Source organism: Paenibacillus sp. Lou8.1 (assembly GCF_024213565.1).
Lineage (GTDB): Bacteria > Bacillota > Bacilli > Paenibacillales > Paenibacillaceae > Paenibacillus > Paenibacillus polymyxa_B.
Window position 1 is genome coordinate 1 of sequence record NZ_JANAVN010000001.1, and the last position, 57,671, is coordinate 57,671.

The following is a 57,671-nucleotide window of genomic DNA, read 5'->3' on the forward strand; positions in this document are numbered from 1 at the left end:
CGGAGGGGTTCCACACGTACCCATCCCGAACACGACCGTTAAGCCCTCCAGCGCCGATGGTACTTGGACCGCAGGGTGCTGGGAGAGTAGGACGTTGCCAAGCGCAATAAAAGAGCACAGCCTTACTGGCAGTGCTCTTTTTGTCTTTTTCGGAACTGAGTCGATATTAGAAAATGAAATTTAAGTTTAGTACTTTCTAAATATACAGTTATCTTAGCACCACTACTTCTGTATAGCATCCCAATGTCAATTAACTTCTAAGAGCCAACTGTTTATGTTTCGTTAGGAGAAATCGTTGGAGCAGGTGGTTCGAATTGGGGACTCTGGATTCTGGATTCTGATCAGAAGTGATAAAAAGATCGTTAGAGCGTTCCTCTTTGGAATTTTCATTTATTTGCAATAAAATCATAGATTACACTTCCAAGAAATACAGATATTAATGTTACCACCAACGTTAACGTTAGTATTATGTTTACCGCTATTGGAGTGGCTTACCTGCCAAATAGGATAGCTTCTTGTAACTTGGCCAATCCTAATTCTGTCACTGTAATAATCCTAGTTCTTGAATCAATTGTACTTTGTACGACGTCAACGAAACTGCTTTTTTAAGATGTTCACATTCCGAGTAACCGTAGTTTGATTAAGAAGCATGGCTTCTCCTAATTTACTTATTGTAATGTCTTTTATTATTGAGGATGTTAACTGGCATAGAATATTGTGTGATTTTTAAGCAAGTACAAGACAGTAACTTATTATATACTGAATAACTACCCTTGTCGTTTTTCTAAGATTTGAACAAAAGCATGATTGCAGTAAAAGATATAGACGAGACAAATGGCCACTTAATTAAAGCATTTGATATTTTATAGTCGCAGCTGATAATGACGTTGTTTATTTCATTGTCCCTTTTAGAAAGCATTACTTTGTTTCTTTGTTTTGATAAAATCTCAATTTGTTGTATAGAAACAGTGGGTTTATCCTAGCTCATGTTATAATTTTCTCAAAATTCATGATATAAAAACAGCCTATTTTAGGCTGTCAGAGTGTCGAGAAAGTCCAGAGGACTTTTCGACAATTCTATTTTTATATGGGGAGACGCATCTTTTAAAACAAAAATCGATTTAAAACGATCTGAGGACCCTAGTTTTTAGACCACTAAGACAGTTTTAAACCCCCTGCAAAAAAACAGGGGGTTTCTCGACAGCCTGACAGCCTATTTTAGGCTGTTTTTGTCTCAATTGAAGTTATAACTCACAAGACTATTTATATCATCTAAATGAGACAGGCAATATCCCCGAAAACCCAGTGAAATCGGGAATTAAGGCTAAGTAAACACAAAATTATCTGTTAATGATTAATCTAAGTGTTCTTAGTTTATGGTGAAAAAGGATAGCCTATTTTTTATAACAAGAAGTGAGACAAACATTATTTGAAGGAAAAATCACCTTTGCTCGGCTAAAATTTTGTTATAACATTTTTAGCTACAGGACAATCAAATATCTAACCTAAATAGTCCCGTTAAAAAGGGGCTTTTTTACTTTATGTATAGCAGGTGAAATGACCGTTTCAAGAAAAAGGTTGCACTCATTCAAATCTCATCATTGCTATTTGGAGAATGCATCTTTGGTACTTAGGCTTTAATTTACCCGAGGTATTTAGATAATTAGCAGACCTGTTTATACATTGTAATTTTTAAGTTGGGACGAAACGATCTCATCAGTTTTTTTATTTTGTTGATTAATTTCCAAGAAATATTAGATTGAAATCATATGTCTATTTCCTTGTCTAAATGGGAATACTGATTCTAAAATAGAACGGAGGAGATTAAGATTAATTATAAAGATATATATAATTTACATATTCAGCTTCTTGATGTATATGAGAGGAATCAAACGTTTCGCCATCCTTATCAAAAGGATATTAATTTTTATAAACGACAGCTTAACTTTTTTTGTGAAAATATCGTACAAAAGATTTTCGTTTTAAACCAACTAATAAAGATTTATGAGAAGAATAGAGAGCCTCAAATTAATTGGTGCTCAGAGACTTATTATTCAAAACAACATGGAGATATTAAAAAAACAAATTGAGAGATGAAAAGACCAGCGAGTGGTTCAGTTCATCGTAATTGAAACATAGATCTGCATTAAATAAACAGACAAGCCAAAGCTAAAATATTCGAGAAAAGCAAAACACAGATGAGTTCCAAGTTTGGGATTCGACTCTGTGATTTTTTTCTTATTTCACGAGCAAAATAATGTTTGAATGAGAAGAAGGATTTTATTTAATCTTTGCAGTTATATGGAGTGGATTACTTGAGTTTAAAGGCGCACTCCCTAGTTAATCAAAATCTTAAATAAGTTGAATCTTTAGCCGGTGATCTAATTCAAAAGATCTTCGGCTTTTTTGTTTAAAAGCAAATTAGACGTAGTTCAAAACGGGGCAAATAATACAAGAAAAATACTGGTGCCGTATAAATGAACTTAACTTCATAGATATTAAAAAGTTGACTTAATTCGATTTCAAAAGTATAATTCAATTAATCGATTGAATAATTGATAATAATTAAGGGGGATTCTATTTATGGGAGCAGTATCTTTAACAAAACAGAATTTTGAATCGAACATTAACAGCGGAGTGACACTAGTCGATTTTTGGGCACCATGGTGTCCACCTTGTCAAGTGCAACTTCCGATCGTAAATGAGCTAGCTGATGATCTGGCTGGACAAGCAACAGTAGCCAAAGTCAACGTTGATGAAGAAATCGAATTGGCTCAACAATTTGGAGTTAGAAGTATTCCTACGCTACTCTTATTTAAAGATGGTAAATTGGCTGAGACAATGGTGGGGATTGAGCAAAAGCAGGCTCTTAGAGAAAAAATTCTAGGAATGCTTAATTAACAGAGTATTCAACAAATCCATTTTTGTAATAATCATTGAAATACATGTGAAGAGAACGACGGATTTGGATTTTTCTGAACCGTCGTTTTTTCAATTTATTAAGTGAATTCTTAAAGCTAGAACCAAAATGAACGGAAAGTAAATGTTGGATTGCTATTTTATATTTGGACATACTAGTGAGTGATTCGCATGCAGGAAGGCATACCCGAAAATCTAAGGTATTGCAACAAAGAGGAGGTTCCAATGGAAAGTAGATGTCCTGAATCGGATATTAAAGAACGTTTATATCAGCAATTTGCTCGAATTGGGAAATGTTTATCCAGTGACAAAAGACTTGAGATTATGGATCTCTTATCAAACGGACCAAAATCTGTTGAAAGTTTGGCTACACAAACTGGTATGAGTGTTGCGAATGTATCCCGTCACTTACAAATTTTGCTGGAAGCAAAATTAGTTAGATTTCAAAAAAAAGGTACTTTCGTTATATATAATATTAGTGATTTATCTGTAACTCATTTTTTGTCCTCTTTATGGAATTTGTGTGAGGACAGACTCTCTGACATAAAACAGATTAAAGATGAGTTGAAAAGGCAATATGTAGGTGTTCAAAGTATCACAAAAAAAGAACTATTGGCAAAAATGAAGCAGGATAACATGGTTCTCATAGATCTCCGACCAGTTGAGGAGTATAAAACATCTCATATCCCAGGTGCTATATCTGTTCCTTTAGAGCAGTTGGAAGAATACCTAAAAACATTAAATAAAGCTGATGTAGAACTTGCTGCATACTGTCGGGGCCCTTATTGTTCTCTTGCATCTCAAGCTGTTGATTTTATTCAAAAACAGGGCTTCACAGCGTATCGAATAGAAGAAGGAGCCCGAGAGTGGAATGCTTACGATGGAGAATGAGGAATGAAATTTAAATAAAAGATGCAAGTGAAAAATATAGTGCTTTTAACATTTAAAGTTGGATTTAGAGAGTTGATAAAACTGAAATTTAATCATTAAATTCAACTGTTCTATTGATTTTAATGATTCGACTTAATATGACAGAACGGAATAGATATAGGATAATTTACTGGCTAATTCAACATTTTCGCTTCCTTGCGGTGTAAGATGTTATCTTTATAATCAAACAAAATCAGGTGCCTGTTTATATTAAATGGATTGACATTAAGAGATAGTTCCGATTTTGAAAAATAGCATTTCAGGAATCCACAATGTCTTCCTAGGGCGATTGCCGTTTGTTTGGGGAAAAGATTTGTCTCCAAAAGATAGCGTAATTATATTGACCGATTAATATTTTAAAGGAAAAAAAGCGGCACGTATTTTACCAAAACAGGGATTTCATGATTTGTATTTATTAGTTATTAGTAGATCCAGTATCTCAATTAATTGAATGGAGTCAGAAAAGTAAATTAGAACAAAACTGCATTGAATAATATTGGATCTGGAGCCATTCAGTTCCGAATAACATACAGTAAGGCGGGAGATTAATGATAAATGTCCAAGAAATAACTTCAGTGAATGAAATAGATACGTTTATCCAAAATAACCGATTAAGTATGCTATATGTATCTCAAGAGGATTGTAATGTATGTCATGCAATTTATCCCAAACTAAAAGAATTACTCAACAACTATCCAGAAATAAAACTTGCGCATATAGATGCTAGTCAGGTAGAGGCGGTTGCAGGCAAATTATTGATTTTTACAGTTCCCACGATCATCTTATTTTTTGATCAAAAGGAATATCTTCGTGAAGGACGGTTTGTTCAGTTTGAACAATTAGAAGCACGATTAGAACAGTTGTACAATGCGGTATAAATTCTAAGGTAATATCAACATGAAAATAAAACTATTTAATACGATGGAGAAAAGAATGAAGAACCCCGTGATTATTATTGGTGCTGGCTTAAGTGACCTGCGAGCACTGCTATATCCGAAGATCGTATTCCACTTCAAAATTTTCCGCATTACGGACCTATACCTGCATCTGGGGAATGGAAAAATAAATTGCCTTTGCTGGAACAGAAGCAAGTGCAGAATTTGGTGACATCTTGAAGGTGCACTTCAGTCAGCTGAACTAGTAGTCTCAAAAATCATCAATCAGATAACAAAAATACAAAACTTACAAGAAGTTGCAACGAATCTATTCATCCGTAATGAAAATAATAAACTCTAATATTCAATTAATTAATTTAATAATAGACCCATTTAAACTATACTAATGGAGTACCACTATTTTAAAACTAAGGAGGTTTATTCATGAAGAAAATGAAAGCCATGCAAATTGCAGCTGCAGGAGAAAAAATGCAGTTAGTTGAGGTACCGGTTCCGCAGCCGGCAGAAGGGCAAGTATTGCTCCGCGTTGAAGCTTGCGGTGTATGTAATGGAGACTCGATGGCCATTGGCGGTGGTGCGTCAGCGTATCCTCGCATTCCTGGACATGAAGTGGTTGGAATCGTTGATGAGCTTGGAGCAGGCTCATCAAAGTGGAAAATTGGAGAACGTGTCGGCATTGGATGGCATGGGGGACATAGCCATGTGACCGGATTAACAATGGACGGTGGATATGCTGAATACATGGTTGCTTATGAGGATAGTTTGTCCAGTATTCCAAATGAAATTTCGGCAATGGAAGCTGCTCCACTAATGTGTGCTGGAGAAACGACCTTTAGTGCCATCAAAAATAGTAAAGCTCGCCCTGGTGATCTAGTAGCGATTCAGGGGATTGGTGGACTGGGACATCTTGCCGTGCAGTTTGCAAGCAAAGCCGGATATCGCACCGTGGCTATTTCACGAGGAAATGATAAAGAAGCTCTCGTACGTGAACTTGGAGCCCATCACTACATTGATTCGACCAAAGAAGATCCGGCTGAGGCATTACAAGCATTAGGCGGTGCTAAAGTCATCCTGGCAACTGCACCTAACGCGAAGGCCGTTTCCTCTCTGATCAACGGGTTGGGTCAAGACAGCGAGCTCATCATTGTGGCAACTTCCACTGATCCACTAGAATTGTCAGCGATGGACTTTTTGAAAGGATCTAACACGGTCAAAGGTACGTTAACAGGCGGAGCGGAAGAAATCCAAGCGACGATTAATTTCAGTGTGCTGACGGATATTCGCCCCATGATTGAGTCATATCCATTAGATCGTGCTAGCGAAGCATACGATAAAATGATGTCAGCATCGACTCGATTCCGTGCTGTCCTGAATATTTCTGAGTGATTATATAATTACATGGGTGGGTAGCCTACGACTCACGGGTTAAAAGAACCACTTGTTCAATTTGGACAAGTGTTTTTTTAATGTACTGTAGGATTTACCATATGCCAGTAATACTAAAGATACTGCGTTATGTCGAACTTCGCTCAACTAACTTGTATGTTAAAGTGTTTAGCCTGTTTTTGGTGTTATTCAACTTATTTTGCAAAATAAGAAATGCATTCTCAGCTTGCTGGTCGATAGGATAGTCAATCGTTGTCAAATCGAGCAAGTGAGCCACCTCTGTATTATCGAAGCCCATAATCCCCAAATCTCCCGGAATGGAAAATCTCAATCGACGCAGGGCTGTCATAAGACCAGCTGCCACTTCATCATTGGCACAAAAAATAGCATCAGGTCGGTCTTCCTGCGATACCCACCATTTAGCAAGCTCCTCCCCATCACGAACTAAAGTTTTATCTTCGAAATGAGGAAATGGATACGCCATGAGATTGTGTTTCTTAACGAATTCTGTATGGGCACGAATGCGTTCCTTTGTATTCAGTCCTTTGGACATCGGATATATGCTAAGTATTTTTCGGTAACCTTTGGAATGAAGATATTCAAGACCTGTCGAATAGGCATGAAATTGATCCATAAAGACAGAAGGAAGATTCTCGTTTTGAAGACGTTGCCATATAACAATGGGGCCATACCGGGCATAGGATTCAATGACATCCCATTCATTGGACCGTATCAAACACACGATAGCATCTAATTGCTTCCGTTTTAGCATTTCCAGGGCAATAAGCTCCTTTTCAGGTTCTCCATTCGTGATAAAAAGAGTGACGATAAATCCGTTTTTCTCAGCATAAAGAGTGAATGCACGAACAAAATTAATAATAATGGGACTAAAGGAGACCGTCATTATTCCAATCTGACGAGTTTTACCTTTTTTTAGAGAGATCGCATTAGCATTGGGGACATAATCAAGCTCCTCGATAATTTCTAAAACTTTTTGTCTGGTTAAATCACTTACGTAGCCGTGTTTATTAATTACTCGTGATACAGTTGCTGTGGATACTCCCGCTAAGCGAGCAATTTCTTGAATATTCGCCACTTCTAACCACCTCTTAAGAGAAATCATATAATGTTTCCTAAGTTTGTCTTAACTAAAAAGGACTTCAGAGCCTAATAATATTGGCCTTGAAGTCTTTTAGTTAAGAATTGGAGAAATTAATTGTTATTCGTCTGTTCTTAGAAGTCAGCTTAATGTAACTGAAAATGTTCTTGCCACTCATTCAAGCCCTCTTCCATGCGAAAAGCCGTAAAGCCTTCAGATTGTAATTTCTGCGTCGCCAGAGCTGAGTAGACACACAGTGGACCTCTACAATATGCGATGATTTCTGTGTTTTTCGGTATCTCTCTTATTAGTGCATCTAATTCTTCCATCGGCACTGAAATTGCTCCCGCAATATGATCCATGTCATACTCTTCTTTAGGACGTAAATCCACCAAAATTATTGAATCATTATTAATCTTCTCCCTAACCTCATCCATCGTAAGCGTTTGAACGTCATCAAGATTGTTTAGGAAATCGTCTTTCATTCTACTAATGTCAGGAAGTTGTTTTTCACTGATTCGCCATAAAGAGGAAAGAAATTCGATGATTTCTGGATCAGCCAAAGAATAGATCACATATACTCCTTTTTTTGTGAATTTAACCAGTTTTGCATCGAGCAGAACTTGAAGGTGGCGAGATACATTCGCAATATTCATGTCTGTGCAGGTAGCTATTTTTTCTACGGTTCTAGAACCATTGGATAGCACATTTAAGATCTCAAGACGCTTATCACTGGATAAACATTTTCCGATTCTAGCCAATTGTTTATAGAGATCTTCCTTAAAGATTTTCGCAGAGTTCAGCATATCTTCCATTATTCTCAACCTCTATTCTTGTCGTATTATAAAACGGGAATCCCCAATTCCAATCATGCATAGGAGAAGCCTTAGAATACACCTTAAACTATAATCCATAACTGAAGAATCATAATGAGGAAATTATATACTCAAAAATTGACTTTACTCATGAAATTGGCTCTTGTTCATTCAATTGAATATTAAAATTTTAACATGAACAACCCGAGTGGAGTCAAGTCAAAAGGATATAACTTGATAAAATTTATAAGAATACCCTATTTAGAAAGTTAAAAAGAAAGCCTTAAATTCTGGTTTACTCCAAATGAAACATAAACTCTCACAAAAAAAGTTGACACTGCCATTGCGCTCTGTCAGCTTTTTTCATTATGCAAAGATTAGTCAAACATCCGCCCCTTTCTACAATGTGTGTCTCATTCGTAGTCATTTTCCATCCTTGTATTGACGAGCAGATTTCCTAATGCTATAATTCAATTAATCAATTGAATATTAAAAAATATGGTTATAAACAACTGTAAAAAATATCGAATTTGGAGGGATGAATATGTATAAATCTGTAATTGTTGGAACTGGTCCAGCAGGACTGACCGCAGCGATCTACCTGGCTCGTGCTAATATGAATCCGCTCGTCATTGAAGGACTTGAACCAGGAGGACAGCTTACAACAACAACTGAAATTGAGAATTATCCTGGATTTCCAGAAGGCATCATGGGCCCCAAATTAATGGATAATATGCGTAAACAAGCGGAACGCTTCGGGGCTACATTTCTTAATGGTTGGGTAAAGACGGTAGATTTGGAAAAACGGCCGTTTAAACTGGAAGTGGAGGGCAAAGGTGAAATCATTACTGAGACTCTGATCATTTCAACCGATGCCAGTGCGAAATATTTAGGAATACCAGGCGAAACAGAAAATGTAGGCCGGGGAGTTAGTACTTGTGCCACTTGTGATGGTTTTTTCTTTCGAAATAAGGAACTCATTGTAGTGGGTGGAGGCGATACTGCATTGGAAGAAGCAAACTTTCTAACACGATTCGCTTCCAAAGTTACTGTGGTGCATCGTCGAGAAGAACTGAGAGCCTCAAAAATTATGCAAGATCGCGCTCGTTCAAACCCAAAAATTGAGTGGGCTTTAAGCAGGACCCCACTTGAAGTTGTTGCGGAAGAGCGTGGAGTGACAGGATTGAAAGTCCGGAACCATATCTCAGGCGAAGAGGAAATCCTACATGCACATGGTGTATTTGTAGCCATCGGCCATCATCCGAATACGGACTTTTTAAATGGTCAAATTGAAACGGATCAGAACGGCTATATCGTTACAGTACCCGGCACATCAATGACAAATATTTCAGGTGTGTTTGCTTGTGGAGATGTACAGGATACTCGCTATCGTCAAGCTATTACTGCAGCAGGGACTGGAGCCATGGCGGCCATGGATAGCGAAAAGTTTATCGATTCTTTGGAAAATAATTAAAACGTCGTAACCGAATAGAACGTTTTGAAGTTTCTCGGAATCTAAGGATTTTAGTGACAAGTACAAGTATTGAAAATATGGAAAGGAGCATTTTAAAATGCCGAATCAAAAAGTGAATATGAATACGGTTTGGTTCAAAGACGCGAAAGGTTTTGGTCGTATGAAAGGCGACAATTTACAAACCCAAATTGCTATCCCTGTTATGAAAGGCGGAAGTGGAGAAGGTGCTAATCCACAACAACTCCTGATGTCCTCTGCCATTGCTTGTTATGCTCTGACACTAGCGTACATGCTCGATCGCAAGAAAGTACCCGTTGTCGGGTTCTTTATGGACACAGAAGGGGACATAGCTAGAGGGGAACAACTGAGCATTACACATCGTCCGCATGTTGTTTTATCCTCGGGTGCATCAAAAGAAGATATCACTGTGGTCGAAGCATTATTCTTACAAGCAGAAGAAAAATGCCACATTGGTCAGCTGCTTGTCAAAGCAGGTGTGCCGGTAGGTACCGAAGGTAAGGTATCGATTGATGCTGGAGATGATCTGACAAGTAACTATATTGAACAACATCAATTGGAATGGTAACTCCATTAAAAAAGGAGATCTTAAAATGAAAAAAATTACCTTTAAATCAGAATTTGATACAGCTATCCGTTCCCCCAAAATTACAGTTGCTGTTTTTAAAGCAGACTGGTGCCCGGACTGCAAATTTATTGATCCATTCATGCCTGAAGTTGAAGAAAAATTTGCGAATGATCTGGATCTCATCGAGGTGGATGTAGATCATGTAGGTACTGTAAGTGAAGAACAAAATATTATGGGTATTCCAAGCTTTGTTGCCTATGTCGACGGTAAAGAGCTTACTCGATATGTCAACAAGCTTCGTAAATCACGCGAAGAGATAGAGGATTTTCTGCAAAGTGCTGTTGAGGTATATAACAAACGTTTATAAGGGATTTTTCGCTATTTCGTATCAATATAGAAACTACTCGAAGAAGCCACGTTTACCTCAAAAAGCAATTTGGCATAAAGAACGGTACGACACCAACTTAGAAGGCCTCATTAAAGAATATGATCAAACGATCTCTAACTACATGGATAAACGTACAAATGGAAAAGAAACAAGAGGTTGGAGTCAAGAAATATCCTCCTTCTATAACCACATTTATTATCTTGAAGTGAGAAGAATGTTGGAGCAGCAAGGATTTGGTTTCAAGTAATTTCATTGATGGAAGAGTGTTTTCCCAAATTACATGAAAATCAATGTCTTAGGTAAAACAAGCCCTAAGCCGAAGATGGAGCCAATTTGGATATCTGCTTTAATGGAGGAAAGCTGCCCTATTTAACAGGCTTCTGTGGTGGTGCAGCCATAACTTGGTTCTCAGTTCATTTTATAAACGTTAGAATGAGAGTCTTTTTATATGCACTGTTAGGGATTAGATAAGTTGATTTAATTGTTGCTAATATATGAAGTCTACGTTATAGAATGACAATAATAAAACTTGGAGGTTTTTTTGTGAATAATTTTCAATCTGTTGAAGCTCTTTTTAAACCATTCGAAATGGGAAATCTCAAACTATCTAATCGTATTATAATGGCACCTATGACTCGAAATTTTTCTCCAAATGGAGTGCCAGGGGGGGATGTCGCTGCGTATTATCGTCGTAGAGCTGAAAATGGTGTTGGACTTATTCTGACAGAGGGTACATTTATCAACCATCCTGATGTTGCATCCGAGGTGCCAGCATGGCAGGAGGACGTACCACACTTATACGGAGAAGAGGCGCTAAATGGATGGTCAGAAGTAGTTAATGGTGTCCACGAAGTCGGTGGAAAAATTTTCTCGCAAATATGGCACATGGGTGCACGTGGTAACGTCAATGATTACTCTAAACAAGAAATTTCGGAATTAGTTGAAGCCTTCGTGCAGGCAGCAGTCAATGCTAAAAAAGTTGGGTTTGATGGCATCGAGATTATGGCGGCACATGGATTTTTAATTGATCAATTCTTTTGGGAAAAAACAAACTCGCGTAACGATGAATACGGTGGTGATATTGTCAATCGTACGCGCTTTGCTAGTGAGGTTATCGCAGCTTGCCGAGTTGCTGTTGGACCAGAATTTCCAATTGTGTTGCGAATCTCACAGTGGAAATATGATGCGTATACAGCAAAATTAGTAGAAACTCCAGAACAACTAGAACACTTCTTAACACCATTAGTTGATGCAGGCGTTGACATCTTTCATGCCTCTATTCGTCGTTTTTGGGAACCGGCTTTTGAAGGATCTGACTTGAATCTTTCAGGATGGATAAAAAAACTGACAGGGAAACCAACAATTACAGTTGGATCTGTCGGTCTTGACGCTGATTTTTTGGATTTCTTTGATAACGGAGAAAATGCGAATGGAAAAACAACCCAAATAGAGGGGCTAATCGAGAGATTAGAACGTGGAGAATTCGATTTGATCGCAGTCGGGCGCGCATTATTGGCTGACCCTGACTGGGTAAACAAAATCCGCGATGGACGAACAGAAGAATTACTTCCGTTTACGCGTGAGGCACTAAACACATTATATTAAACGGAGTTTGAAAAATAACGAAGAACCTATATCGATTTGAAATGCACCCACTAGAATACATTAGATAAACCCCAGGGTTTAACCAATGTATTCTAAGGGTTCATTTTTTTTTATGGCTATTTTCATCCCTATTTTAGAAGGCTGAATTTATATAAAAGATTCATAAATATCTGGTTATTCATGGTTTCCAAGGTGTTCCACTCTTCACATAAAAAGTACTTGACTTAAATGCCTATGTATTCTATAATTCAATTAATCAATTGAATAATGTCTTCTTGTTTTCGATTAAAAGGAGGCATTTAAAGAGAGAAACTTTTTGATTCAATCGTAGGATCTATGAAAAACGTAAGTAAGGAAAAAATTCTGAGCGTGATGAATTAAAGCTCAGAGTACACTAAAATTTCTAATGAATAGAGGGGTTTTCTATGAGTCATCAAGACAGTTTATTTAAAAAATCGAATTTTAAACGTATTGGAGAATTTAACTCGGTTTCTCCAGAGATTTTCAAGGCGTTTGTAGCCTTTGAAAAGTTAGCATTGGCTGAAGGGAAACTTACAGCAAAATACAAGGAACTAATTGCAATTGCTATAGCCCACACCACGGGATGCCCTTATTGTATTGAGGTTCATGTAAAACAAGCTAAGAAACATGGTGTTTCAAAAGAGGAAATGGCAGAAGCTATAATGGTTGCCACCGCGCTCAAGGCAGGTTCGGCGATGGCTCATGGCGTAAATGCTTTAAATGCGTATGATGGTACCGATGACGACGAGTTATACCGTGCATCTTATATTAATAGACTACGGGAGTTTACCCAATTAAGTGATTCGTTCAAATCCTTTGCTTCTTTTGATCAGCAAGCGTTGAAAGCCAGCATACTCAGTACCAAGGAAAAAGAATTGATTGCGGTTGCGGTTGCCCATACCACTGGGTGTCCATATTGCATTGATATTCATACGAAAGCAGCCAAAAAAGCCGGAGCAACCAAAGAAGAACTGGCTGAGTCGATTATGGTAGCTACTGCTTTAAAAGCTGGTTCCGCTCTTGCTCATGGAGTAAATGCACTGGTTGCATTTGACGAATAACTAAAACTGAGAAGGGGTAGAAACATGAAAATTGAAATCTGGTCTGACATTGCATGTCCATTCTGCTATATTGGTAAACAAAATCTGGAGCGAGCCTTAGATGGATTACCGCATAAAGATGAAATAAGTATTGAATACAAAAGCTTTGAGCTTGATCCGGGAGCTTCTTCGTATGATGGAACAAGTTTTGTAGAAAAATTAACCCCTAAATTTGGCGGAAGAGAACAAGCAAAAGAGTTTCTTAGCCACTTAACTCAACAAGCCAAGAACGTGGGATTATCCTTTCAATTAGATAGTCTTAAACCCACCAATACACTGGATGCTCATCGTTTATTAAAATGGGCAAAAACGAATGGCAAAGAAACAACGTTGAATGAAAAATTACTTATTGCACATTTCACTGAATCAAGGGATGTAGGAGATTATGATACACTGGCCGATATTGCAGAAACGGTTGGATTAAACAGAAAAGAAGTCCTCGAAGTATTAAAAAATAAGGATCTCTATAAAGATCAAGTACGAAAAGATCAAGATGAAGCTCGTAGAGTTGGGATTAGCGGGGTACCGTTCTTTATATTCAACCAAAAATATGCAGTTTCAGGGGCACAGCCGACAGAATCTTTTTCTCAAGTGTTGGAGAAAGCTTGGGAAGAAGAGCATCCGTCAGCTAAGTTTGAAATTCTTTCTGATGAAACCTCTAGTGAAGGACTATGTACTGATGAAGGGTGTGCGATCCCGCCTAAAAAGTCATAAAGGACAAGCCAGGATCCAATTAAATTGGTCTATGAAAAATATAAAATAGAGGAGTCCTAAATATGAGTAAAATGAACGGTGTAGATGTGAATATGCTCGGAAGCTTGGCAGAAAATTATAAGGAAAATCCCGAGGATGCGATTACAAGTTTTGCTTCTACAGTAAAATGGAAAGATGGGTTTTACTCGGAGGCCGAGGTTGGGGACTATAAGCCGGTACCCATTGATGAACCAGAGTGGCTATCCGGAACTGGAAAAGGGCCTAATCCCGTTGAGCTTTTGTTAAGTGCACTTGGCGCTTGTGTAGGTGTTGGATTCATTGCAACAGCTAGTGGTATGGGGATTAAAGTAAATTCGTTGGACGTTGATGTTACTGGCGAAATAGATCTGAACGTTTTCTTTGGCTTAAAAGAGGGGAATTCTGGCTTTGATGAAATAAACGTTCGTTTCAATGTGGACAGTGACGCAGATGAAGCGCAGGTTGAAAAGTTGATTGCAAAAGCCATAGAAATATCACCTGTGAGAAACACCATTGAAAGAAACGTTAAAGTGACTTCGGAGTATACACTCCACAGTTAAAACGTAAGCGTCAAACCCAGTACACCTGTAAACCCAACACCAGTTATGAGATCATAGGCATATCTTAACTCAAGGAGATTTGCCAGATGACCAAAGCAGAACGACACCAGCAGTAATGGACGGAGCGCATCACGGACTATCGAGCCAGTGGCCTCACTGTATGAAAAACGTGAAGATCACGAAATTGTGTACTAATTCAAAAGATTCGTGCTATTAAGAATATAAAGGCTTCATAGACTTGGTAATCTATTTTTCATTCACTTAAGGAGTGGTACAATGGCACATTACGCAGCAATCTTGCACATAGTTGACCCGGGAAAAAGACAAGAGTTACATCCTAAGCACCTGGAATTTTTGAACAAAATGAAGGAACAGGGGAAAATTTATGCCATGGGACCTTTTGTTGATGGGGCCGGCGGTCTAGTCATTTACGTTGCAGATTCATTGGAAGAGGCACAGGCGATGGTTGAAAAAGACCCGTATGTGTCGGAAAAAGCGCTTCGCTTGGAACTTCATGAGTGGAAAATGGTATAAATGAATATACATTTCTCTTTTAGGTTTCGTTTAAAGCCATCAACGCTACTATAATATCAAGAGGCCCCCAGTATAGGGAGCCTCTTTTTTGGGTGCACCTCACAGCGCATCATTAGGTGGTTCAAATCCACCGGGTAACTTTACCCTTTAAAGTGCCGTAGCCAAAGCAGACATCCGGCAACCCAAGGTTTCGGATGGGCAGGGTGGAGAAAGTTTGGGAAGAAGAGCATCCGGTAGCTAAGTTTGAAATTCTTTCTGATGAAACCTCTAGTGAAGGACTATGTACTGATGAAGGGTGTGCGATCCCGCCTAAAAAGTCATAAAGGACAAGCCAGGATCCAATTAAATTGGTCTATGAAAAATATAAAATAGAGGAGTCCTAAATATGAGTAAAATGAACGGTGTAGATGTGAATATGCTCGGAAGCTTGGCAGAAAATTATAAGGAAAATCCCGAGGATGCGATTACAAGTTTTGCTTCTACAGTAAAATGGAAAGATGGGTTTTACTCGGAGGCCGAGGTTGGGGACTATAAGCCGGTACCCATTGATGAACCAGAGTGGCTATCCGGAACTGGAAAAGGGCCTAATCCCGTTGAGCTTTTGTTAAGTGCACTTGGTGCTTGTGTAGGTGTTGGATTCATTGCAACAGCTAGTGGTATGGGGATTAAAGTAAATTCGTTGGACGTTGATGTTACTGGCGAAATAGATCTGAACGTTTTCTTTGGCTTAAAAGAGGGGAATTCTGGCTTTGATGAAATAAACGTTCGTTTCAATGTGGACAGTGACGCAGATGAAGCGCAGGTTGAAAAGTTGATTGCAAAAGCCATAGAAATATCACCTGTGAGAAACACCATTGAAAGAAACGTTAAAGTGACTTCGATGTATACACTTCACAGTTAATACCATGTATACTTGATTGTTTTGCTAGAAAAGTAGACATTATGCGAGGAACACATAGCATAATGTCTACTTTTTTATAATTTTAGGATCAGGGTGCTTTCGTTTTCCCTTGTGGCTAAGGACATGTGTGCTCCCTTTTTTTGCCAAACGCCCTGCATACGTCAGTAGTTAGTATTTTAAAACAGCCGACAGGCCGATGTACGAACTATTCTACAGTGGGAGTGAAGAAAATAGATTTGCTGCTCCAGCAGCCGACTTGATCTAAGTAGAATGAAGCAAGCAGTAAAGATGGGATAGGTCGTCTACACATTTTGCTTCATTCCCTTCTTTCTGATCACGAACACGATGGAGAGAAGTACCGGAACCAGAAAAAACAAAATGATTCCCATGTATTCGACCGCACCGCTAAGGCTAAACACGTCCATCATACTGAGAGGAGTCATTGTGGAGATAAAGATAATCGGAATTAAGCCAAAAATCGCATAACGATATTTAAGACCGAATACCTGTGAGATTCCTAAGGATGCATTGAAGAAAAAACTGCAAAAATTACAAAACATTTGCATCATCCAGATCACCAGCAGCGGAAACTCCAGACGTTCAAAAAGAAATCCGGGGATTTCAAAACTGCGTATTAAATTAATGGTGGGCCAAGTACTTGTCACAGTGGAGTCCGTCGATAACCCGCCGATCACCATAACTACGGTCAGAAAGTACAAAACCCAAGGGATACTGATCCCCACTACCATGGCCTTAAATGCTTTTTCAGGGTGCTGCAGAAAAGCGACTAGTGTCATGACGACTTCGCATCCAGCATAAACAAGAATAGTCGATTTTAGTCCCTTGATGATAGGTAAAATCCCGTCACTCAATACGGGACGAAGATGATCAATTTCAAATATCCTTAAACTAAAGACAAAACAGAAGAGCAGAAAAAAGAGACTAATCGGAAGTACAATCTGGTATAGCCGAGCGATGGGGTTAATACCTCCAAAAACCAAATAACCTCCTACCCAAATAAATGGAATCACAATCGCCCAGATGGGTGTGCCTTCAAGCAGATAAAACATCGTCACTTCAGCAAAAACCCGAATCTCGAGGCCAGCGATGATTAAAAAATATATAATCAATAATACACTTAAAAATCCTCCTGGGATGATGCCCACGATTTTTCTGGAGTATTGATACACGGTGTTTCCAGGAAACTGTTGACTTAATTTCACCATCAGCCAAACGACTAATATGACAATACATCCACCGATGAGGACAGAAAGCCATCCATCAGGAGTCTGTACCTTTTCAGTTACATTTCTCGGCAGTGTCAAAATCCCAGCCCCCAATACGGTATTGGTCAGGAATACAGCGGCCTGCTTCGTTGTGATCTTATCATCAGAGCGTGTAAACACCATAGCTCCTCCTTCGTCTTAGCATCATGGCTTACGTTTGCTTTGCTGCGTTTTCATCATAATAGGTCTTCTTTTCATCAGAGATATAGGAGCTTAGGAATACAAAAATTCCAGTTACTTATACTTTCCTGTTGTTCCTGTTAGGGTTGCTGATCTTTAAACATCAAAAATCTGCAATACCTGCTTGTTCATAATCTCTTCATCCTGCATACCTTCTATGAAGACTAACACGGACCGTGCATTTCTTCACCACAAACTCACGAAAATGCACATCACTATTTTCACCTATAGCCTCACGAATTGTCTTTAAGTCGGAATCATAATTCCCTGTAATCTAAAGGGGTAATCAACGCGAGAGCGGCCTGAAATAATGTAACCCACCTCGGAATATAAGGAATTATTTTAGACCACATGATGATCACCTCTAAACGTTTCAATTCATTTCCCAATAAGAACCAAGTTGTTCGTAAAGTATTCCTAATAAAGGTTGTATTTACACATGAGTCGGAAAAATCCGTTCCTAAATTGCAAAAGATCTGTAAAGACTTATGAGTAGGTTCATTTTCGAATGGAACTCCTACGAATGATATTATTTGTTTTTAGTGTAGTGATCGCTAACTAGTATTGGGCATGGAGACGGAGAATTGAGATAAGCATTTTCCCTCAATTTTAGACGTGTAAGTTTCCAATTAAGGTGCAACAGATAAATGACATTTTACAATACAGTCTATATAAGAAGTGACAAATGATAATACAGAAAGTGTCATTTTCATAGTACAGAAAGTGGCGTTTATAGGCTGTATTAATGACAAAACTAATTACAGCCGACAGGGAGAATGTTTATTTTATTGTTTTTTAGAACTTGACCCTAAGGATAGAGATGAATATGAACAGATGTAGAGGACAAGGACGTATACCTAATGGAATCCGCGCTGGTGCTTCAGCCCGGTAAGGAAGATAAAGAGCTTCAGCGAAAAAAGAGCATCAACAAAATTGAAACGTTTCCATCTTAGTGTTATTATAATTTTCATAAAGAGAGATAGGGGGAGGGAGATGCCGATGCCAAGTATTAAAGATGTAGCTAGCTTAGCTGGCGTAGCTGTAGGAACTGTATCCCGAGTTATTAACAACTCGGGCTCTGTAAAACCAGATACACGCAGAAAAGTGGAGGAAGCTATACAAGAACTGAATTATTTTCCTAATGAAGTCGCTCGAAATTTCAAGATGAGGAAATCCAAGATGGTAGCCTTGCTGCTTCCAAGTATCTGGCATCCTTTTTTTTCTGAACTGGCTTATTACATTGAGGATGAGTTGGATCGGGAAGGCTTTAAGCTCATGTTGTGTAATAGCGGCGGCAAGCCCGAAAAAGAACTGTATTATCTGGATATGCTACGGCAAAACAAAGTGGCTGGTATTGTCGGCATTACTTACAATGATATAGAAAATAGCGTAAGCAATGACATTCCGATTGTAAGTATTGATAGGCACTTCAACAAAAAAATTACTTGTGTGACCTCCGATAATTATGAGGGAGGGCGTCTGGCTTTGAGGGAGCTTGTTAAAGTGGGAGCCCAGAAACCGGCTTTTATGGGAAGTGTCACTTCCGTTTTCAGTGAAACCATGAATCGGAGAAAAGGTTTCATTCAAGAGGCGCAAACATTGGGAGTCGATTATGTAATCTACGAGAAGCCCGACCCTATAGTGGACGACGATGCCTATTTTAACGAGTTCCTAAATGAGCATCGCGATGTGGACGGCATTTTTGCTATTACTGATATGTTAGCCGCCAACTATATAGAAAGAGCACGCAGGGAGGGCATTCGCGTTCCAGAGGATGTAAAGGTTATCGGCTACGACGGGATTCAGGACCATCCTTATTTTCATCCGATATTGTCTACAATCAGGCAGCCAGTGGAGGAGATGGCACGTATGACAATCAGACTGCTTTATAAGAAAATCGAAGGTGAAACTTTAGATCAGCAAGTGTATCGTCTCCCCGTTGTCTTCAAGCAAGGCGAAACTACATGATTTTATTGTAAAAATATTAGCTCATTCGGTCGATTCATAGTATGGATCTACTAACTGATGTTTTTCTCACAGCAAATTGGAAGCGTTTCAAAAGTGAAAACAGCCTAGTTCAAGAAAGGAGGTGTAATGGTGAATTCAAGAACTAGCGAGTCGGATCATTCAGGATCAAGCCAAATCGAAAAATATGGAACCGGATCAAACGCGACTATTCCTTAAACATTCAAACTTCAAACTTTTTTCTTTTGGCAGAAGAAAGATATCTCAGTTCTTCCCGGTATTTCGCCACGGTTCTGCGTGATAGATGCAAACCTTCCTTTCCCAGCAGGGTAGTAATAGCCTGATCCGATAACGGTTTTTGCTTGTCCTCATCATCTATCAAATTTTTAATACGCTTTTTTGCACTCTCCGATGAAGCAGCATCTCCGTCCGCTGACGTCAAGGAGGAAGTAAAGAAAAATTTGAGCTCGAACAATCCGCGAGGCGTCTGTATAAATTTATTACTGACCGCCCTGCTGACCGTGGATTCGTGTAAGCCCGTCTTATCGGCAATCTCCTTTTGGGTAATTGGTTTGAGGAAATACACGCCATGCTCAAAAAAATCCTGCTGCTTTTCCACAATGGCCTTGGCAACCCGTAGAAGGGTCAGCCGACGTTGCTTCAGGCTATTGATCAGCCATTTTGCCGTATTCATCTTCTCATGGATAAAACGTTTGGTTTCACTATTCGGTAGATCCTGCATCATTTGCCGGTAAAAAGGGTTGATCTCAACCCGCGGCGCACTAATGTCATTAATCAGGACAAGATATTCCCCGTTGGCTTTTTCGACCGTGATATCTGCTATGATGTATTGCTGCTCTTTATGAGCAAATGCTGCGCCCGGGCATGGATTTAGCTTGCGAATTCGATCGGCCATCTGTATAACCTCTTGCCTACCGATTTCAAGAGCATCCGCAATTTTTTGTATCCGATTGTTCGCCAGATCGGCCAGATGGTTGCTTACCATTCTGACTATGCATTCATCATCCATGCCAGCAAGCTGGAGCTGGAGAAGAAGACATTCTTCCAAGCTGTAAGAGGCGATCCCCGGTGGATCAAAACTCTGTATCACCAAGAGCATATCCTCAATTTCGGCTATGGGAACGTCCAATAGTGAGGCGACCGTTGGAACATCAAGTTCTAAATATCCCATTTCGTTCAAATTCCCAATGAGGTACCGTGCCACCATACGCTGTGAATTTGTAAGCCCACATACCAGTCCAAGCTGCCTGTTCAGATGTTCAAACAGGGTATCATTCGGATTGGGGACAAAATCCAGAAATATAACGGGATTTGCTCGCTCGACCGATGGATATTTTTCTCCGCCACGATAATGTTCAAGCAGATCTCCTTGATCTTTCTGTGAAAACCGCTCTGCTTCTTCTTTGATACTGCCTATGGACATATTAAACTCCGGCAAATCAATGACTGGATTATTGTTCGCCTGTTCATGCAGAAAGGATATTAAATCAGCCGAAAAATATTGCAAGATCGTGATTGCTTGTCGCAATTCGGGCGTCATAACCAGCTTGAATCCTTGTTCCTGTTGTAATCCATATCGTATCATTGACTTATTAAAACTCCTTTTCCATAAATTTCCGGTACAAATTCACAGTCAGTCATTTATGAAAGATCTACTTCTCTAAGCCTATGCAATTCTCCTGCCTAGATGTTAACGTTACCGAGTAATTTTATCTGATAGAAACGATTCATAAACAAGCCAAAGATTGTCGTAATAAGTAACAGTTATTATGTGTGTTGTATTTTTGGTTATATACACTATCTTTCTTGTATACTCATTCATTGAATAACAAAATACACTGGAGCTGGAGGAATCATTTATGGAAACTTATAAAATTGTCTGCATTGATATTGACGGGACGCTGCTTAACTCGGCGCATCAAATCACGGAAGCAACCAAAGAAACCATTCTCCAGGTTATAAATGATAAGCAGATTCCAGTGGTTCTTGTCTCTGCGCGAATGCCAAAAGCAATTATTCCATTGCAGAATCATCTTGGTATTTCTGAGCCTCTCATATGCTACAGTGGGGCACTTGTTATAGATAAACACGGGAACAAGCTGAACACCCGTTATATAGATAAGAAAATGACACAGTGTTTGCTTGACAGCCTGGCTGCCTATGATCTTCACGTAAGCCTGTATAAGGATGATGAGTGGTATATTGAGCAATTGGATGCATGGGCGCTTCAAGAACGTGACATCACCAATATCGAGCCTCGCATTTATAGTTTTTCTAAGCTTACCAATGGTTGGAGGGAAGAGACTGATGGAACCAGTAAAATTTTGTGCATGGGTGATCCCGAAGAGATCAGACGCGTCCTTCAAGTATTGCGACCCGTATACGGCGAAGAAGTAAATCTCTACTTATCCAAGCCTACTTATCTGGAAATCATGTCAAAAAAGGCTTCCAAAACGGCAGCCATTCAAATTCTGCTAAAAGAGTACCAACTGAAACAAAGCGATTGTCTGGCTATGGGTGACAACTACAATGATATCGACATGCTGGCCTTTGCGGGACTTGGCATTGCCATGGAAAATGCTCCCCTTGAGGTCAAAGCTGCTGCCAACACCGTTACTCTCTCGAATGACGAGGATGGAGTAGCTCATGCGCTGAAAAACCATATTCTGTTCCCTAAATAAGCGGGTTGGAATAAATTTCCAATGACTGATTCAGGCTGGAGGAATACAGGTGAAAAGAATAGATAAGATTTTAGAGTATATTGCCGAAAGCACCAAGAAAATTTCCAAAGAGGCTTTATTTGCGGGGGAAGGGATTACGGCTGCGGAAATTGCTGATGATCAAAAGATGTTGAGAAACAATGTGAGCAAAGAGTTGAATAATCTGCTGCGTGACGATCTAATCCTTAAAATCAAAGGAAGACCGGTCAGATTTCTGCACAAGCAGATTATCGAGGACACCTTTCAGGTTCGGCTGAAAGAGAAACAAATTGAGGTCAAAAGCATCAAAGAGGTATTGCTGCCTGACGAACAGGTCGATCCGTTCCATGCTTTGATCGGTTTCAGGGGCAGCATGCGTAACCAGGTTGAGCAGGGGAAGGCAGCGATTCTGTATCCTCCTAGAGGTCTGCATACCCTGATAGTCGGGCAGACGGGTGTTGGAAAAACTATGTTTGCCAGGTTGATGTACCATTATGGCAAATATATGAAGCGGTTTTCAGAGCATGCGCCATTTATCGTTTTTAACTGCGCTGATTATTTCAATAACCCCCACTTGTTACTTTCCCACATCTTTGGTCACGTTAAAGGGGCGTTTACAGGCGCTGATCATGAAAAAGCAGGGCTGGTGGAGAAAGCTGACGGAGGCATCCTGTTTTTGGATGAGATTCACCGTTTACCCCCGGAAGGCCAGGAAATGATTTTCTATTTCATGGATACTCACACCTATAACAAATTGGGCGAAACGGATCGAAAAAGAGATGCGAGTGTGTTATTGATTGGAGCTACGACGGAAGATCCCGGATCATCCATGCTGAAAACCTTCATTAGGCGCATACCCATCACGATCAATATCCCTTCCCTTCAGGAACGTGCTATTGAGGAGCAAATGCTGATTTTGAAGTATTTGTTTGCTAACGAGGCCAATAGGGTAAACAAGCCGATTAGGATTGAACCAGAGGTAGTAAGAGCACTGATCGGCAGCGTCACCTACGGCAATATCGGCCAGTTAAAGTCGAACATCCAGCTGGTATGCGCTAAAGGTTTTTTAAACAGCATACATGAAAACAAAGAAGAAATAGGACTTGATTTTAAAAACCTGCCGGGAAATATCCGAGATGGTTTGTTTAATATTGATAAAACGCAATATAAGATGAAGGAAATCGGATGTATTTCCTCGTGCCTATACATTACTCCAGAAGGAAGAAAAGCTTTGGATGAAGAGGTTGTTTCCGAGCTGCCGTTTAACCTTTACAAATTAATTGAAGACAAGATTGGCATGCTGAAGGAAGAAGGGCTCGACGACGCCTACATCCACAGATTTATTGCTACGGATGTCAATATCCATATTAAAAGCTTTTATAACCGTTTTTATAACACCAAGGGGAGCAGGGAACGAATTCTGAAAATTGTGGACAAAGACATCCTTGAATTCTCCGAGCAGATTAAGGAAATGGCCAAAAAGGAACTAAACCGAATTTACAGCGAGAGATTCGTGTATGCTTTCAGTCTTCATTTAAGCGCCTTTTTCAAGCGCACCAGAGAGAGAAAATACGGTGATGCACGAATCTATGAACCGATGAATGAACATGATGAAGAGTACAGACTGGCCCAGACTATCAAAAGTTTGATCGAGTCTAAGTTTGGTGTACATGTACCGGAGGCCGAAATAACTTATATGGCGATTCTTCTGAAATCTGTTGAGGAAGAACGACAGGGTAGTGTGGGAATTATTGTGGCAGCACACGGTACCAGTACAGCGAGCAGCATCGTCGGCGTCGTAGACAGCTTGCTGGGCAGTTCTAATCTTTGTGCTGTTGATATGCCCCTCGATGTCAGTCCTAGGGAAATTTTGGAGCTTATTATCGATAAAGTAAAGAGCATTGACCGTGGTAGAGGCGTGTTGCTGCTGGTTGATATGGGCTCTTTGCTCAATCTTGAAGAAACTATTATGGAACGTGTTGGAATCAATGTAAAGACTATTGATATGGTTTCAACTCCGCTCACGCTGGAGGCTGTCCGAAAGGCCAGTGTTTTTGACATGGGGATAGAGGAAATATACCAATCGCTAAAAGATTTCAGGGGATATAACAATAGCAGCGCCGCAGTGAAAGTAGTCCATAAGGCAATTGTGACGGTTTGCTCCTCCGGCAAAGGTGCAGCGGTCAAATTGAAAGAGTTTGTAGAGAAAGTTGTCTGCGATTTGACGGATGAGGAGATACTGGTTGTCCCGGCAAACGTAAGAGAGTTGGATAAAGTGGTCCAGGATATGCGGTCTAAGCGAACCATTCTTGCCGTGATTGGAGTAAAACGGCCAAGCGAGCCGGAAATCCCATTTATTCCCTTGGAAAAGCTGATTGAAGCGAGCGGTGAGCAGACATTGAGAGAGCTACTGCTGAATAACAAGCAGATCCCTGCTGTGGATCAAAGTGTAGTCGTCAGGGAGTTATGCGAGGAAAGTCTGAAAGAATTTATGACGTATTTGAATCCCCACAAAATTCTGGGAATGGTGATGAGATTTGTGCAAGAGCTGGAACTTGGATTAGAAGTCAAATTTGATTATGCAACAAAAGTCCAAATTTCTACTCACACAGCTTATGCGCTGGAACGTATGGTTATTCGCGATGGACTTGTTTATCAGGGGGAAGTGAAACAGCTCGACCAGCACATATTCGAGGTGGTAAACCGTTCATGCAGCATATTTGTTTCTGGTATGAATCTTATACTTTCTGAAGACGAAAAATATTATATTTGCGAAATGTTGAGCGAAGTATATAACTTTATTCCACAGTAATGGCCAAAGAGTATAAAACGCTTTCATATGTGTATGAAAGCAGTGGAGATTGATAAATAATGATCTGTTCAGACTGGAAAAAAACCTCCGACGCAACGGGGGTTTTTTTGTTGTTTACAAAATTTCTTCTGATCTATACAGAAGTTTGGCACAGAACTTGCATCATAGATATGTGGAGAGAAAAAAAGGGGGTGAGACAGATGATCGGTGTAATTGTTGGGACACACGGGAAATTTTCTGAAGAAATACTGAGGTCAACAGAAATGGTTTTCGGCCAATTGGATAATGTGGCAGGTGTTACGTTTGAACCAGGTGAAAGTGTCAGCGGACTTGTAGAGAAATATAAGGCTGCGTTGGCATCGCTGGATTGGACGGACGGTGTTATCTTCCTTGTTGATCTATTCGGCGGCAGTCCTTATAATGCTGCCAGCCGAATTGCAGTTAACCATGAAAAAATGGATATTGTGACAGGAGTAAACCTGCCAATGATCGTTGACCTTCTTGCAAACAGAGGAATTGAACAAGTGGAGAATTTGGTAAATTTAGCGATCCATGCAGGGCACGATTCCATGATGTCTTTTCGTGCCATTCGAAACAGTCAATTAGAGGAGGAATTATAGAATGGAAATTGCATTAGTTCGTATTGATGACCGTCTGATTCACGGTCAGGTGGCGACCGTTTGGGTGAAAGAAGCGAAGTGCAATAAGATTATCGCCGTTAGCGATGATGTCGCAGCGGATACATTACGCAAAACCTTATTGCTTCAGGTGTCGCCGCCTGGAATTAAGGCGTATGTCGTAACGATTAACAAAGCGATAGAGGCTTATAATAACCCCAAATACAGTGATTTTAAAACATTGTTTCTCTTTACCAACCCTACGGATGTACTGCGGGTTGTGGAAGGGGGAGTACCCATCCGCTCGGTGAATGTTGGAGGAATGTGTTTTAAGGAAGGAAAGACGCAGATTACCGGGGCGGTATCCGTAAACCAACAGGATGTAGATGCATTTCGTAAGCTGCATGAAAAAGGCATTGAGCTGGAAATCAGAAAAGTAGCCAGTGATCCGAAAATCAACTTGATTACCAAACTGCAGGATATGTGATCGTAAATACCAGGCGGCAACTAGAGAGGAGTTATAGAAATGACTGTTTTTCAAATTGTGATGGTAACACTGGTAGCGGCCATATGTGGCATGGGTAGCGTTCTAGATGAAGGGCAAACCCATCGTCCTCTGATTGCGTGTACGTTGATTGGCCTTGTCCTTGGCGATCTCAAAACTGGCATTATACTTGGCGGTACTCTGGAATTAATGGCTTTGGGATGGATGAATGTAGGAGCATCCATGGCACCAGACGCTGCTCTAGCCAGCGTGGTTTCAACCATTTTGGTCATCGTCGGCCATCAATCGATCGGCGCCGGAATTGCCGTTGCGATTCCAATTGCAGCCGCCGGACAAGTGCTTACCATTTTTGTCAGGACGATTACTGTCTTCTTCCAGCATTTAGCTGATAAGTATGCGGAATCTGCAAATTTCAAAGGAATTGAGCTATGTCACTTTATTGCCTTACTTTTGCAAGGTCTGCGCGTTGCTTTGCCCGCTGTTTTGGTGGCAGTTGCCGCAGAAACGGGCCTGGTGACTGCTATGCTTAACGCAATTCCGGAGGTTATCACCAGAGGACTACAAATTGCGGGCGGCTTTATCGTAGTCGTAGGGTATGCGATGGTCATTAATATGATGGCAGCCAAATACCTGATGCCATTCTTCTTTCTGGGCTTTGTCATTGCAGCTTTTACCAGCATTAATCTGGTTGGTTTTGGGGTCATTGGCGCGGTTCTGGCTCTGCTTTACATCCAGTTGAGCCCAAAATACAACCAGCGTAATGAGAAGATGGAAGAAATTGAAGAGTTATAGTAACTACCTGAAGGGAGAGGAGAGCACTATGAAAGAAAAGAAGCTGACTAAAAGTGATTTAAATAAGATGTTTGTCCGTTCATGCTTCCTGTTAGGCTCGTTCAATTTTGAGCGAATGCAGTCGATCGGTTTCTGTGTCACCTTGATCCCTGCGATTAAGCGGCTGTACAGCAAGAAAGAAGATCAAAAAGAGGCATTGAAAAGACATCTGGAATTTTTCAACACTCAACCGTTTATCTCGGCGCCTATTATGGGTGTAACGGCTGCGATGGAAGAGCAGAAAGCGAGCGGCCAGCCGATTGACAATGCCACCATAAGTGGAGTCAAAGTCGGTTTAATGGGACCTCTTGCGGGAGTGGGTGACCCCATTTACTGGGGGACTTTACGCCCGGTTCTGGCTGCACTCGGAGCCTCAATCGCCTTATCCGGCAGCCTTGTCGGACCGATTCTTTTCTTCCTTCTCTTTAACACTGCACGCTTGGCAACGAAATGGTACGGTCTGAAATACGGTTATCACAAAGGTACGGAGATTGTTTCCGATATGTCGGGAAACCGGTTGCAAAAACTCACGGAGTCAGCCTCCATACTGGGGCTTTTCGTTATGGGCGCACTTGTTTCTAAATGGACTACTCTGAATGTGCCGCTGGTGGTATCAAGATATGTGGGAACGGATGGAAAAGAGGTTATTACGACCATTCAGATGATTTTGGATCAATTGATGCCTGGACTTTTACCACTATTATTGACCTTTTTATGTATGAGACTACTGAAAAAGAAAGTGAACGCAATCGCTCTGATTTTTGCTTTATTCGCAGTAGGCATTATTGGGTACGCATTTGGTGTTTTGGCTTAAAACGTGCGGTCAGGGAGTCATCCTTGGCCGGACTTTGTCGGATTTTTGTGACCAAAGCAGCGTAAATATAAGATATTGAGCTATAGAGTTAAATATAAACGCTTTGTCAAGAACATTACTTGGAGTTCAAAATATTAAAAGAGGATATGAAAGATGGTGAAGAGGAAGTTAAGTATGCTGCTTATTTGCAGTGGGCTATAACATCCCTTCTTCTTCCTGGGATTTGTCATTGCCGCTTTCACGAACATCAATCTAGTTGGTTGGTTTTGGGATCGTAGGAACTGTGCTGGCTCTGCTATACATCCAGCTCAGTTCGAAATACGGCGGAAATTGAAGAGCTATAAGAAAATATTTTATGAAAGAAGGGGAGTACATATGGAAGAAAAGAAGATGACCAAAAACGACTTAAACAAAATATTCGTACGTTCTTGGTTCCTTAATTCCGACGATTAAGCGGCTGTACATTAAGGTTACTACCGTTCTTACTGACCTTCCTTTGCATGAGACTGCTTAAAAAGAAAGTGAACGCCATGGCTCTCATTTTTGCGCTATTCGCAATTGGTATTATTGGATACGCTCTCGGTGTCTTGGCTTGAATAATTCTTAAAACTATTTGGTCAAGGAGTTATCCATCACCGGGGATAGGCTTTCATTATAAGGCGTTTTGAACTGATTTATAAAATTAGTTATAAAGGGAGTGAACAAGATGAGGAGTAAAAATATGAATCGGATTTGTTCTTTAGCACTTAGTATCATCTTATTATTATCTTTAACTTCATTCACGAAAGCGTTTGCATCAGATCCAGGATATTATCAGGAAACGTACCGCAATCAATTTCATTTTTCTCCCGAGGCCAACTGGTTGAACGATCCCAATGGAATGGTTTATTACAAGGGTGAATATCATTTATTTTACCAAAATTATCCATATGGAACGACATGGGGACCGATGCATTGGGGGCATGCTGTGAGTAGAGACCTTGTTTATTGGGAACATCTACCTATTGCACTTTCTCCTGATATCCACGGACAGATTTTTTCCGGAAGCACTGTAATCGACTGGGGAAATACAGCCGGCTTTGGAAAGGAAGCAATGGTAGCCATCTTTACCCATTCAGGTGATAAGGGTCAGGTTCAAAGCATTGCTTACAGCTTGGATAAAGGGAGAACATGGAAAAAGTATGAAGGGAATCCGGTAATGCCTGAACCTCCCGCCGCCGATTGGCGCGATCCCAAAGTATTTTGGCATGAACAATCCAATCAGTGGGTGATGTCGTTAGTTGCTAACAATAAGGTGATGTTCTATACTTCTCCCAATTTAAAAAATTGGACTTATGCCAGTGAATTTGGTCCAGATGGTGGAATACAGGCCAATAGTCTGGATTCCACTTCTTACGCGATTTCCTCACAAGAAGGTGGATCATTCAACTATGAGGGCGACATTACCCTTAATGCAAAAAATGGCCGGGAAGGATCAGGAGGACTGGTTTTTCGTTCTGATAAGCGTGCGGCCAACGGCTATGTAGTCAATCTAGATGCCAAAAATGATCGCGTAACTTTAACCAAAAATAGGAATGGAGAAAGCATTGAACTTGGGGCCAGTTCTTTGCGCTTGGATACTTCATCTACCTATCATTTACAAATTGTAACGGATAGACATCACATTCAGGTTTTTGTAAACAACCAATCGGTTATCGAACAAACGGATGATGAATTTGTATACGGCTACTATGGGTTAACCGCATGGAATTCAACAGCCTCTTTTCGAAATGTGAAATTCAATAATACATCAAACTTTGTGACCAATTTGTCAAAATGGACTGTTGTAAGCGGTTCCTGGGAAGACACCGTGAAAGGAATGACCGGGACTTCCGCGGTGAATTCATATGTAATGAGCGGGCAAGCCGGGGAAAACTTTCGATATCAGGCGAACATTGAATTATCGGATGGCGGAGATGAAATCGGCTCACTTGTTTTTCGGGCAGATGCCGAGGTGAGAAATGGATATATGGCGAGCCTCGATGCTCACAACGATAAAATAAAATTGATGAAGCTTGAGGACGGGAAGCAATCAGTCCTAGCCGAGGCCACTGTATCTCTCGCTACGTATACGAATTACCCTTTAGAGGTGAGGACCTATGGAGAGAATATAAAAGTATATTTAGATGGTAAACTTACTCAGGATGTAAATGATTCTACCTTTTCCTCCGGCGTTTTCGGCTTGCATTTGGCGAATTCCTCTGTGATCTTCCAGAATGTTCAGTTGGGCAAAAATATCATCACAGAGGAGAATGAAATACTTAACCATGATTTTGAAACAGGGGATCTGACTGGGTGGACCAGTTTACAAGGGGAAGCATTTACTAATGACCATGTAACAGATCGAAAGGATTGGTGGGGTGGAACTTTCGACCAGCAAGGCAAGTATCATCTATGGGGGTTTTCCGATAGTCACAAGGGGGATGATGCTACTGGAGAACTTCATTCATCCTATTTCAAACTGGGTGGCTCCGGAGAGATTAACCTGATGATGGGCGGAGGCAAAGACGTCAGCAACCGTTATTTATCGTTAGTCAGAGCTTCTGACGATCAGGAATTGCTTCGTCAAACAAATACGAAATCCGAAAAGGAAACGTATAGCAGATACGTATGGGATGCTTCCAATTATATTGGTGAAGTGCTATATATCAAAGCTGTAGACAATGCAACGGGACGTTGGGGGCATATCAACCTGGATGATATTAATGTTTATAATGACAAGCCAATTCCGGAAGACGTTGACCAGGTTGCACAAGAGCCGGAAAAAGGCAATTTGCCACAAAGTGGCCTCATAACGGATTGGTCTGCCGTCTCAGGTTCGTGGATACCTTCTACAAACGGAAGTATAGGTGGCGTATGGGAATGTCCTGCATTAATTGAATTGCCTATTGATGGCGACCCTTCAAAAAAGAAATGGGTTCTGCAGGTAAGTATAAATCCGGGAGGACCTGCAGGCGGATCCGGAATGCAATATTTTGTAGGAAGCTTTGATGGGAAAACCTTCACCAATGAGAATTCTTCCGACCAAATATTATGGTCCGATTATGGAGCTGATTATTATGCTGCTGTGGAGTGGAGCGGAATTGAAGGGGAGAAGGGCGAGAAATACTGGCTTGGCTGGATGAGTAACTGGACTTATGCTCAAGATACACCTACTTCAACATGGAGAAGTTCCATGTCACTGCCGCGAATGATGGAACTGACCCAGACAGAGGAAGGGTTACGCTTAAAACAAACACCAATTTCTCTGGCCGGCATTCGTGCTGAAACAAAGGGAATTTCATATATAAATGAAAAGATTAAGGGAGAAAGCGACCTCCTATCCAACTTTTCTGACGATACATTTGAAATGATTGCAGAGTTTGATCTTTCCAACACCGAAGCAACTGAGTTTGGTTTTAAGGTTCGTAAAGGAACTGAGGAATATACAACGGTCGGGTATGATGTCTACAATGAAAAGTTGTTCGTTGACCGTACGAATTCCGGGAATTATGATTTCGGACCTGATATCACAAATAAACATGAGGGCCCGCTGAAGGCTTTAAACGGTACGGTGAAAATGCATATTTTTGTTGACCGGTCGGCGCTGGAGGTGTTCGGGAATAATGGAGAAACAGTGATAACTGACCAAATATTCCCTCATCCTTCGAGTAAAGGAATGCAAATCTACAGTAAGGGCGGGGATGTGGAATTAAAGTCTTTGAAAATATTTCCGTTAAAAAGTGTCTGGAAAGCGCCCCCATCTAGTGTCTCCGTACTGTCAGATTGGACGACGATCAGCGGCAAATGGGCGGATACTATCAATGGAAAACAGGGGCAGGGCGTAGGGGATGCGTTTATTCTGGCAAGTAATTTCGGTGAGGACTTTATATATGAAGCGGACATTAAAGTGCCGGATACAGATTCGCATCCCGATGATCCTGAAAAAGATAACATAGAAAACCCCATCGGCGCAGGTGCCTTGGTCTTTCGTTCAGACCCTACGGCAAAAAATGCGTATGCAATTAATCTGGATGTAAGGAATAATGTAGTTAAGTTGATGAAATTTGTTAAAGGGACCGGTAGTGATCTTGCCATCTACAATAATGACGCGAAGCTGAAACTACGGACAAATCAGGATTATCACCTCAAAATTGTAGCTGTCGGGGATACCATAAAGGCTTATTTGGACGGACAACTGGTGATTGATACCAAAGACCAAAGTTACACACGAGGATACTTTGGGTTAAATGTAAGGGATACAACAGCATTCTTTAATAGTGTTCGAATAATATCAAGTTCCAATTCCGGCCATTCCGGTGGCAATTCTCAGAACAACAAGGGTAGCGACAGCCAGGCGGTAAAGCTGCCAGTCAAGGCATCTATTCCGGCTTCCGCCACTTCAGGAATACTGGAGTATGCTCCGGGTATTACACAAAAGGCTGATGACAGGAAAGAAGCCGCAGTGGTCGTGGATGATCTTACTTTGCTTAAAGCTTTGCCGGTAAGAAAAGGTTCTGCACTAACTTTGCATGTGAAAGCTGCTGGGGCTGACGTGGTTATCGTTGAGCTGACCAGCATGGCCAATAAGCTTTGGAGCGAGCATCGAACTCTGGATCTTCAGTTAATTACAGAACTGGGGACGTACACCCTTCCAGCCAGCAGGGTGAATAGAAATACCTCACCCTCCAATAGCGTGCCAGGGCTGCGAATTACGTTATCCAAGGCAACAATGCAGCAAAATGCGGCTATTCAAGAAGCGGCTGTAAAAGCGGGCGCAACCGTGGAAACGACTCCTATAGACTTCAAGGCTGAAGCAGTAACAGGCAGTACAACAACCGCTCTTGATTTCGGTGATACCTATGTGAGCCGGACACTTCCGCTTTCATCAGCGATGGACCCAAATCGTTCCACCGCAGTTTGCTACGACGAAGCCAGAAGGAAACTTATCTTTGTACCGAGCATTTTTCGGGCTGGGGATGATGGAGCCTCCGTTGAAATAAAGCATAATTCCAATGGTGTATATACCGTTGTCAACAGCAGCCCAACCTTCGATGATTTACCAGCTGGGTACTGGGGCAAAGCCGACATAGAGCTACTTGCCGCAAAAGGAATTGTTGTCGGTTCGATAAAAGGAATATTTGAGCCATCCAGGCCTGTTACCCGCGCCGAATTTGCCGCTATGCTTGTTCATGCACTGGGGCTTAAAGAACGGGCGACTCCAGCCTTTAGGGATGTAGTCAAGGGTTCATGGTACAGCGGATATCTCAGCGCAGCCTATTCAGCTGGGCTGGTCAAAGGTTATGAAGACGGTGCTTTTCGTCCGGAATCGAGGATCAGCCGCCAGGAGATGGCTCTACTTGTCAATCAAGCATTACAATATACCGGGTATGTCTCAGTCAACAGCAAAAACGGGCAATCGCTAGATGGATATGCCGACCGTTCGTCTATCGCGGTTTGGGCGCAAAATGCAGTAGCCGCTGTTACAGCTCAGGGCATCGCACAAGGTATGGACACTGGACACTATGAGCCACATGCAACAACTACCCGCGCCGAGGCGGCAGTTATGATAAAACGTTTGCTTCAAAAGATTGAATTTATCAATAAATAGGCAAAATGAATAAAGTCCCCGGACTCTTAATGCAATATGCATGCGGACCGGGGACTTGCTATGTGAAATACACAATATAAGCAATTTGCTTATCTTTATAAAAATACTTAAAAACACTTAACAAAAAGCGTCTAATCGCTTATAGTGAATATAGGGATAGGGGGGGCTTTATATTTACCAAGAGGAACGACTTTTAAAAATTTTGGAGTATCTCCAAAGCCGTAACCAATTATCAAATTCGGAAATTTGTAATTTATTGAACATCTCGAGAGATACGGCAAGAAGGGATATTATTAAGCTTGTTCACGAAGGGGGGGTTATCAGAACCCATGGAGGTATTGCCTTGCCCTTATTAAAAGAAGAAATAAGAGCCTACAAGGAACGTGTAACTTCAGCAACAAAGCAAAAGATGCTCATTGCAAAAGCAGCTTCCGCGCACATCGTTGACGGAGATGTTTGTTTCATGGATGTATCGACTACCATTCAACTGCTCTGTGGGCAATTGGACAAAAACCTCACGGTTTATACACACTCGTTGGATAATGCAGAAGCGTTATCAGCAAAAAGTGAAATTAACATAAACTTGCTCGGGGGCAAATTTAATCATGAAAACCGTTTTTTTTATGACCACTACACGGCTATGCAGTTGAACGATGTTTTTTTTGACAAAGCTTTTTTAGGAGCTGCCGCCATCATGGAAGACGGAGTGTATTTTGCAAACCGTGATGATGCTTTAGTTAAAAAGCTGGTATCGGGACGTGCCAGAGAAGTATTTTTACTTGCTGATTACAAAAAATTTAATTTAACAAGCCCGTTTAAAGGCCTGAATTTTTCCGAAATTGATATTCTAATTACAAATCAGGATGCACCGGAGCACTCATTGCTGATGTTGCAGGATAGCGGAGTAGAAATTATCAAGGCGCTTGAGGAAGAATCGTGATAAATAATCGCAAGGGAGCCATCGGCCATGATACAAGCAATCTTTAGCGATATTGACGGGACGTTGTTAAATTCAAAACATCAAATTACGTCCGACACCAAAAATACAATCCAAAAAGTTGTGGGAAGAAATATCCCTTTTGTACTTGTTTCAGCGAGAATGCCAAGCGGCATTTTTCCTCTTCAGCAAGAGCTCAATATTCACGCTCCCGTCATTTGTTATAGCGGTGCTCTAATATTGGGCGGCAACAGGGAAATCCTTCATAGCATCTGTTTATCGAAAAAGAGCATTAAACGAATATACGATATTGTAATGGATCATTATCCTTCTATCAGTTTTAACTTGTATGGACATGACCAGTGGATCGTTAGCAACATTCAAAATCCTTGGGTAATTCAGGAAGCGGAAATTATTAATGGCTCCCCCATACAGAGGTTACTCCCCTCATATATAGAAGAAGATCATGATATTCACAAAATTTTATGCATGGGAGATCCCGAAGACATTGAGCGGCTTGTACAACAAATCAATAAAGAAGTTACTGGTATCAGTGTTTATAAATCCAAGGGAACTTATCTGGAAATTATGGATGAGATGGTGTCCAAATCGTATGCCATTCAGGAGCTCGAGGGGATATTTAATATTACTTATCGTGAATCGATGGCCATTGGAGACAACTATAATGACATGGATATGATTTTGTACGCAGGCCTTGGGATTGCAATGGGAAATGCGCCGGAGGAAGTTAAGAAAATTGCCGACAGGGTCACATCGAGCAATGATGAAGACGGTTTGAAAATAGGCTTGGAGGAATACATTTTGTCCGTTTGAAATGATCTAGTGACATTGGATATCCAAAAACCAAAAGACGGTAGGCATTGGAAATAGAAGAGAGGGGTTAACTAGTTACTTATTTCGAATAGCAGGAGGCAACCTGACAACAGAGTATTATGGATTTTCTTCTAGACCTATTATGCCTATCGCAGCTAAAATGCTATTTTCCAAAGAAGTGCTAAAAGAGGATGCACGCCTCATCCAACAACTAAAAGTATCGAAGGATGATATCAGGATACTAAAACTCTATAATATGATGGCAGTAACTTAACAATGTTTTGTTTTAATTAGGTTAATTAGGCAAGCGCTTTCTCGTTCTGTCCACTGTCATTGTTTACAATGCCTGAATAGTTGGTCGAATTATCATTTTACTCATAGATGTATCATCAGGATCATTTATTGCATTAGCAATAGCTTTGCAATCCGATCAGGATAAATGCTAAGTCTGCAATATGAATTATAATGGTTTATGAGAATATCTGAGTTAATTAAAGATGAAAAGTTTTTGGCAATCGAAAAAAATCCTGACCTGCCTTATATAAAAGAAAACGACTACGTAGGATAAGTACTCGTTTTCTTTTGATTAAACTCCCTCGATATGTTTTAGTTTCTCACTTCATCTTCAAAAGAATGACTAAAAAGGTATCCAGCGACCTTAGAGATCGTCGGACACCTTTTGCTGTTCTTACGCTTCATTCCTTGATTCAACCTTGCGCTACGAAACGATTAACTTCTTCCAACGACGGCAAGGCTGCAATCGCTCCAACTTTAGTGCACACGATGGCGCCGACTTGATTGGCAAGTGTCACAAATTCCTGCTGCTGCTTCGCGTTGGAGGTAAATGCCTTAGGCTGACTCAGCTGGCTGATTTGATACAGCATTGCTCCGACGAAGGCATCTCCGGCACCAGTAGAGTCGATCGATTTGACAGCGATACTGCCGATTAACGAACGGGAGGCACCACTTGAGATGAGGGTTCCTTCTTTCCCCAAGGTAACCGCCACCGTCTTGGCTCCCAACCCATGCAAAAGATCCAATGAAGCATCGCGGTCAGCCAGCCCTGTAATGATGTTTAATTCCTCTTCGCTTACCTTTACCAAATCCGCATTGTGTATTCCTCTTCTGGACAGTGTGATAAATTCCCCCTGCCTGTCTTTCCAGAGGTCCCCCCGGTAATTGGGATCAAAGGAGGTGAATTGCCCGTTGGCCTTCGCTCCATCCAATAAAGACAAATACGCTTCTCGGAAAGGATCGGCGAGCAAGGCCGTTGCCGATCCAAAATGCAGAATGGCAGCCTGTCGGGTCCATTCTCTATCAATGTCCTGCAGAGACAGTTGACGGTCAGCTCCCCGGTTGAACACGAAATCCCGTTCGCCGTTAGCGGCAAGGGAAACAAAGGCCAGTGTAGTCGGCGTTGACGGATCAAAAAGGAGCATGGACGTATCCACATGCTGCTCATCCAACGTTTGCTTCAGGTACATGCCAAAGGGATCAGCCCCGACTTTCCCCAAGAATGACGCTTTTCCTCCGAGCTTGGCTACGGCTGCGCTTACATTTGCCGGAGCGCCGCCGGCCTGCTTGGAGAAATGCTGACCCTTGGCAAGATTAACATCAATATCCGTGCAGAAAAAATCAATGAGCAACTCGCCCACACAAAGAACCGTTCTGTCATTTTTCACTTTGATTCACCTCTTGGTAGATTTAGTTTAGAACAGGGGTCGAGTCCCGGTATACGATATCCGTTGCAACATGAGTCACTCGGTATGGCATGGTATTGTCTTTGATTCTGGACAATAACATTTCGGCTGAAATAATCCCCATCTGACTACTGTAAATATGCACGGTTGTAAGATGAGGCTCGACAACCCGGGATTCCAAAGCATCATCGAACCCGCAGACAGCAATATCTTCCGGGACTTTAATCCCTTTGTTTTTCAAAGATTTGATCACGCTGATGGCAATGAAATCATTGGCACAAATAAAGACGGAGGGACATTCCCTCAGGGCATCCAACTGCTGTTCCATCCAGTTCTCCTCTAGAACGAAGTTGCGGTCAGGCGCTACAATGCTATGGGCAGGATCTACGGCGATTCCTGCTTCTGCTAAGGCCTTATTAAATCCGGTCCAGCGTTCATTAAAACTTTTGCAGTGATTGTAATCGCCTACAAAACCGAAGCTTTCATAGCCATAATCGATTAATTTCCGGGTAACACAGTATGTGCTGTGTTCATTTTCCATTAATACTAGATCCGCCTTCAATTCTGGATACATCATATCCGCAGCGCAATCAATAAAAATGGTTGGGATGCCAAGATCTGTGATCAGCTTGCTGTATTCCTTGCTGAACATTTCGATGCAGAAGATGCCAGCCACATTCGAAGGTTCAAAATTGCCGGGTAGGGTCATCGAATTGATATCATTCTCACGGACAAAATAAATAGATAAAGTATAGCCCTGTTTGCTGATTTCCTTCTCCAGTCCGCTAATCAACAATGATCCAAAGTGTGAGCTATTAGGAAGATTACAGGTCAAAAGTGCGATATTGCCTTGTTTTTCAGAAGCTGTTTCCATATAAGAAAATTGTTTGTATTTAAGCTCCATTGCTTTTTTGACCACCTTGTCCCTAGTAACGGCGGGAATACTCTCCACTCCATTAAGCGCCTTGGAGGCAGTGTTTCTGGAAATCCCCAAGGCATCAGCGATATCTTGTATCGTAACCTTTGACTTTCTCGTCATATTGTTCACCTTATTCTCCGAATTAAGATTCTTCATATTTCTAAATATATAGTATTTTCATGTTTTTAACAATGTATTTATTCAAATGAACAATGTAAGTTTACGTTTGTTTATTTATATTGTGCATTTTTGATATATTTTTGCTAAAAACATTATAATTATCTTGAAATACGCTTTTTGAATGAATTTTTCATCCGAAATATATTGACTAATTAAATGTACATCTGCTAAATTGTAAGAGCGAGATATGTTCAAATGTAAAATGTAAGCCCATTCATTTTGAGAATGTGTAAAATTCTCGTTCTGTTGGAGGTGTGGATATAACAAGCAAGTATTTGAAAAACATCTTGGTTAATTATGTCAGTGAGATGACATAACATGGCTTATATTTTGTGTCGTATAACAAGCCGTGAACAGTAGGAGGGAAAATATTGGCAAATTTGATCGTTCAAAAAAGGGGACTAAAGGCTTCAGAAACAAAAAAAAGAAACCATTGGTTAAGCTATATGCTTCGAAATTATATATTGTATTTGTTTCTGCTTCCGTCCATAATTCTTACCGTCATTTTCAAGTATGTTCCCATGTACGGCTCGATCATTGCGTTTAAAAATTTCAGCCCAAGAAAAGGCATCCTCGGCAGCGAATGGGTTGGATTTGAACATTTTCAGCGGTTTCTTTCATCACCAAATTTTTATGACATTTTAATGAATACGCTTAAATTAAGCGCTTACGGTCTTATTCTCGGCTTCCCAGTACCAATCATTCTGGCCTTAATGCTAAATCTGGTCAGAGGAGCGAAGTTCAAGAAGAATATTCAGCTTATTGTATATGCACCTAACTTCATCTCGGTTGTTGTTGTTGCCGGTATGCTGTTTGTTTTTCTATCGCCAGCTGGAATAGTGAACGCTTTGGTAACAACCTTCACCGACAAGCCGATTGCTTTTATGACTGATCCTGCCTATTTCCGAACGGTATATATTTTGTCCGGTATATGGCAAACAGCGGGCTGGTCCTCTATTATTTATGTGGCCACCTTAGCCAATGTGGACCCGCAGTTGCATGACGCTGCAACAATTGATGGCGCTTCATTGATGAAGAGAATCTTCCACATTGATCTGCCAGCTCTTAAACCCGTCATGGCCGTCCTGTTCATTCTCGCTGCAGGAGGTATTATGTCGATCGGCTATGAAAAGGCTTACCTGATGCAGACCGCTCTGAACACACCTACCTCGGAAATTATCGCGACTTACGTATACAAGGTGGGGTTGCAATCCGGCGATTATGCTTATTCTACGGCAATCGGGTTGTTCAATTCCGTAATTAATGTATTCCTGTTGATTTTCGTAAATACCGTCGTCAAGAAGCTGAACGAAGGAGAAGGGCTGTATTAAAGAAGGAGGTATTTATGGATATTCATTACACCGGGAAGGACCGGATTCTGCTCATCATCAATTATATTCTACTTGGTTTGTTTGTTCTCGCTATTCTGTTACCGCTGGTTTATGTGGTGCTTTCGTCCTTTTTAACTCCAAATACCCTGATTAGCAAAGGGTTTGCCATTACATCATCAGACTGGACACTCACGGGATATGCCAAAATCCTAAGCAACAGTGCCATGATCCGCGGTTTTTTTAATGCTATTTTTTATTCAGCAGCCTTTGCGTTCGCAACCGTATTATTTTCCGTCTTAGCGGCTTATCCGCTTGCGATTGAAGAGTTGGTAGGGAAACGATCCATTATGATCTTTTTCCTGATAACGATGTTTTTCGGTGGCGGTCTGATTCCTACCTATCTGGTGATTAAGGATTTAGGCATGTTGAATACGGTCTGGGCCATTATTCTGCCCGGCTCGATCAGCGTATTCAATATTATTCTGGCAAAGACTTATTTCCAGGGACTTCCGAAAGAACTGTTCCAGGCGGCGAGTATAGACGGAGCTTCCGAGCTCAGTATTTTCTTTAAAATCGTCCTGCCGCTTTCCAAGCCTATTATTTTTGTTCTAGCTTTATATGCTTTTGTCGGACAGTGGAATTCTTATTTCGACGCCATGATTTATCTGGATGATCCGAAGCTGTTTCCGCTTCAACTGGTACTGCGCTCCATTTTGATACAGAATCAGGTTCAGCCCGGCATGATTGCCGATGCGATGGCACAAGCGGAGCTTAAGAAATTGTCTGAAATGATTAAGTACTCTGCCATTGTCATATCAAGTTTGCCTTTGATTGTCATGTATCCATTCTTCCAGAAGTATTTCGAAAAGGGTGTCATGGTAGGTTCGATCAAATAACAAATCGGGGGAATAGAGATGAAAAAAACATTACTAACCTTGTCTGTGTTGGCACTTTCTACTTCACTGCTTGCCGGATGTGGCGGTTCAGGCAATAATTCTGCGGCATCCGAAGATTACAAGCTGGAAAATGTTACTCTGCCGCTTAAAGAGAAAGTTACTTTGCATTTTATGACTCAAAGCTCGCCGCTGGCACCTTCCGATCCAAATGAAAAGTTGATTTATAAAAGACTGGAAGAAAAAACAGGGGTGCATATCGATTTTACCAACTTCACCTCCGATTCCTTCATTGAAAAAAGAAACCTTGCTGTTGCCAGTGGTGATCTTCCAGATGCCATACTGGATGCCATATATTCCGATTACGATTTGTTGAATCTCGGAAAGGATGGAACTATTATCCCTGTAGAAGATTTGATTCAAAAATATATGCCGAATCTGCAGAAGGTATTGAAGGAAGCACCTGAGTACAGATCCATGATAACCGCACAGGACGGGCACATTTATGCCTTTCCTTGGATTGAAGAGCTGGGTTCTGAGAAGGAGAGCATTCATTCTGTAAATGGCATGCCATGGATCAATGTGGAGTGGCTGAAAAAGCTGGGACTTAAAATGCCAAAAACCACCGAGGATTTAAAAAAAGTTCTGCTCGCATTTAAAAATGGCGACCCTAACGGAAATGGCCAAGCGGATGAAATCCCGCTGTCCTTTATACTCAATAACGGCAATGAGGACCTGAATTTTCTGTTCGGATCATTCGGTCTTGGGGACAACGGCGATCATACGGTAGTGACCAATGATGGGAAAGTGGTCTTCACTGCCGATCAGGATGGTTATAAAGAGGGGATTAAATATCTTAATGAGCTGTATAAGCTGAACCTGATCGACGAAGAGTCATTCGAGCAGGATTACAATACGTATCTGGCCAAAGGCCAGAATGAAAAATATGGTCTCTACTTTCAATGGGATAAGGCGAACATCTCAGGAGATAACGATAAATATGAATTGATGAATCCGCTCGCCGGGCCAAGCGGTGAAGTCAATGTGACCCGCACGAACAATCTCGGCTTTGACCGGGGGAAAATGGTGATTACCAGTGACAACAAAAATCTTGAGCTTACGGCAAAATGGATTGACCAACTGTATGATCCTATCCAGTCCGTTCAGGACAACTGGGGCACCTACGGCGACAAAACTCAGCAGAACATTTTTGAATACGATGAAGCGAGTCATATGCTGAAGCATCTTCCGCTTAAGGGAGCGGCCCCTGTCGAGCTGCGGCAAAAAACGAATATCGGCGGTCCATTGGCAATTCTTGACGAGTATTACGGAAAAGTAACGACCAAGCCCGATGATGCAGTGGGACGGCTTAAGCTCATGAAGGAAAGACTCGTTCCTTATATGAAGGCTGACCATAATTTCCCGAAAGTCTTCTTCTCGCTGGAGGATCAGAAGCAGATCTCCACATTGGAAACCGATTTGTTTGCTTACGTTAGCCGCAAGCGGGCTGAATGGATCAAGACGGGTAAAGTGGAAGAAGAATGGGCCGAATATAAAGCCGAGCTGTCCAGACTGGGACTAGATAAATGGCTGAAAATCAAACAAAAAGGCTATGACAGATATCTTAAAGATCAAGGCTGAAACATTTAATTGGTAGTATCTCAAATTCATTTGCAAACGAGCAAACTCAAATTATTATGTTAAATACCTTATCAACAATCAAAAGGAGAGCGGATACTATGAAAGAATTAAAAAGTAACTATAGTGAAACGTACAGGCCTCAATTTCATTATTCACCGGAGAAAAATTGGATGAACGATCCCAACGGCATGGTTTACTTTGAAGGAGAGTACCATCTGTTCTACCAGCATACCCCCCATGATAACCAACCTGATTTTGGCAACATGCATTGGGGGCATGCGGTAAGCAAGGATCTAGTGCATTGGACTGAGCTTCCACCGGCAATTCCACCTGGGGAGGACGGAGCGATCTTCTCGGGGAGTGCGGTGGTGGATAAGAACAATACCAGCGGATTTTTCGACGAGGAAGGATCAGGATTGGTTGCCATTTATACGAATGAGGGCAACAAGGCTCAGCCTGGAAAGCCGCAGGTGCAAAGCATTGCTTACAGCAAGGATAAGGGTCGAACCTGGACAAAATATGAAGGTAACCCGGTTTTATTTCCAACGGACACGCTAGACTTTCGTGATCCGAAGGTGATTTGGCATGATGAATCATCAATGTGGATCATGGTTCTTGCCGTAAGGGACCGTGTAGAATTTTACACATCTCCAAACCTGAAAGAATGGTCTTTTGCAAGCGAATTCGGTTCCGACATTCCGCATATCCACCGAGGGATATTTGAATGTCCTGATATATTTCGAATCCAAGTGGATGAGGATTCTAATACCACGAAGTGGATTCTGATGCTAAGCGTCGGGGATAGAAATGGTGTGAATCCAGATGATCCGGAACCACCGGCAGGCGGTTCTGGCATGATGTATTTCGTAGGCAGCTTTGACGGTAAGTCGTTCACGCCAGATGAAGCGTTGGAATCTATCGATACTATTAAATGGGTAGACTACGGATCAGACTTTTACGCGGCCGTGTCCTGGAATGGCATTTCGAACGAAGACGGACGGAAAATTTGGATCGGCTGGATGAATAATTGGCGTTATGCTACTACGCTTCCTTCAAAGGAATGGCGTGGCAAGACATCAATTCCCCGGGAGCTACAGCTAAGGACTTACCCGGAGGGACTTCGCCTAATCCAAACACCCATAAATGAATTAAGTCAGCTAAGAAAACCGATTTTGTCTCTGCAAGATTTGACGATTAAGCCAGGTATGAACGTGTTGTCTGATATTTCCGCAGCCAAGGCAGAAATTATTGCAGAATTTGAAATCGGTACTGCCGTGGAATTCGGGTTTAAAGTACGGAAGTCCACCAATCAGGAGACGATCATCGGATATAATATCTCGAATGAGGAATTGTTCGTCGATCGGATGAAGTCGAGCGCCACTGATTTTCATTCCGATTTCACAGCAATACACAAGGCCACTATGAAGCCAGAGCATGAGAGGATACAGATGAGCATTTATCTGGATTGGTCAAGTGTCGAAGTCTTCGGCAATCATGGAAAAGCAATCATTTCAGACATGATTTTCCCGGACTTCGAAAGTAAGGGTCTAGAACTCTACGCCATTGGTGGAGAACTAAGGGTCGTGTCGCTTCAGATCAATGATCTGGTAAGCATTTGGGGAAATGAGAATGTTTAGACGTTAACATATTGATATCATTCAAATTTTAATTATATCACGAAGGAACTCATTGAGTAGCGAGTGTCAAATTGATTTTTCAATTTGACACTTTTTTATATTGGATAAGATAATGAGTTTGTGTAAGCTAGATAGCAATAGGTCTGTTAAGACTTAGTTGTAGATTTATTTTCGAATGAACCTCTCTCGAGTAAATTGTGTATTCTTCTTATATAGACTTTTGGATACAAGGAGGCAACGTCCGTGGATTCAATGCAGCATATTATTGGCTCTAATTTGGCTCAAATCAGGAAGACTAGAGGATTAAGTTTGGATAAGGTGGCTGAACTGACAGGGGTCAGCAAAGGGATGCTGGCTCAGATTGAGAAGGGGAAATCCAATCCTACGGTAACAACCCTTTGGAAAATTGCGAATGGTTTGCATGTATCCTTCTCCACCTTTCTCAAAGAAGACCCGCCGCAAATCACGAAGATACGGAGGGAAGACCTGCATCCGGTTATTGATGAGGACGGTAACTATTTTGTTTACCCTGTATTCCCGTATCACGCTGAAAAGAAGTTTGAGGTGTTCACGGTAAGTCTGAAGCCAGGCTTTACACACCAGGCAGAGAAGCATCTGGGTGAGGAAACGATTCTCATGATCCGTGGGGAGATGTACTTTGAAATGCAGGGGCAACAGCTCAAGCTGAGTGCAGGGGATGCCGTGCAATTTCAAGTATCTGACATACATACCTACCGCAATGATTCGGAAGAGGATGCCGATTTTTATGTATTGATTTATTATGCGGATTAGTGGGATGATTAGCATAGTCTAAAACAGGCTTCCACATCAGGATTTTGCAAAATCCAGAGATATAAAAAGAGAGCAACGAGGAAAAGAGAGGAAAGAACCCATGGAAAGCAAGTACATCCGAGAAACCTACTGCTTCAAGACGTCCCGAGTATTTCCCAACGATATCAACAATCATAACACGCTCTTCGGCGGCCGATTGATGTCGTATATCGACGATATCGCATCTATTGCAGCTGCTAAGCTGTGTCGTACGAACACAGTTACAGCCTCTACGGATTCGGTGGATTTTTTGCTACCTATCCATCCGAGTGATTCTGTCACGCTGGAAGCGTTCGTAACCTGGACAGGCCGTAGCTCGATGGAGGTGTTCGTAAAGGTAATTCGTGAAGGACTGATGACTGGCGACCGAAAAATCGCAGCCACCGCCTTCCTGACCTTTGTGGCATTGGACGAGAACAACCGTAAAGTGACCGTGCCGCAGGTGATTCCAGAAACAGAAGAGCAGTTACAATTGCACCAGACGGCTCCATCACGCGCAGCCATACGGCGTCAGCGGAGGGAAGAAAGCAAGCAGCTGGCTAGTTTTCTGACAACAGATTATCCGTGGGAACTGTAACGTACTAGAGATTATCAATTTCATCGTTTTACGTAAAAAGGAGCCGTCTTTTCCGTTAGCAGTCGACCATGATCTGCTTGGAATACGGCTCCTTTTGAAAATAACTTGAGCTATTCTACTTTAACTACACGGAAATGCTGATTTGTCCCACCGTTATCGCCCCATTGAATGGCTTTAGCTCCATCGGCGGTGGCGCCTTCAGAAATATCGATCAGCTTGCCGGTTGCCCGATTTTTCAGCTTGTAATAACCACCGGTTACGGATACTAATTGCCAATGCTGACTGGACCAGCCTCCGTCGCTCCACTGCTCAATAACTGTACCGTCTGTTGTCGTACCGCTTTCAACACCAATTAGCTTTCCGCTGTTGCGGTTCATAATTTTATAATATCCGCTGCCTGCATCCTTGAGCTGCCATTGCTGGTTTGCTGTCCCGGAATCTGCACGCTGCTCCAGGTCTGCGCCGTCCGTCGTTGCATTGCCAATAATGCTTAGTGGCTTATTGCTCTTGCGATTCACTAGCTGATAATAGGCATCCGGATCAATGGCAATTGGCGTCGTTATCCCCTCGACCACACCACTGGCGGTGTCAATATTAATGCTGTCGAACCAATCCATGGCTAATGAAGTAGCTGTTGGAAAACGCAGTGGCAACCATACATATTGAGAATCCTGCACAGGACCGCTCCACGCACCCGCCCAACGGTCGCCCAAATACAGGTATGAAGTTGTCTGGGCACCTTCAACAGGGATCACGTAAGCTGACTGTGAACCATATGTCGTACCGTCCCCGAAGTTTATCGTATTACTCCAGGCTCCTTCAATGCTGGATGCGGTAGCATACTTGGCCTGATTGGGATTCCAGCCGGTTGCCCCGGATGTAATCAGGAAGTAGACGTCTCCTTTTTTGAACATCGCCGGAGCTTCACGATATTGTCCAGGCCAAAGTGTAGTCACCAGCGATTCAACTTGCAGAAAATCCGGTGTCAGACGATAAATGTTCAGATCTGCGTTTACCCGAGTAGCCGAAATGAGGTAAGCTGTACCGTTATCGTTGTATACGGTCATATCGCGCGAATCGTAATCCAGAGGACGGAAGCTGCCCTGATACGTGTAATCACCGTCCACCGTATCGGAAGAGGCGACAGCCACTCGGGCTTCGTTGTAATTAACCCCATTTTCCTTGTGCATCCATAATACGTATTTACGTGTTTTTTCATTATAAATCACTTTCGGACGTTCAATATTCGAAACATTCAGCTCTACGGCGGAGCTGCTGGTCAGTACGTTTTTACGAAACTCCCAGTTTTTTAAATCAGAGGAACGGTAGGCGGATACCGCCTTGAACGTGCCGTTGGGATTACGATTTTCACCAAACCAATAATAGTAACCTTCTACTTTAATCATACCACCCCCATGGGCATGGACCACGTTTCCATCTGTATCTTTAAACTGAATGCCATTCACAACATTCGCTGAAGCGGCTGAAGCGATCTTAGGTGAAAACATCTGAAAAATGCTCAACGTCAGCAAAATAGAGAGCATAATACACAGCAAGCGGGCAAAATCATATTTCATTGTTTCGTCCTCCTCTGTATGTGTTATTTTAAAGCGCTTTCATTAATGGACTCTATGAAGTAGTTTTAATAGAGCTACTTATCCCAATTGTATCCATATTGAATTGAAAGTGCTAGAGTAGTATATTGACCATGTACACGGCACACGCCATCCATATCTAACAGACTTCCATCGAACGGTGAGTGTTACAAACTGGCTGATATTCATTAGGTATACAGGAGGCAACCATGAAAATATATGCGATTGATACGAGCAAGCCGGAGGCTGAGGAGCATTACGAATCACTGGTAAATCAGGTTTCGCTGGAAAAGCAGCACAAGTTAGATCGTTTTTTACATCGGGAAGATGCTTTGAGGGGGTTATATGCCGATGTGCTGCTGAGATGGTTGGCCTGCCGGCAATTGAAGGTATCTAATGCCAGTCTTCAATTTACATACAATGCATTCGGTAAGCCTTCCTTGATCAATGCACCCGCATTCCATTTTAATGTTTCTCACTCGGGAAAATGGGTGGTATGCGCTATTGATGATCACCCGCTTGGAATCGACATTGAACAGCTCCGTCCTATTGATTTTAAGGTAGGTAGAGTGTGCTTTTCAGACACAGAGTATGATGCGTTAATGCGTCAGGACGCAGACAGCCGCTTATCGTATTTTTACGATCTATGGACGCTTAAGGAAAGCTTTGTCAAGGCCGAGGGGCAGGGACTAACCCTACCGTTGAAGTCTTTTTCATTCGAGCTGAAGGCACAGCCATTCATAGGCTTCACGACAGAGGGCTTTACCACCGAGTATTGTCATTTTAAGCAGTATGAGCTGGATCAGGATTATAAAATGGCTGTCTGTGCAGCTCATGACCAATTTGCCCAGCAGGTGCAGCAGATAGATATAAATACACTACGCTTGGAAGTGGCAACATAGGCGTAATATGAAGTGGATATGCGTATAGTTGAAAAAAGGAGATGAGTGGCGTTGACATTCGTTTTGTTCAAGCACGGCCGGTTATATGGGGAGTGGGCTTCCAAAGGAGACTCTATCGTTGTACAGCATGGACGGATACAGGCCATCGGGTATGCTCGGGAGCTTGAATTACAGTTGTCCGGTAAGGAATATGAAACTGTGGATTGGGAAGACGCCTATGTACTGCCAGGCTTAACCGATTCACATATGCATTTGTCTATGCATGGTATGAAGCTGGCTATGCTGGATTTAACATCAGCTACCTCCAAGGAAGAGATGCTGGCTATGCTGCGCAAACGGGTCGCTGTAACACCGCCGGGAGAATGGATTTTAGGACTCAACTGGAATGAAAATGCGTTTATTCCTGTTGAAATACCGGATATAGCCGAGCTGGATGCCATTACAGATCAGCATCCGGTATATCTCACTCGTACGTGCTTTCATACGTTCTTGGCCAATTCAGAGGCATTTCGACGTGCGGGTATTAACGAGGACACCCCTGACCCGGCTTCGGGAGCCTATGGGCGAGATGCAGATGGACGGTTGAACGGATTGATTTTTGAGGAAGCATCCTTTGCCTTTACTAGCGTGCAGCCAGAGCCGGATTATTCGGTTAAGAAGGATACGATTCGGCGGGCTTGTATGGATGCGCTAAGGCTTGGTTTGACTGCTGCGCACACAGAGGATTTACGTTTTTTGGGCAGCGTGGAGACGATGCAGCAAATTTACAGGGAGCTGAGGGAAGAAGGTCTTCCTTTTCGCACACACCAGCTCATCTATCATCCATTTTTGGAAGAAGCGAAAGTGCAAGGGCTGCGTGCAGGTACCGGAAATGAGTGGTTTAAAATCGGTGCGATAAAAATGTTTGCCGATGGCGCTATTGGTGGAAGAACGGCTTTATTATCCGAACCTTACAGTGATGCTCCACATACCTGTGGAATGGCGATCCAACCGCAGCCAGAGCTGAATCAGATGGTGGCTGCTGTCAGAGCAGCAGGCTATCCGGTGGCTGTGCATGCCATAGGGGATGGGGCGGCGCACATGATTTTGACAGCGATGGAGGCTCATGCGCTCACGGGGGAAAGCGGTTTGCCAGACCGCCTGATCCATGGACAGGTGCTCAGGGGTGATTTGGTCAAGAGAATGGCGAAGCTGCCGCTGATCGCGGACATCCAGCCCCGTTTTGTCGCAAGTGACTTCCCTTGGGTACTGGATCGGGTGGGGAAAGAACGGACTGAATATTTATATGCCTGGAAAAAGCTACTGGAAGCAGGCATTCCATGTGCTGGAGGTAGTGACGCGCCGATTGAGCCGTTAAACCCTTTTCTTGGTATTCATGCGGCAGTGACTCGTGCCAAGCCGGAAGAAATGCATGAGGGCTATCTTCCCGCTGAAAAGCTGGATGTACATGAAGCCATTCATTTGTTTACCACGGGAAGCGCAGTAGCAGCCGGTGAGGCTGATGAAAGAGGGACGATAGCTGAAGGGAAAGCCGCTGACTTTACAGTCATTGACCGTGATGTATCGGAAAGCCCGCAAGCTTTACTTGATGTTAAGGTACGAATGACAGTTGTAAACGGGAAAGTTGCATATCGGTCATAGGCTGGGGATAAGTATATATGTCAAAAGCCTTCAACTTCACTTTTCATGTGAGGTTGAAGGCTTCGTATTTTATAAACCACGCTGTATAAATCGGTCTGCGTTTTTTACACTGGACCACAGATCAGAGCTTGCTCCGCCCGGATACCAGTAGGCGAAGCCAGCAAACCCAGCATCCTGTCCCAAGCGATACTTACGAGTGAAGGATCGTCCTTCCTCGAGCCACAGCTTATGAAGCTGCGTGTCTTTGTAAGACACGGTATACTGCTGAATATCCTCATTCCAGATTGGTTTGGAGCCGGAACGAGATACTAGCTGGTTTTGCTGATCTAATGAAATATCAGAGGAAGCAATTGATTGCCCGCTAGCGTTAAGCGTCCAGTTCCGTGTAAATAATGGCAACGCCAAGATCGCTTTCTCCGGATGGGTGGTTTGTACAAAACGCCGCACGCTTTCACGGAGCCATGGCAGTGAGGACACAGAGCCGGGGATCGAGCTACCTCCCCAATGCTCGTCATATCCCATCAGGATCAGATAGTCTGCCGCAGCGCCAAGCTGTTTATAATCAAAGGCGGCAGTCCAGTCCGTTCCGTAATCAGGAGATACACAAATCGCCAGTACCGTATTCTGACTCTTCAACTTAGCTTTTAATTGTTGGACGAACAATGTTAAATTGGCACGATCCTGACCATCTACATTTTCAAAATCAATGACAAGCCCGTTCAAACCGTATACAGATACGGCATTAGCAAGCTGAGTTATAGTTGTATTTCGTAGAACCTCACTGGACAGAATTTGGTGCGTCAGTGCCAGGTTGGAACGGTTGCCTACCATCGCCCAGATATTTTTATGATGCTGTTTGGACCAGGCAAGCAGCGACGAATTGGTATAATCGCTAATAATACCTGTTTCATTTAGAAAAAACCAACGTGGTGATAGGGTGTTGATGTTGGATTGGAGCACCGTATTTTCAAACTGCTGAACGGTTTGATCATATTGCCAGCCTATTCGGATGGAAGAAGCGGTGGAAGCAGTTTGGTTAGCATGCTTTGTTGAATACGTTAGCAGTCGTTCCAGCAATACTGCTGTTTCTTCACGGGTCAGAGAGGATGCAGGACGGAAATAGTTACTTTCACCTTTCATAAAGCCGTAACGATTTACGGTGGTTACCGCATCAAGGGCCCAATCTGCAATTTCGCCAGTATCTGTGAAGGAGGAAGTAGCATCTCCTGATCCGCCCGAAGAGCGGATGAGACGTGCGATCATTAAGGCCGCTTCTTGACGGGTTATAGGACTATTAGGTTGGAATGTAGCAGACGTTCCCCCCTGAACGATATTGAGTTGAGAAGCCGCTTCAATCCATCCATAGTACCACGTCTTTTTGGCAACATCTCGGTAGGAGGAAACGGCCGCTTGTACAGGCTCCAGACCGAGTGTACGGTCCAGTGCGGTAACCCATTCGGCTCTGGTAACAGCCTTTTTAGGAGAGAAGTAACCAGGTTGTGCACCGTTCAAAATTCCTTTAGCGTGCAGGGAAATAATAGACTGATAGGCATAGCTGTGTGCAATATCTTGGAACGTAGCGCCGGATGCTGCTGCTGGAGCAGCTAAGTATGAAGTGAATGTTGTGAATATTGTGATGGCTGCAGTTGCTGAAAGCGTGAGCCTGGTTAACCAACGTGATCGTTTGGAACTCATACCAAATAACCTTCTTTTTTATGATAGATTGTAGACTCATATATCGTTACTCGACGAATAATACTATCAAAAAGAGGAAAGTTATTCATTGCTAAATTGCTGGAAAAATACCAAAAAACCCGCCACCTATGCGGCAACGGGTTTGATATTGGATAAACTATGCTTTTTTGGCATACATAATACCGATGGTCTGTGGACCACAATGACTGGAAATGACACAGCCTGCTGTAGTTAGCAGTACCTCTTGTGCGTTCGTTTCTTCTTTCAAGCGAGCTTGCAGCATCAGCGCATCTTCCTCGGCCAAAGCGTGCACGACAATAATGATATCGTTATCCATCTGATCTCGTTGATTCAGTGCATTTTGCAGCATCTGATCCAAAGCTTTTTCACGTTTGCCGCGGACTTTGTAGGCAGGTGCCATTTTTCCGTCAATCACTTTGATCACCGGACGAATTTTGAGCAGACTGCCGATCAGGTTTTGCATGCCTGAACATCTTCCGCCTTTATACAGGTATTCAAGTGTATCAATGACAAATTCCGTGTCTATGAGCGGCCTGGTTTTCGTCAACATGTCTACAATCTGCTCTATCGTATTGCCGTTGGCTGCCGCACGAGCAGCTTTCATCACAAGCAGGCCAAATCCGCACGATAAATTCAAGGAATCAAAAACTGTAACGCGGCCTTCCGGAAATTCAGAGGCAGCGAGTAGCGCATTCTGGTACGTCGATGATAGCTCGGAAGACAGACTGATATATAAAATGTCGTCCCCTTGTTCTATGTAGGGCGCAAAGGCTTGAATAAAATCCGACGGAGAAGGTGCAGCGGTACGCGGTAAATGTCCCTCGCGGCTTACACGTTGAAATAATTGTTCCGGGTGAATGTTCACCCCATCCTGCAATGCCTCATCACCAAATACTGTATACAATGGCACAATGCTAATCTCGTACTGTTGACGCCAGTGAGCAGGAACATCACTGGTACTGTCGGCAAAAATTTTAATTTTGTTCATACATTGAATCCTCTCTGTGTGATGCAGAAAAATTATAAAGATTGCACGGAGGAAGGATAGATATCCGCTGTGCTATTCGGAACGGAAAGACCGATGGCCAGAAGAGCAATAAAGCCCACAATAATAAGTGCATTAATGATTAAGCCTGTAATAGCAAAGGTTTTCTTACGGTTTTTTAACGCAATTCCAATGATACCGACCACAAGTCCGCTACAATTCAGCAACAGGCTGCCTAAAAAAATAAAAGGAAGCAATACCGTTCCGGTTTGCTGCAGAGCGACTTCCGGGTTCAACGTTTGGTATTGGCTGAAATGAGCCAGCAGATTAATGACCATAATAGCCAGAATAATATATCCGATCAGGCTGACAAGCGACATAATAAAAGAAGCAATTCCGGGACCGGAATGTTTGAGCTTGACCGGAGGCTGAAACACAGGAGCTTCTGAAAAAACAGGGTGCTCCTCAGACGCAGCAGGTTTTTGCAAATTAGGATCTTGGTAACTCATTTTTTCCACTCCTTGAACATAGTCCGAACAGGTACTAATTTTCCACAAAATAAACAAAAAAGCAAGCCATCCTACACATTACCCTTCAAAAGACAGGGTCTAATCATCCAATTCTGTATGCGGTCTGTTCACACACGCTGGCTGGTAAACTTCATACGGTTTCGATAAAATAAGAAGAACATTCGGCTAAAAGGATGAGATGAAAAGGAGTACACAAACATGCAACGAAGATGGATATTTGTGGGATCTATAATGATGATGTTGGCGGTAGCCATTGGAGCGTTCGGAGCACATATTGTGAAAGCCCGGATCGACGCGGATGCTTTGGCCGTGTATGAAACAGGTGTGAAATATCATATGATTCACGCTGTCGGTTTGCTGATCATTGCATTGGCTGCCGGACAGTGGGGTCCTTCCAACCGTTTAAGATGGGCAGCGCGTCTGTTATTGACGGGTATCATTTTGTTTTCTGGTAGCTTGTATGTGCTAAGTTTGACCGGAATCCGTGTGCTGGGGGCTATTACCCCTCTAGGAGGCGTGTGTTTTATTGCAGGATGGATATTGCTGGCATGGGCTGCCATGGGTCTGAAGAAAGAGGATTAGAGTTCTTTTCGGATAATGCAAAAAAAGAGAATGGACAAGAAAGACGTCATGTTTTTCCTGACCGTTCTCTTTTTTCGTGCTTCGTTTTTTTGTGAAATATTTACATTTACGATGTGATTTCATCGATCTCATTCATTTTAAAGGAGTACACTTGCTTCTCATCTACATGATACACACTCAGTAGGCTATTATCATGATCCAGATTGAGGATGCGGCAAGGAATGCTGCGCTGTCCGCCATAGCGGTTCACGATTAACCGTACAAGCGTGTTATCTTGAATATAGCGTTTGATCCATTCATACGTACTAAGGTCTTGTTGAATTGCAGGCTTTGGCTGTACATGGGATTGTTTGATCTCTTGAACGACTGGTGGCTTGTTCGCAATTGCGGCTGATTTCTTTTTAGAGAATTTTTCCGCGAGCGTAGCGGCTGCATTAGATGGGTTATTCACGGCCGACTGTTTTTTTAGGTACAGTGCAGCTTCAATTAAATTGCCAAGTTCGATACCGGATTGAATCCGGCTATCCGCAATTTGTTCATTTTGGCTCAAGAGATTAAGCAGGAACTGAAGGGCCTCTACGTTCGAACGACCTTTAACTAATACATCTACATTAAATAAATAACTGGTTTCGTCTTGATTTGATTCCTTTTGCATACATCCTCCAGCCCAAGCCATGGGTAATTAGTCTTTTATAGTACCTATCAATATATCATTAAAACGTAATCTATCATAGTGCCTAAGGCCCTGTTGTTGGATATTAACAAAAATAAAATCTATATAAAGCCCTATGCGTAATATTTTCTCAGATAAGCAAAGCCAGAGTTACATATACAGAGAATAAAGGAGGTAGGGAGTGAAATCAAGTAGTTTAAATTTTAAATATATTACAGTGGAAAAATATAACGAAGCAGTATCATACATCCAGAAGAAAAGTAAAATCCCCCTTATTGAAAGGGGGAGGGGGCATATCAAAAACATATATTATAGTAAGCGCAATTAAAGTAAATTTTATTTTCGATCAAAAGGGGATTCGTTGTGATCGAATAAGGTAATCATGTTCGACTGCCCAACTCACAAGACCACTCCAGAAATCTTCACAGGCTGAAATGATCTTCGCTGGTTCAGCTAAATCTCCAGACATGACCAGCTTAACGATATGATCAAATCCTTCTGGACGACTTGGTAGTTCTAGGGCCTCCGGTAGAACCATTGAACCCGTTGAGAAAAGCTTCTGATTGTGCAACCCAACTAACATAGCCCCATATTGGGCAAACTGCATTCCCAAGTAAGGCAAGTAGGTATGAGGGCCATTTACACGGACATTTCTAAGCTTTCCTATAAACTCATACATTTCACCTACAAGCACTTCGTTGATGGCATGCCTGAAATCTTCCTTTGTTGGGGATTCGGCCGCTTCCTTTAATACTCTCACTTCGAGAAATGTTGACAGGTCCATTCATGTCCATTAGTGACCTCCCTCTGTTTCCTAGGGTCAAAGTGACTTTTCCAATTTACGGATTCGCCATTCAGCGCGGGTTTAATTTCACTTGCGAGCCCTTGCCGCCCGTCTGGATTCCAGTTTCCTTCACTCCGGCTTCCTTCAGATCGACTAGTAGCCGCTCTAGTACCGCTTTGGCGACGGGGGCTTCTTTTGCTCCAGATGCTTTAACGACCAACTGCACCGGTTTGCCGGAACGCAGATGTTTGTCTGCCTGACGCAGCTTCGTGTCGTAATCATGCTCCTCAATATGAGCAGTGAAGCGAAGCTCCTTGACCTTTTCTTTGCCGCTGTTTCTTGCGGCTCGGCCGACATTTTTGCTTGCTGCGGTTTCTTTTTGCGCCAGCGCTTTTCCTTTGCCCTTTGCGACCAAGCTACAGGGCGGTGGACTGCTCATGAGTGAGGTGCAGACCAGGTCCACCCCTTGGGATCGGGCCATAGCCAAGGCTTCTGACTTGGAGACAACGCCGAGCTTTTCTCCCGCGAGTCCAGTGAGTACCACTTCGTCAGCTTTAATTTGCTCGTTGATTAATACTGCCACGTAAATGTAGCCTCCCTTAAACAATGATAAAGCTATCATATACGGAACCTGTTTGTGATTCAATTTTAGATTTATCCGTATTGACAAAAGTCACTAACCCCTATAATCTTTTACTGATAATGATTATCATTTTCCAATGCAATATACATACAGGGGTGATTGAGAGAAATGAAAAAGATGTTGAATAGCCTATTATTATTTGTAGTTTTTACTATTGTATTGGCGGGCTGCGGTGCAGCTGGGGATAGCTCGAAGACGGAAGGTACTGCAGGGTCTGAGCAGACATCCACAACGGCTGGTCCGGTTACGGTTAAGGACGACCACGGGGAAGTCAAACTGGACAAGCCAGCGGAACGTGTCGTGGTACTCGAATGGACGTTTACCGAGGATCTCATTGCACTTGGCGTACAGCCGGTCGGCAATGCAGACAATGAAAACTACAAGCTGTGGGTAACACCGGAGGCGAAGCTGGCTGATACCGTAACTGATATCGGCACACGGGGCGAACCGAATCTAGAAGCGATTGCAGCGCTCAAGCCGGATCTTATTATCTCTAACGCCGATAACAATGCAGCGATCTATGCGCAGCTTAAAGGAATTGCACCAACGATAGAATTCGATCCTTACAAGGGGAACGGCTATGATTACGACCGTATGGTTGAAATCTTTAAGCAAGTAGCTGTAGCTACCGGTAAAACGGAACAGGCTGATAAGGTCCTAAGCGAACTTGACCAGCACTATGTAGATGCAAAGGCTACATTGGAGAAGGCGGGCAAAGCAGACTTTCACTATGCGCTGACACAGGCCTTTACAGCTCAAAATGCTGCCAGTCTACGAATGTTCAAAGAAAATTCGGTTGTAGTAGGAACGCTTGCGAAAATCGGCATGGTGAACGACTGGAAGTCGGACAAGACCGAGAAATACGGGTTTAGCACCGTTGGCATTGAAGCTCTTCCAGCTGTACAGGACAGCAATTTTATCTATATTACGCAAAAGACGGACGATGTATTTGGAGCCGCGATGAAGAACAACTCGGTATGGAACGGACTGAACTTTGTCAAAGAAAAACGTACCTATCCGCTGGACGGTACAACATGGACATTCGGTGGTCCTATCTCATCCAAAGTACTGGTTGATCAAGTAGTTGGAGTTCTGACGAAATGACCCGAACAGACACAACGGGTTTATCGAAGACTTGGCGTGTAGGAAGCATCTTTGGGGGCGGATTGATCGTCCTCATCGTGCTTTTTTTTGTAAGCTTGTGTTATGGAGAGGCTTCAATCCCGCTGCATACAGTAATTGAGGCGTTGACCCAGCGTCAGAATACGCTTGATCATAACATGGTGTGGGATCTCCGAATGCCGCGTACGGTCATCGGAATCCTAGCAGGTGGTGCGCTGGCCATCGCCGGTGCTCTGCTCCAGGCCATCACCAAAAATCCGCTGGCGGCTTCTGATACACTAGGAATTAACGCTGGTGCCTACTTTGTGGTCGTCCTTGGCGCGGTGATGTTTCCCGGATTGCTGCATCAGGCGCCGTTTCTATTTGCCGCTGTCGGCGGCCTGCTTGCAGCGGTACTGGCTTACTTCATGGGCGGGGGACGAGCTGGAAGTCCGATTCGGTTGGCGCTTGCCGGCTTGATTGTATCCATGGTTCTCGGTTCGTTTACCGGAGCTTTGCATATCTTTTATTCATTTGAAACCCAGGGACTTTTTCTCTGGGGTTCTGGCTCGCTTGTGCAAAACGATTGGAGCGGGACGACTTACGCCTGGCCCTGGGTCGTAGGACTCTCGGTCATTGCCGTTCTGCTGTCAAGGCAGTTTGATGTTCTGGATCTGGATGAGTCCACATCCACGTCACTCGGGCAAAAGGTTGGCTTGACCCGGGCGGTGGGAATTGTATTGGCTGTCCTGCTGTCAACCATTACAGTCAGCGTCATTGGACCCATTGGTTTTGTGGGTTTGGTAGCTCCACATTTGGTGCGCTTAAGCGGTCTAAAAATGCATCGTTGGGTGCTGCCCGGTTCCTTCCTCTGGGGGGCATTGCTGTTGACGGGTGCTGACGTGCTGGCGAAAATGGTCCACCAATCAAGCATGGACCTGCCGACCGGAGCCGTGATGGCCTTGATCGGTGCTCCTTGGTTAATTTGGCTGATTCTGTGGAAAATGAAGCTGCCTTCTGGTATTAGCGGGCAGTCTTCCATGAACATAGGTGTGCGCTCTCGGAAATTACCGTATGGCAGGCTAGTCACGTTGTTTGGATGCGGTGCCGTGCTGTTGACTGTATTCAGCCTGATGTTTGGAGGGATGCGAATTCCTGTCGGCGATCTATTGTCCGGCCTGTTCGGCGGTGAGAACGCAAATTCGGCCTTGCTGCAGTTTAGAATTCCGCGCACGCTGGTGGCAGCCGGGGCTGGTATCGCGCTTGCGGTCAGCGGTGTCTTGATCCAATTAGCCGTTCGTAATCCCTTAGCGGATGCCTCGATCATTGGTGTTTCTTCAGGGGCTGGCTTTGGTGCGCTTGCAGTGATTATCGTTTGGCCTGGGCTACCTGTTTATATGCTGCCCATCGCGGCGATTGCCGGAGCGACGGTGTCGGCGGCGGTGATCTTCTTTTTATCATGGAACAAGCACCTAAACCCGTCTGTGGTCATCCTACTTGGGATTGCTGTATCAGCGATCGGAGCAGCCGGCATTCAGGTACTGATTATCCAAGGCTCGCTTTGGGGCAGCACAGGCTATATTTGGCTGACGGGTAGTACCTACGCTCGAAACTGGGGGCAGGTGGCGACGATTCTGGCCTTTCTGCTCGTGTTGTTGCCAATAGCCTGGTGGCTAGCTCGCCGCTTCGATCTTTTGGTGTTTGACGATAGCAGCGCTATGGGACTGGGACTTC

General features: G+C 42.6%; 47 protein-coding genes, 1 rRNA gene and 4 pseudogenes (1 of these 52 running past the window's edge). 38 read left to right on the plus strand and 14 right to left on the minus strand.

The genetic code is table 11. The features are described from left to right. From rrf to NLX78_RS00025, 5 genes are all read left to right on the plus strand, one after another. A 5S ribosomal RNA gene (gene rrf / locus NLX78_RS00005) occupies positions 1-103 on the plus strand; the annotation flags it as partial. A 2,480-nt stretch (positions 104-2,583) separates the two neighbouring features. After that, complete coding sequence (gene trxA, locus NLX78_RS00010; RefSeq protein WP_250267898.1) at positions 2,584-2,901, plus strand: thioredoxin; 318 nt, start codon at positions 2,584-2,586, stop codon at positions 2,899-2,901. 243 nt (positions 2,902-3,144) lie between these two features. Beyond that, positions 3,145-3,810 (plus strand): ArsR/SmtB family transcription factor, encoded by a 666-nt coding sequence (locus NLX78_RS00015; RefSeq protein ID WP_254326039.1) that lies wholly within the window; start codon positions 3,145-3,147, stop codon positions 3,808-3,810. Positions 3,811-4,397: 587 nt separating this feature from the next. Beyond that, on the plus strand, positions 4,398-4,727 hold the full coding sequence (locus tag NLX78_RS00020) for a thioredoxin family protein (RefSeq protein WP_044647494.1): 330 nt from the start codon (positions 4,398-4,400) through the stop codon (positions 4,725-4,727). Positions 4,728-5,168: 441 nt separating this feature from the next. Then, positions 5,169-6,131, plus strand: coding sequence for a zinc-binding dehydrogenase (locus NLX78_RS00025; protein WP_254349311.1), 963 nt, complete (start codon positions 5,169-5,171; stop codon positions 6,129-6,131). A 127-nt stretch (positions 6,132-6,258) separates the two neighbouring features. On the opposite strand, the gene NLX78_RS00030 is transcribed toward NLX78_RS00025, so the two are convergent. Next, positions 6,259-7,227 carry a LacI family DNA-binding transcriptional regulator gene (locus NLX78_RS00030; protein WP_254349312.1) on the minus strand — a complete coding sequence of 323 codons (969 nt, stop codon included), beginning with the start codon at positions 7,225-7,227 and terminating at the stop codon, positions 6,259-6,261. Positions 7,228-7,376: 149 nt separating this feature from the next. Beyond that, a complete protein-coding gene (locus NLX78_RS00035) occupies positions 7,377-8,045 on the minus strand; it encodes an ArsR/SmtB family transcription factor (protein ID WP_023988726.1) in 669 nt (222 codons plus the stop codon). A 544-nt stretch (positions 8,046-8,589) separates the two neighbouring features. Here NLX78_RS00035 and trxB point away from each other — a divergent pair. The 10 genes from trxB (at position 8,590) to NLX78_RS00080 (ending at position 15,946) form a co-directional block, all read left to right on the plus strand. After that, complete coding sequence (gene trxB / locus NLX78_RS00040) at positions 8,590-9,519, plus strand: thioredoxin-disulfide reductase (RefSeq protein WP_254349313.1); 930 nt, start codon at positions 8,590-8,592, stop codon at positions 9,517-9,519. A 97-nt stretch (positions 9,520-9,616) separates the two neighbouring features. Continuing rightward, positions 9,617-10,105, plus strand: coding sequence for an OsmC family protein (locus NLX78_RS00045; protein WP_250261922.1), 489 nt, complete (start codon positions 9,617-9,619; stop codon positions 10,103-10,105). Positions 10,106-10,130: 25 nt separating this feature from the next. Then, a complete protein-coding gene (locus NLX78_RS00050; protein WP_250261921.1) occupies positions 10,131-10,472 on the plus strand; it encodes a thioredoxin family protein in 342 nt (113 codons plus the stop codon). A 142-nt stretch (positions 10,473-10,614) separates the two neighbouring features. Further along, a complete protein-coding gene (locus NLX78_RS26400; protein WP_302057229.1) occupies positions 10,615-10,740 on the plus strand; it encodes a hypothetical protein in 126 nt (41 codons plus the stop codon). A gap of 296 nt (positions 10,741-11,036) precedes the next feature. Further along, entirely contained in the window at positions 11,037-12,098 is a 1,062-nt protein-coding gene (locus NLX78_RS00055) for an NADH:flavin oxidoreductase (RefSeq protein WP_254349314.1), read from the plus strand. A 425-nt stretch (positions 12,099-12,523) separates the two neighbouring features. Then, positions 12,524-13,180, plus strand: coding sequence for a carboxymuconolactone decarboxylase family protein (locus tag NLX78_RS00060; protein WP_254349315.1), 657 nt, complete (start codon positions 12,524-12,526; stop codon positions 13,178-13,180). Positions 13,181-13,204: 24 nt separating this feature from the next. After that, the gene (locus tag NLX78_RS00065; protein WP_254349316.1) at positions 13,205-13,933 is read left to right on the plus strand and encodes a DsbA family oxidoreductase; all 729 of its coding nucleotides are present in this window, start codon (positions 13,205-13,207) and stop codon (positions 13,931-13,933) included. Positions 13,934-13,995: 62 nt separating this feature from the next. Then, positions 13,996-14,511 (plus strand): OsmC family protein, encoded by a 516-nt coding sequence (locus NLX78_RS00070; RefSeq protein WP_254349317.1) that lies wholly within the window; start codon positions 13,996-13,998, stop codon positions 14,509-14,511. Positions 14,512-14,787: 276 nt separating this feature from the next. Further along, positions 14,788-15,045 carry a YciI family protein gene (locus tag NLX78_RS00075; protein ID WP_134910491.1) on the plus strand — a complete coding sequence of 86 codons (258 nt, stop codon included), beginning with the start codon at positions 14,788-14,790 and terminating at the stop codon, positions 15,043-15,045. A gap of 385 nt (positions 15,046-15,430) precedes the next feature. Further along, on the plus strand, positions 15,431-15,946 hold the full coding sequence (locus NLX78_RS00080; protein ID WP_250267909.1) for an OsmC family protein: 516 nt from the start codon (positions 15,431-15,433) through the stop codon (positions 15,944-15,946). 302 nt (positions 15,947-16,248) lie between these two features. Here NLX78_RS00080 and NLX78_RS00085 read toward each other — a convergent pair whose 3' ends face one another. Continuing rightward, positions 16,249-17,352, minus strand: a complete 1,104-nt coding sequence (locus NLX78_RS00085) for a GerAB/ArcD/ProY family transporter (protein WP_254349532.1) — start codon at positions 17,350-17,352, stop codon at positions 16,249-16,251. A gap of 146 nt (positions 17,353-17,498) precedes the next feature. After that, positions 17,499-17,765 (minus strand): annotated as a pseudogene (locus NLX78_RS26635) (spore germination protein); the annotation flags it as partial. A 646-nt stretch (positions 17,766-18,411) separates the two neighbouring features. On the opposite strand from NLX78_RS26635, the gene NLX78_RS00090 reads away from it, so the two are divergent. Beyond that, a complete protein-coding gene (locus tag NLX78_RS00090) occupies positions 18,412-19,380 on the plus strand; it encodes a LacI family DNA-binding transcriptional regulator (RefSeq protein WP_250261914.1) in 969 nt (322 codons plus the stop codon). A 220-nt stretch (positions 19,381-19,600) separates the two neighbouring features. On the opposite strand, the gene rpoN is transcribed toward NLX78_RS00090, so the two are convergent. After that, positions 19,601-20,983, minus strand: coding sequence for an RNA polymerase factor sigma-54 (gene rpoN / locus NLX78_RS00095; RefSeq protein ID WP_254349318.1), 1,383 nt, complete (start codon positions 20,981-20,983; stop codon positions 19,601-19,603). Between the two features lie 274 nt (positions 20,984-21,257). On the opposite strand from rpoN, the gene NLX78_RS00100 reads away from it, so the two are divergent. From NLX78_RS00100 to NLX78_RS00150, 11 genes and pseudogenes are all read left to right on the plus strand, one after another. Next, a complete protein-coding gene (locus NLX78_RS00100; RefSeq protein ID WP_254349319.1) occupies positions 21,258-22,079 on the plus strand; it encodes a Cof-type HAD-IIB family hydrolase in 822 nt (273 codons plus the stop codon). A gap of 49 nt (positions 22,080-22,128) precedes the next feature. Then, positions 22,129-24,909 (plus strand): sigma-54-dependent transcriptional regulator, encoded by a 2,781-nt coding sequence (locus NLX78_RS00105; RefSeq protein WP_061831428.1) that lies wholly within the window; start codon positions 22,129-22,131, stop codon positions 24,907-24,909. A gap of 200 nt (positions 24,910-25,109) precedes the next feature. Continuing rightward, positions 25,110-25,529, plus strand: a complete 420-nt coding sequence (locus NLX78_RS00110; protein ID WP_013309476.1) for a PTS sugar transporter subunit IIA — start codon at positions 25,110-25,112, stop codon at positions 25,527-25,529. A 1-nt stretch (position 25,530) separates the two neighbouring features. Next, positions 25,531-26,013 (plus strand): mannose/fructose/sorbose PTS transporter subunit IIB, encoded by a 483-nt coding sequence (locus tag NLX78_RS00115; RefSeq protein WP_039269822.1) that lies wholly within the window; start codon positions 25,531-25,533, stop codon positions 26,011-26,013. Between the two features lie 39 nt (positions 26,014-26,052). Continuing rightward, complete coding sequence (locus tag NLX78_RS00120; RefSeq protein WP_023988666.1) at positions 26,053-26,823, plus strand: PTS mannose/fructose/sorbose transporter subunit IIC; 771 nt, start codon at positions 26,053-26,055, stop codon at positions 26,821-26,823. Between the two features lie 28 nt (positions 26,824-26,851). Then, positions 26,852-27,676 carry a PTS mannose transporter subunit IID gene (manZ, locus tag NLX78_RS00125; protein WP_250267914.1) on the plus strand — a complete coding sequence of 275 codons (825 nt, stop codon included), beginning with the start codon at positions 26,852-26,854 and terminating at the stop codon, positions 27,674-27,676. Between the two features lie 476 nt (positions 27,677-28,152). Continuing rightward, positions 28,153-28,272, plus strand: a pseudogene (locus tag NLX78_RS00130) (PTS system mannose/fructose/sorbose family transporter subunit IID); the annotation flags it as partial. Between the two features lie 125 nt (positions 28,273-28,397). Further along, positions 28,398-29,444: pseudogene (locus NLX78_RS26640) on the plus strand (glycoside hydrolase family 32 protein); the annotation flags it as partial. Between the two features lie 762 nt (positions 29,445-30,206). Continuing rightward, a complete protein-coding gene (locus NLX78_RS00140) occupies positions 30,207-33,305 on the plus strand; it encodes a GH32 C-terminal domain-containing protein (RefSeq protein ID WP_254349533.1) in 3,099 nt (1,032 codons plus the stop codon). A gap of 199 nt (positions 33,306-33,504) precedes the next feature. Then, positions 33,505-34,245 (plus strand): DeoR/GlpR family DNA-binding transcription regulator, encoded by a 741-nt coding sequence (locus tag NLX78_RS00145; protein WP_367987566.1) that lies wholly within the window; start codon positions 33,505-33,507, stop codon positions 34,243-34,245. A 27-nt stretch (positions 34,246-34,272) separates the two neighbouring features. After that, positions 34,273-35,076 (plus strand): Cof-type HAD-IIB family hydrolase, encoded by an 804-nt coding sequence (locus NLX78_RS00150; RefSeq protein ID WP_254349321.1) that lies wholly within the window; start codon positions 34,273-34,275, stop codon positions 35,074-35,076. Positions 35,077-35,783: 707 nt separating this feature from the next. On the opposite strand, the gene NLX78_RS00155 is transcribed toward NLX78_RS00150, so the two are convergent. Both NLX78_RS00155 and NLX78_RS00160 read right to left on the minus strand, forming a co-directional pair. Then, a complete protein-coding gene (locus NLX78_RS00155) occupies positions 35,784-36,758 on the minus strand; it encodes a carbohydrate kinase family protein (protein ID WP_069291553.1) in 975 nt (324 codons plus the stop codon). Between the two features lie 22 nt (positions 36,759-36,780). Beyond that, a complete protein-coding gene (locus tag NLX78_RS00160; protein WP_061831435.1) occupies positions 36,781-37,815 on the minus strand; it encodes a LacI family DNA-binding transcriptional regulator in 1,035 nt (344 codons plus the stop codon). Between the two features lie 506 nt (positions 37,816-38,321). Between NLX78_RS00160 and NLX78_RS00165 the strand changes: the two genes are divergently transcribed. From NLX78_RS00165 to NLX78_RS00190, 6 genes are all read left to right on the plus strand, one after another. After that, positions 38,322-39,206, plus strand: a complete 885-nt coding sequence (locus tag NLX78_RS00165) for an ABC transporter permease (RefSeq protein ID WP_254349534.1) — start codon at positions 38,322-38,324, stop codon at positions 39,204-39,206. Between the two features lie 14 nt (positions 39,207-39,220). Further along, on the plus strand, positions 39,221-40,102 hold the full coding sequence (locus tag NLX78_RS00170; protein WP_254349322.1) for a carbohydrate ABC transporter permease: 882 nt from the start codon (positions 39,221-39,223) through the stop codon (positions 40,100-40,102). 18 nt (positions 40,103-40,120) lie between these two features. Continuing rightward, positions 40,121-41,740 carry an ABC transporter substrate-binding protein gene (locus NLX78_RS00175; protein WP_254349323.1) on the plus strand — a complete coding sequence of 540 codons (1,620 nt, stop codon included), beginning with the start codon at positions 40,121-40,123 and terminating at the stop codon, positions 41,738-41,740. Between the two features lie 98 nt (positions 41,741-41,838). Continuing rightward, positions 41,839-43,377, plus strand: a complete 1,539-nt coding sequence (locus NLX78_RS00180; RefSeq protein ID WP_254349324.1) for a glycoside hydrolase family 32 protein — start codon at positions 41,839-41,841, stop codon at positions 43,375-43,377. A 243-nt stretch (positions 43,378-43,620) separates the two neighbouring features. Beyond that, complete coding sequence (locus tag NLX78_RS00185; RefSeq protein WP_039269838.1) at positions 43,621-44,169, plus strand: helix-turn-helix domain-containing protein; 549 nt, start codon at positions 43,621-43,623, stop codon at positions 44,167-44,169. A gap of 100 nt (positions 44,170-44,269) precedes the next feature. Beyond that, positions 44,270-44,785 carry an acyl-CoA thioesterase gene (locus NLX78_RS00190; RefSeq protein WP_013309488.1) on the plus strand — a complete coding sequence of 172 codons (516 nt, stop codon included), beginning with the start codon at positions 44,270-44,272 and terminating at the stop codon, positions 44,783-44,785. 110 nt (positions 44,786-44,895) lie between these two features. Here NLX78_RS00190 and NLX78_RS00195 read toward each other — a convergent pair whose 3' ends face one another. Next, positions 44,896-46,362 carry an RICIN domain-containing protein gene (locus tag NLX78_RS00195; protein WP_254349325.1) on the minus strand — a complete coding sequence of 489 codons (1,467 nt, stop codon included), beginning with the start codon at positions 46,360-46,362 and terminating at the stop codon, positions 44,896-44,898. Between the two features lie 227 nt (positions 46,363-46,589). On the opposite strand from NLX78_RS00195, the gene NLX78_RS00200 reads away from it, so the two are divergent. Together NLX78_RS00200 and NLX78_RS00205 are read left to right on the plus strand one after the other, a co-directional pair. Further along, complete coding sequence (locus tag NLX78_RS00200; protein WP_254349326.1) at positions 46,590-47,282, plus strand: 4'-phosphopantetheinyl transferase family protein; 693 nt, start codon at positions 46,590-46,592, stop codon at positions 47,280-47,282. Positions 47,283-47,333: 51 nt separating this feature from the next. Next, entirely contained in the window at positions 47,334-48,923 is a 1,590-nt protein-coding gene (locus NLX78_RS00205) for an amidohydrolase (RefSeq protein WP_254349327.1), read from the plus strand. Between the two features lie 69 nt (positions 48,924-48,992). Here the strand turns inward: NLX78_RS00205 and NLX78_RS00210 are convergent, their stop codons facing one another. The 3 genes from NLX78_RS00210 to NLX78_RS00220 all read right to left on the minus strand — a co-directional run bounded on the left by NLX78_RS00210 (position 48,993) and on the right by NLX78_RS00220 (position 52,133). Further along, complete coding sequence (locus tag NLX78_RS00210) at positions 48,993-50,618, minus strand: S-layer homology domain-containing protein (protein WP_254349328.1); 1,626 nt, start codon at positions 50,616-50,618, stop codon at positions 48,993-48,995. Between the two features lie 157 nt (positions 50,619-50,775). Further along, positions 50,776-51,627 (minus strand): DegV family protein, encoded by an 852-nt coding sequence (locus NLX78_RS00215; RefSeq protein ID WP_254349329.1) that lies wholly within the window; start codon positions 51,625-51,627, stop codon positions 50,776-50,778. A 32-nt stretch (positions 51,628-51,659) separates the two neighbouring features. Further along, on the minus strand, positions 51,660-52,133 hold the full coding sequence (locus NLX78_RS00220; protein ID WP_069291559.1) for a hypothetical protein: 474 nt from the start codon (positions 52,131-52,133) through the stop codon (positions 51,660-51,662). Positions 52,134-52,352: 219 nt separating this feature from the next. Here NLX78_RS00220 and NLX78_RS00225 point away from each other — a divergent pair, with 219 nt between their 5' ends. Then, positions 52,353-52,736 (plus strand): DUF423 domain-containing protein, encoded by a 384-nt coding sequence (locus NLX78_RS00225; RefSeq protein ID WP_254349330.1) that lies wholly within the window; start codon positions 52,353-52,355, stop codon positions 52,734-52,736. A 106-nt stretch (positions 52,737-52,842) separates the two neighbouring features. On the opposite strand, the gene NLX78_RS00230 is transcribed toward NLX78_RS00225, so the two are convergent. The 3 genes and pseudogenes from NLX78_RS00230 to infC form a co-directional block, all read right to left on the minus strand. Continuing rightward, positions 52,843-53,391, minus strand: coding sequence for a hypothetical protein (locus NLX78_RS00230; protein WP_254349331.1), 549 nt, complete (start codon positions 53,389-53,391; stop codon positions 52,843-52,845). Between the two features lie 364 nt (positions 53,392-53,755). Beyond that, positions 53,756-54,160 (minus strand): annotated as a pseudogene (locus NLX78_RS00235) (kanamycin nucleotidyltransferase C-terminal domain-containing protein); the annotation flags it as partial. Positions 54,161-54,263: 103 nt separating this feature from the next. Further along, entirely contained in the window at positions 54,264-54,776 is a 513-nt protein-coding gene (gene infC / locus NLX78_RS00240; protein WP_069291562.1) for a translation initiation factor IF-3, read from the minus strand. 168 nt (positions 54,777-54,944) lie between these two features. Here infC and NLX78_RS00245 point away from each other — a divergent pair, with 168 nt between their 5' ends. Both NLX78_RS00245 and NLX78_RS00250 read left to right on the plus strand, forming a co-directional pair. Beyond that, positions 54,945-55,940 (plus strand): ABC transporter substrate-binding protein, encoded by a 996-nt coding sequence (locus NLX78_RS00245; RefSeq protein ID WP_254349332.1) that lies wholly within the window; start codon positions 54,945-54,947, stop codon positions 55,938-55,940. Further along, positions 55,937-57,671, plus strand: the 5' portion of a protein-coding gene (locus tag NLX78_RS00250; RefSeq protein ID WP_254349333.1) for an iron ABC transporter permease. The gene runs 314 nt beyond the window's last position; 1,735 of the gene's 2,049 nt are visible here — the first part of the coding sequence; it begins with the start codon at positions 55,937-55,939; the stop codon falls past the right edge of the window. The genes NLX78_RS00245 and NLX78_RS00250 overlap by 4 nt, the downstream gene beginning before the upstream one ends.

Bases quoted from the DNA above. Each gene is read 5' to 3' on its own strand.
- trxA (WP_250267898.1), top strand. From the start codon at position 2,584: ATGGGAGCAGTATCTTTAACAAAACAGAATTTTGAATCGAACATTAAC.
- NLX78_RS00015 (WP_254326039.1), top strand. From the start codon at position 3,145: ATGGAAAGTAGATGTCCTGAATCGGATATTAAAGAACGTTTATATCAG.
- NLX78_RS00020 (WP_044647494.1), top strand. From the start codon at position 4,398: ATGATAAATGTCCAAGAAATAACTTCAGTGAATGAAATAGATACGTTT.
- NLX78_RS00025 (WP_254349311.1), top strand. From the start codon at position 5,169: ATGAAGAAAATGAAAGCCATGCAAATTGCAGCTGCAGGAGAAAAAATG.
- NLX78_RS00035 (WP_023988726.1), bottom strand. From the start codon at position 8,045: ATGGAAGATATGCTGAACTCTGCGAAAATCTTTAAGGAAGATCTCTAT.
- trxB (WP_254349313.1), top strand. From the start codon at position 8,590: ATGTATAAATCTGTAATTGTTGGAACTGGTCCAGCAGGACTGACCGCA.
- NLX78_RS00045 (WP_250261922.1), top strand. From the start codon at position 9,617: ATGCCGAATCAAAAAGTGAATATGAATACGGTTTGGTTCAAAGACGCG.
- NLX78_RS00050 (WP_250261921.1), top strand. From the start codon at position 10,131: ATGAAAAAAATTACCTTTAAATCAGAATTTGATACAGCTATCCGTTCC.
- NLX78_RS26400 (WP_302057229.1), top strand. From the start codon at position 10,615: ATGGATAAACGTACAAATGGAAAAGAAACAAGAGGTTGGAGTCAAGAA.
- NLX78_RS00060 (WP_254349315.1), top strand. From the start codon at position 12,524: ATGAGTCATCAAGACAGTTTATTTAAAAAATCGAATTTTAAACGTATT.
- NLX78_RS00065 (WP_254349316.1), top strand. From the start codon at position 13,205: ATGAAAATTGAAATCTGGTCTGACATTGCATGTCCATTCTGCTATATT.
- NLX78_RS00070 (WP_254349317.1), top strand. From the start codon at position 13,996: ATGAGTAAAATGAACGGTGTAGATGTGAATATGCTCGGAAGCTTGGCA.
- NLX78_RS00075 (WP_134910491.1), top strand. From the start codon at position 14,788: ATGGCACATTACGCAGCAATCTTGCACATAGTTGACCCGGGAAAAAGA.
- NLX78_RS00080 (WP_250267909.1), top strand. From the start codon at position 15,431: ATGAGTAAAATGAACGGTGTAGATGTGAATATGCTCGGAAGCTTGGCA.
- NLX78_RS00090 (WP_250261914.1), top strand. From the start codon at position 18,412: ATGCCAAGTATTAAAGATGTAGCTAGCTTAGCTGGCGTAGCTGTAGGA.
- rpoN (WP_254349318.1), bottom strand. From the start codon at position 20,983: ATGATACGATATGGATTACAACAGGAACAAGGATTCAAGCTGGTTATG.
- NLX78_RS00100 (WP_254349319.1), top strand. From the start codon at position 21,258: ATGGAAACTTATAAAATTGTCTGCATTGATATTGACGGGACGCTGCTT.
- NLX78_RS00110 (WP_013309476.1), top strand. From the start codon at position 25,110: ATGATCGGTGTAATTGTTGGGACACACGGGAAATTTTCTGAAGAAATA.
- NLX78_RS00115 (WP_039269822.1), top strand. From the start codon at position 25,531: ATGGAAATTGCATTAGTTCGTATTGATGACCGTCTGATTCACGGTCAG.
- NLX78_RS00120 (WP_023988666.1), top strand. From the start codon at position 26,053: ATGACTGTTTTTCAAATTGTGATGGTAACACTGGTAGCGGCCATATGT.
- manZ (WP_250267914.1), top strand. From the start codon at position 26,852: ATGAAAGAAAAGAAGCTGACTAAAAGTGATTTAAATAAGATGTTTGTC.
- NLX78_RS00140 (WP_254349533.1), top strand. From the start codon at position 30,207: ATGGGCGGAGGCAAAGACGTCAGCAACCGTTATTTATCGTTAGTCAGA.
- NLX78_RS00150 (WP_254349321.1), top strand. From the start codon at position 34,273: ATGATACAAGCAATCTTTAGCGATATTGACGGGACGTTGTTAAATTCA.
- NLX78_RS00160 (WP_061831435.1), bottom strand. From the start codon at position 37,815: ATGACGAGAAAGTCAAAGGTTACGATACAAGATATCGCTGATGCCTTG.
- NLX78_RS00165 (WP_254349534.1), top strand. From the start codon at position 38,322: ATGCTTCGAAATTATATATTGTATTTGTTTCTGCTTCCGTCCATAATT.
- NLX78_RS00170 (WP_254349322.1), top strand. From the start codon at position 39,221: ATGGATATTCATTACACCGGGAAGGACCGGATTCTGCTCATCATCAAT.
- NLX78_RS00175 (WP_254349323.1), top strand. From the start codon at position 40,121: ATGAAAAAAACATTACTAACCTTGTCTGTGTTGGCACTTTCTACTTCA.
- NLX78_RS00180 (WP_254349324.1), top strand. From the start codon at position 41,839: ATGAAAGAATTAAAAAGTAACTATAGTGAAACGTACAGGCCTCAATTT.
- NLX78_RS00190 (WP_013309488.1), top strand. From the start codon at position 44,270: ATGGAAAGCAAGTACATCCGAGAAACCTACTGCTTCAAGACGTCCCGA.
- NLX78_RS00195 (WP_254349325.1), bottom strand. From the start codon at position 46,362: ATGAAATATGATTTTGCCCGCTTGCTGTGTATTATGCTCTCTATTTTG.
- NLX78_RS00200 (WP_254349326.1), top strand. From the start codon at position 46,590: ATGAAAATATATGCGATTGATACGAGCAAGCCGGAGGCTGAGGAGCAT.
- NLX78_RS00210 (WP_254349328.1), bottom strand. From the start codon at position 50,618: ATGAGTTCCAAACGATCACGTTGGTTAACCAGGCTCACGCTTTCAGCA.
- NLX78_RS00215 (WP_254349329.1), bottom strand. From the start codon at position 51,627: ATGAACAAAATTAAAATTTTTGCCGACAGTACCAGTGATGTTCCTGCT.
- NLX78_RS00220 (WP_069291559.1), bottom strand. From the start codon at position 52,133: ATGAGTTACCAAGATCCTAATTTGCAAAAACCTGCTGCGTCTGAGGAG.
- NLX78_RS00225 (WP_254349330.1), top strand. From the start codon at position 52,353: ATGCAACGAAGATGGATATTTGTGGGATCTATAATGATGATGTTGGCG.
- NLX78_RS00230 (WP_254349331.1), bottom strand. From the start codon at position 53,391: ATGCAAAAGGAATCAAATCAAGACGAAACCAGTTATTTATTTAATGTA.
- NLX78_RS00245 (WP_254349332.1), top strand. From the start codon at position 54,945: ATGAAAAAGATGTTGAATAGCCTATTATTATTTGTAGTTTTTACTATT.